Genomic DNA, 56135 nt, shown 5'->3' on the forward strand with positions numbered 1-56135 from the left:
ATGATGGCAGAGAGGTCACACCCGTTCCCATACCGAACACGGAAGTTAAGCTCTCTAGCGCCGATGGTAGTTGGGGCCTTGCCCCTGTGAGAGTAGGACGTCGCCAAGCAATTTAAACACGAATCAATCGATTCGTGTTTTTTTGTTTTATAAACGTTTCAATGATGATTAAACAATGAAAATTATGGTTAGGATAGTGAAAGAGCAAAAGAGTTGCAAATTTTTTTAATACGTATATAATTAAAGTCAAAGATAGTCAAAGTCAATAAAGGTGGCGGATAAATGAGAAATATATCTGATATCATTGAGCAATATCTAAAGCAAGTTATTGACTTAAGCAATAACAATGTAATTGAAATTAAGAGAAGTGAGATCGCAGATCGCTTTGATTGTGTTCCATCTCAAATCAATTATGTCATTAATACCCGCTTCACATTGGAAAGAGGATTTATAGTGGAAAGCAAAAGGGGCGGTGGCGGTTACATTCGTATTATCAAAGTCAAACTGCATGATGATATAGACATTATCGATCAAATGCTTCATATGATTGAGCATAGTATCGCGCAAAGTAATGCAGAAGGTATGATTATACGCTTAATAGAAGAAGGCATTATAACAAAAAGAGAAGCAAAATTGATGTTAAGTGTATTGGATCGCTCTGTATTATTAATGGATGCACCGTCTCGGGATCAACTTAGAGCACGGATATTATGCGCAATGTTAAAGACGCTGAAATATAAATAAATATGACTTTTGTTAGGAAATGTTTTTGGAAGTAAGATCGTTCGGTTTTATAAACAACATATAATTTGCCAGAATCGACTAAGTGAAAAAGGAATCCCATAATATAAATAGCATTATGGGCTTTGATTGTTCCTGTTGTAAAGGTGGGGATAAAGATGACTTGTCAAAACTGTAATATGAGACCAGCAACCTTGCATTATACAAAAGTAGTAAATGGGGAAAAGACGGAAGTTCATCTTTGTGAGCAATGTGCAGGACAAAGTGGCTATACGTCTTTCTTTCAATCATCACAATCTAGTTTCTCCTTTCAAGACTTGTTAGCAGGGTTATTGAATGGTGAGCCAGCAACATTTGGACAAAAGGAGAATACTTTTTCAAGTACAAAAGTATTGAGATGTCCAGATTGTAAAATGACATATGAGCAATTTGCAAAGGTTGGACGTTTTGGATGTTCTTCTTGTTATGAGGCGTTTAAAGATCAAATACAACCTATGTTAAAGCGATTGCATGGTGGTCATACAAGGCATAGTGGAAAAGTTCCAAAGCACATAGGAGGAAATATCCACTTGAAAAAAGAATTAGATGAACTAAAACTAACTTTAAAGCAGCATGTACAAAGAGAAGAGTTTGAACAGGCCGCACAAATTCGTGATCAAATTCGAAATCTTGAAAAACAAATAAGTGAACATAGAGAGGGGGAGTAGTTCTATGTCACTCGATCGCATTATGAATGAAGCAATAAGTCCTTGGATGAAGGGAGATGGATCGGATTCTGACATTGTTTTAAGCACCCGTATTCGTTTAGCTCGTAATTTGAAAAATTATCATTTTCCAATTATGCAAACAGCTGAAGAAGCTAATCAGATTACAGAGTTATTTCAGCAAAAGTTAGCGAATAAAACGACGAGGGATTTTGGTAGCTTTGAGTTATTAAAAATGAACGAATTAACTCCCCTTCAGCGGAGGGTCTTAGTAGAAAAGCATTTAATTAGTCCAAATCTTGCCGACACAGAATTTGGAGCTTGTATATTATCTGAGAGCGAGCATATAAGCGTCATGCTGAATGAAGAAGACCACGTGCGCATTCAGTGCTTATTCCCAGGATTGCAATTATCTGAGGCACTCCAAAGTGCAAACAAAATAGATAATGTATTTGAAGAAGTGGTTGAATATGCATTTGATGAAAAACTTGGTTATGTTACAAGTTGCCCTACAAATGTAGGAACTGGATTAAGGGCTTCAGTCATGATCCATTTGCCTGCACTTGTTTTAACAAAACGAATCAATCGTATTATACAGGCAATTCAGCAATTAGGTTTAGTTGTAAGAGGAATATATGGGGAAGGCAGCGAAGCCTTAGGAAATATATTTCAAGTTTCCAATCAGATGACGCTAGGGAAATCTGAGGAAGATATTATTGCAGATTTAACGAGTGTGATTCATCAATTAATTCAACAGGAAAAGGCAGCGCGAGAATTAATTGTGAAAAATTCAAGCATTGAGCTTGAAGATAAAGTGTATCGTTCTTACGGTATACTCGCTCATAGTCGCTTAATCCAATCTGCAGAAGCTGCTACTTGTTTATCTGATGTAAGACTTGGCATTGATTTAGGCTATATAAAAGATATATCAAGAAATATTTTAACGGAGCTAATGGTGCTTACTCAACCAGGTATTCTCCAGCAATATGCAGGTGGACAACTGGGACCAGAAGAAAGAGATTATCGAAGAGCAGCTTTAATCCGTGAAAGATTACGCATTGAAGAAAATGAAGCATAGTAGGAGGCGATTTCTATGATGTTTGGAAGATTTACAGAACGAGCGCAGAAAGTATTAGCTTTATCTCAAGAGGAAGCAATTCGTATTGGTCATAATAATATTGGAACAGAGCATATTTTACTTGGGCTAGTACGTGAAGGTGAAGGTATTGCAGCGAAAGCGTTAATTGCTCTTGGCTTAAGTCCAGAGAAGATACAAAAAGAAGTAGAGGCATTAATTGGTCGTGGTACAGAAGTATCTCAGACTGTTCATTATACTCCTCGTGCGAAAAAGGTCATTGAATTATCCATGGATGAAGCACGTAAACTAGGTCATTCTTATGTTGGAACAGAGCATATCTTACTAGGGTTAATTCGCGAAGGTGAAGGCGTTGCAGCACGCGTTTTAAATAACTTAGGTGTAAGTTTAAATAAGGCGAGACAACAAGTGTTACAACTTCTTGGAAGCAATGAAGCAGCTTCAGGTCATCAAGGTGCTTCATCGACAAATGCAAATACACCAACTTTGGATAGCTTAGCACGTGATTTAACAGTAATTGCGCGTGAAAGTAGATTAGATCCTGTTATTGGGCGCAGTAAGGAAATTCAACGTGTTATTGAGGTGTTAAGCCGTAGAACAAAAAATAACCCGGTGCTAATTGGGGAACCGGGTGTAGGTAAGACTGCAATTGCAGAAGGTTTAGCACAACAAATTGTAAATAATGAAGTTCCCGAAACATTACGAGACAAACGTGTTATGACATTAGATATGGGAACAGTTGTAGCTGGTACAAAATATCGTGGTGAGTTTGAGGACCGTTTAAAGAAAGTAATGGATGAGATTCGTCAGGCAGGTAATATTATTCTATTTATTGACGAACTTCATACATTAATTGGTGCAGGCGGTGCAGAAGGTGCAATTGATGCATCGAATATTTTAAAACCTTCGCTAGCGCGTGGTGAACTACAATGTATTGGTGCGACAACTCTAGATGAGTATCGAAAATATATTGAAAAAGACGCAGCGTTAGAGCGACGCTTCCAACCAATCCAAGTAGATGAACCAAGCTTGGAAGAATCTATTCAAATCTTGAAAGGGTTGCGTGATCGATATGAAGCACATCACCGTGTATCCATTACAGACGATGCAATCGACGCAGCCGTGAAGCTTTCAGATCGCTATATTACAGATCGCTTCTTACCGGATAAAGCAATCGATTTAATTGATGAGGCGGCTTCTAAAGTACGTTTACGTTCCTATACGACGCCACCAAACTTAAAAGAATTAGAAGTGAAACTTGAGGAAATTCGAAAAGAAAAAGATGCAGCTGTGCAGAGTCAAGAATTCGAAAAAGCTGCTTCATTACGAGATATGGAGCAACGTTTACGTGAAAAATTAGAGGATACAAAACGTCAGTGGAAAGAACAGCAAGGAAAAGAAAACTCTGAAGTGACAGTAGAGGATATTGCAAACGTTGTTTCTACATGGACGCGTATACCGGTTTCTAAGCTTGCGCAAGCAGAAACGGATAAATTGTTAAACTTAGAGTCCATTTTACATGATCGTGTAATCGGCCAAGATGAAGCTGTTGTAGCTGTAGCAAAGGCGGTACGTCGTGCAAGGGCTGGCTTAAAAGACCCAAAACGTCCAATTGGTTCCTTTATTTTCTTAGGACCAACTGGTGTTGGGAAAACAGAATTAGCACGAGCATTAGCGGAATCTATGTTCGGTGATGAGGATGCTATGATCCGCATCGACATGTCGGAATATATGGAGAAACATTCTACATCTCGTTTAGTAGGTTCTCCTCCAGGATATGTAGGATATGAAGAGGGCGGTCAATTAACAGAGAAGGTTCGTCGTAAACCGTATTCTGTTGTTCTATTAGATGAGGTAGAGAAAGCACATCCAGATGTATTTAATATTTTATTACAAGTATTAGAAGACGGTCGTTTAACAGACTCTAAAGGTCGCACAGTTGACTTCCGTAATACAATTGTGATTATGACTTCTAACGTTGGTGCTGAGGCATTAAAACGCAATAAACATCTTGGATTTAACGTACAAGATGAGAGCCGTGACTATGCAGATATGAAAGGAAAAGTAATGGACGAATTGAAAAAAGCATTCCGTCCAGAATTCTTAAACCGTATCGATGAAATCATTGTGTTCCATATGCTTGAGAAAAAACATATTCAAGAAATTGTGACACTAATGGTAAATCAACTAGTGAAACGATTAGAAGAACAAGAGATTTATTTAGAGTTAACGGACGCTGCAATTGAAGCGATTGCTGATAAAGGGTTCGATCGTGAGTATGGCGCCCGTCCACTTCGTAGAGCAATCCAGAAACATGTGGAAGATCGATTATCAGAAGAACTTCTAAAAGGAGCCATTGAGAAAGGACAAAAAGTTATCTTTGATAAAGAAGGAGAATCATTTGTCATTCGCAGTGCAGAAAAGGTAAAATAAGTATAGAAAAACAAAGGGGGCTATTCGATAGCCCTCTTTCTTATACGAGCTATATGTTTATGAAAGTGAAGTGAAGTATAGAAGAATATGGCTAAAAAGAAAACGAAATTCATATGTCAAGAATGCGGTTATCAATCACCGAAATATATGGGGAGATGCCCCGGTTGTGGACAATGGAATACGCTTGTTGAAGAGATGGAACAAGTTGTATCATCTAGACGTCTTAACTATGCAAATGCGATTCAAACAGAGGTAACAAAACCGAGAAGACTTACAGAAGTAGAAACAAAATCAGAAGCGCGTATTGAGACAAAATTTCAAGAATTTAATCGTGTATTAGGTGGAGGTATTGTTGATGGTTCCCTTGTTCTTATCGGAGGAGATCCTGGGATTGGGAAATCGACTTTACTGTTGCAAATATCATCACAATTAGCAGATTCTGCTTATGATGTTCTGTATATATCAGGAGAAGAATCCGCAAAACAAATCAAGCTTCGTGCAGATCGTTTACATGTAAATGGGCGTAATTTGTTCGTTGTTTCAGAAACAGATTTACAGCGCATTGCAGCTCATATTGAAGAAATGAATCCCTCTTTTGTTGTAATTGATTCTATTCAAACCATCTATCTACCAGAAGTTACTTCAGCGCCTGGAAGTGTGGCACAAGTACGTGAATGTACGGCAGAATTGATGAAACTTGCGAAAACGAAAGGAATCCCCATTTTTATTGTTGGGCACGTGACAAAAGAAGGTGCTATTGCAGGGCCACGTATGCTAGAACATATGGTGGATGCGGTTCTTTATTTTGAAGGAGATCGTCATCATACATATCGTATTTTGCGAGCAGTAAAAAACCGATTTGGTTCTACAAATGAAATGGGTATTTTTGAAATGAAAGAGCTTGGTCTTGCAGAAGTATTGAATCCTTCTGAAATTTTCCTAGAAGAAAGACCGGTCGGAGTTGCAGGGTCTACAGTTGTTGCCTCAATGGAAGGAACAAGACCTGTTTTAGTAGAAATACAAGCATTAATCTCTCCTACTAGTTTTGGGAATCCTCGAAGAATGGCCACAGGAATTGATCATAATCGTGTATCTCTTATTATGGCAGTGTTGGAAAAGAGAGCGGGATTGTTGTTGCAAAATCAGGATGCGTATTTGAAAGTTGCTGGTGGTTTGAAGTTAGATGAACCAGCGATTGACTTAGCGGTTGCAATAAGTATTGCTTCAAGTTTTCGAGATAAATCTACGGCACCGACTGATGCGGTAATAGGAGAAGTGGGATTAACTGGAGAAATAAGAAGAGTATCAAGAATTGAACAACGTGTACAAGAAGCAGCTAAATTAGGATTTCAACGTGCAATTATCCCGCGGAAAAATTTAGGTGGATGGACAATTCCTGAGGGGATTGAAGTGGTTGGTGTTTCCAATTTAGGCGAGGCGCTGCGATTGACATTAGGAGGCTAGGCTATGGAAGAAAACAAGCAACGTGTGAAAAGTATGCTTAATATTTTACAGCTTGTTGCACCAGGTACACCGCTGCGTGAAGGGATAGATAATGTACTTCGTGCGCAGACTGGTGGATTAATTGTTCTTGGGTACAATGAACAAATAAAAAGTATTGTGGATGGAGGATTTCATATTAATTGTGGATTCTCTCCTGCTAGCTTGTATGAATTAGCAAAAATGGACGGTGCACTCATTTTAAATGAAACGGGGAGCAAAATCTTAATTGCAAATGCTCAATTAGTTCCTGAATCAGCTATTGATTCTATTGAAACAGGAATGCGTCACCGTACGGCGGAGCGTGTAGCGAAACAAACAGGTAGTCTTGTTATAGCGATTTCACAAAGACGTAATGTGATTACGTTATATCAAGGGAATTTACGTTATACATTAAAAGATATAGGTGTTATTTTAACTAAGGCAAATCAAGCGATTCAAACTTTAGAAAAATATAAAGCAGTCTGGAATGACGGTATTACAAATTTGGGTATTCTAGAATTTGAAGAGGTTGTTACGTTATCGGAGGTAGTTCACGTTTTACATAGCGTTGAGATGGTACTTCGTATTAAGAATGAGATTTTGAGTTATATTCATGAATTAGGAACAGAAGGTAGGCTCATTCGCTTACAATTAACGGAGCTACTGGCAGATTTGGAGGCTGAAGCTGCTTTATTAATAAAAGATTACTATCAAGAAAAAACGCAAGATCATTATCAAATATTGAAAAAACTACAAGATCTTGCAAATGCACAGCTTTTAGAAGATAGTGACTTAGTCAAATTGCTCGGTTACCCAGGACAAACAAGCTTGGAGGAAAGTGTTACACCAAGAGGATATCGCATTACAAGTAAAATATCGAGAGTGCCACCTCTCATTATTGAAAACTTGATCAACCGGTTTAAAACATTGCAAGGTGTCTGTCGAGCATCGATTGATGAACTGGATGATGTGGAAGGAATTGGGGAAGTTCGAGCGAAGAAAATACGAGAAGGTTTAAAACGAATCCAAGAACACCTTTATATGAGCAGACACAATTAAGAATATTACATTGACTATACAATATAACAACGCGAGAACATTTTTAATATATGGTATGATATATTGGTAAATAAAACGATTTATGAAAAAAGCACGTCCGCTTTTACATTCGGCGTTTTGATTCACAAAACAATGGTTAATAATGAGTAGGAGGTGGTTGAATGTTAAAACGGATCGTACAGCTCTTCTTTTTAGTAATCGGGGGAGCTTTAGGGATCTTTTTAATCCCAAAAGTAATGAATGTGTTAGATATTGGTGCAGTTCCTTTGCTTGAAGGTTCATATGTTCGTGCAATTATTGGTGCAATCATTTTATTTTTAACAACATTTTGGCTTGTAGATTATATTGTTCAGCTTATTAAACATATTGAAGAAGCGCTTGTAAAGGCGCCTGTGACAGATGTTTTATTTGGTACGCTAGGTTTAATCTCTGGTCTTATCGTTGCATATTTAATTTTAATCCCAATTCGCGAAATTACAATTCAAGTTATCAGTACCGTGTTACAGGTTTTCTTTACTCTTTTACTTGGTTATTTAGGCTTCCAGGTAGGGTTTAAAAAACGAAATGAGTTGCTAGGGTTATTTACACTGCCACAGCGTAGCGGTAAGAAGAAAAATACGAATAGCGAAAATGAAGAGAATGAAGTAGGGGGAGAGGAATCTTCTTCGAATTGGAAAATTCTTGATACGAGTGTAATTATTGATGGACGTATTGCGGATATTTGTCAAACAAAATTTTTAGAGGGAACAATTGTAATCCCGCAGTTTGTATTAGAAGAGTTACAACATATTGCTGATTCTTCTGACGCATTAAAGCGTAATCGAGGTCGCAGAGGACTAGATATTTTAAATCGTATTCAAAAAGAAATGCCGATTCCAGTAGAGATTTACGAGGGTGATTTTGAAGATATTCAAGAGGTAGATAGCAAACTTGTGAAATTGGCGAAGTTAACTGGTGGAACGGTTGTAACGAATGACTTCAATTTAAATAAGGTTTCTGAATTACAGGGGGTAACGGTTTTAAATATTAATGATTTAGCAAATGCAATTAAACCGGTTGTTCTCCCTGGAGAAGAGTTAAATGTTTATGTTGTGAAAGATGGAAAAGAGCAAAATCAAGGTGTTGCGTATTTAGATGATGGCACGATGATTGTAGTAGAAGATGGTAAGGAGTACGTTGGTTCTCAGTTAGAAGTACTTGTTACAAGTGTACTGCAAACATCGGCTGGTCGTATGATTTTTGCAAAGCGTAAATTATTAGAAAAAGCATTATAAGCAGAGGATTTGTAATATGTATACATTAATTATTCCAGCAGCAGGTCAAGGAAAACGAATGGGCGCTGGTAAAAACAAACTGTTTTTGCTTATTAATGAAGTGCCTATCATCGTTCATACATTACGTGCTTTTGAGAAAGACGAAGCATGTGAAAAAATTATTATGGCAATTAATGAACAAGAGCGTTCTGATTTTGAGGCATTAATACAAAAGTACGATATTCGAAAGAATGTGCAGTTTATTCAAGGTGGAGCCGAAAGACAAGATAGTGTATATAATGCACTGCAGTATGTGAAAGAAACTGAATATGTTCTTGTTCATGATGGTGCCCGCCCCTTTGTAACGAATAAGATGATTCATGAAGTATTAATTGTGGCAAAAGAGAAGGGTGCTTCCGTTTGCGCTGTGCCAGTGAAGGATACGATAAAGAAAGTAGTGAATGATGCAGTTTTTGAGACAGTTGAACGTTCTCAACTTAGAGCAGTTCAAACACCACAAGGCTTTTCTGTTTCACTTTTATTAGAGGCTCATCAAAGCGCAAAGCAAAGTTGTTTTCTTGGTACTGATGATGCAAGTCTCGTAGAGCGTATTGGAAAGGAAGTCGGCGTAGTAGAAGGTAGCTATTATAATATTAAGGTGACAACACCAGAAGATTTATTAATTGCTGAAAGCTTTTTACACGTTCAGAGATAGCGGTAGTATGGTTGAAAAGCTCGGTTCGTACCGGGCTTTTCTTTATACAGATGGCGATATAAGATAGAATCATAAAGTTTAGTAGTTTAGCTTGAGGAGGATGTATAGAATGTTTCGAATTGGACAAGGTTTTGATGTGCATGAATTTGCAGAAGGAAGACCGTTAATTATCGGAGGGATTACGATTCCATATGAGAAAGGTTTATTAGGTCATTCAGATGCAGATGTGCTTTTACATACAATTGCTGATGCTTGTTTAGGAGCGATTGCTGCTGGGGATATCGGAAAACATTTTCCAGATACAGATCCGGCTTTTAAAGATGCGGATTCAGCAGTGTTATTACAAAAGGTTTGGGAGTTTGTACGTGAACAAGGATATGAATTAGGGAATTTAGATTGTACAATTATTGCTCAGAAACCGAAGATGGCGCCACATATTGAAAGTATGCGGAAACGTATTAGTGAACTTTTAGAAACATCGATTGATAATATTAATGTAAAAGCGACAACGACAGAAAAGTTGGGATTTACAGGTAGAGAAGAAGGAATTGCTTCTCAAGCGGTTGTATTATTACAGAAAAAATAATGGTTTTTCGTTTGCAAGATGGATAATCAGATTTTTTTGGTGTACAATTATAGAATGTGTTGACATTAAGAATGGAAGGTGTACCAATTATGGAAAAGCAAGTGAGAGTGCGCTATGCGCCAAGTCCAACAGGACACTTACATATCGGAAATGCGCGTACGGCATTATTTAATTATTTATTTGCTCGTCATCAAGATGGTAAGTTTATTATTCGTATTGAAGATACTGATGTGAAACGTAACGTTGCTGGCGGTGAAGAAAGCCAATTAAAATACTTGAAATGGCTCGGTATGGACTGGGATGAAGGTGTTGACGTTGGTGGGAAATATGGACCATATCGTCAAACAGAGCGTTTAGATATTTATAAAGAGTTATATGAAGATTTACTAGAGCGTGGTTTAGCTTATAAATGTTATATGACTGAGGAAGAATTAGAAGCAGAACGTGAAGGGCAAATTGCTCGTGGTGAGACACCTCGTTACGCAGGTAATCACCGCAATTTAACAGAGGAACAAATTGCGCAATTTGAGGCGGAAGGCCGTGTTCCAAGTATTCGCTTCCGTGTACCGGATAATCGTGAGTACAAATTTAATGATATTGTTAAAGGTGATGTGACATTCCATTCCAACGATTTCGGTGACTTTGTTATCGTGAAAAAAGATGGTATTCCAACATATAACTTTGCGGTAGCAGTAGATGATCATTTAATGGAAATTACACATGTTCTTCGTGGGGATGATCATATTTCGAATACGCCAAAACAAATGATGATTTATGAAGCATTTGGCTGGGATATTCCTCAGTTTGGTCATATGACACTCATCGTAAATGAAAGCCGTAAAAAATTAAGTAAACGCGATGAATCTATTATTCAATTTATTGAACAATATGAAGCACTTGGATATCTTCCAGAAGCAATTTTTAACTTCATTGCATTACTAGGTTGGTCACCAGTAGGAGAAGAGGAAATCTTCTCAAAAGATGAGTTTATTAAGATGTTTGATGCAGCTCGTTTATCAAAATCACCTGCGTTATTCGATTCCCAAAAATTAAAATGGATGAATAACCAATATATGAAAAAACAAGATTTAGATACTGTTGTTGCATTAAGCTTACCGCACTTAGTAAAAGCTGGTCGTGTAAGTGAAGAGTTAAGTGAGCAAGAAGCAGCTTGGGTTCGTGATGTAATTGCTTTATATCATGAACAAATGAGCTATGGAGCTGAAATTGTAGAGCTTTCTGAAATGTTCTTCAAGGATCATGTAGACTTTGAAGAAGAAGGAAAAGAAGTATTAAAAGGTGAACAAGTACCTGAAGTGCTTCGTGCGTTTGCAGTAGGATTAGAGGCTCTAGAGGAAGTAGAACCAGCTGCAATTAAGAAAGCAATTAAAGCGGTTCAAAAGGAAACAGGACATAAGGGTAAAAACTTATTTATGCCAATCCGTGTTGCAACAACTGGGCAAACACATGGTCCAGAACTTCCAAATGCGATTGCGCTTCTTGGAAAAGAGAAAGTCTTAAAACGTATTCAAAAAGTAATTGGTTAACATTTAACGAATTTCGAAATATAATAAGAATACTCAAAAGTAAATAAGGAAAAGCGACGAGAAGGAGAAGTAGAAAAACAGGCTTTTTACAGAGAGAACCATCTTTGGCTGGAAGTGGTTTATAAGCGGTTTTTTGAAATGCACCTTCGAGTCTTCTGCCCAACAACGAATAATTTCGGAAAACGCCCGAAAGACGAAAAGTAAGCAGAAGCGGTATCAGCCGTTATTAAGAATGAGTTTGAGGCTTTTTTGGCCTAAACAGAGTGGAACCGCGCTAAAAAGGCGTCTCTGTCAATTTGACAGAGACGCCTTTTTTTATTCCATCATTTATGGCTTAAGCTGCTTACCTTACTTTACAAAAAAAGAAATGAGCAGAAGCGGTAGCTGTTCCTAAGAAAGGGCTAGGTTGTATACATTTCCACTTTATATGTTTGAGTAAAAGAGGGGCTAAGGGAGAAAAACGCAGTTCACTTAAAAAAGTAGCCTGTAAGGGGAGGGGACATTAATGTTTAAGAGGCTTCGAGAAGATATTGAAGTCGTTTTTGAACAGGATCCAGCGGCAAGAAGTTATTTCGAAGTCATTTTAACTTATTCTGGATTGCATGCAGTTTGGGCACATCGAATTGCACATGCTTTTTATAAAAAAAAGTTTTTCTTTATTGCACGCTTCATTTCACAAGTTAGTCGGTTTTTTACTGGTATCGAAATTCACCCAGGAGCAACAATCGGTCGTCGTTTTTTTATTGACCATGGTATGGGTGTAGTCATTGGAGAAACATGTGAAATTGGAGATAACGTAACGATTTATCAAGGTGTTACACTTGGGGGTACTGGGAAAGAAAAAGGAAAAAGGCATCCAACTATTAAGGATAATGTACTCATTTCAACAGGGGCAAAAGTACTTGGATCTATTACGGTTGGGGAAAATTCTAAAATTGGAGCAGGGTCTGTCGTATTAAAAGAAGTTCCTGCACATTCTACAGTTGTAGGTATACCGGGACGCGTCGTGATTCAAAATGGAGTGAAGATTGGGCAGGAGTTAAATCATTCAGATTTACCAGATCCAATTTTTGATAAATTAAAAGTAATGGAAGCAGAGATAGAAGCATTAAAGAAGCAGCTTGCATTGAAAGTAGAAAGGAAGGATAACAATGACTATTCACATTTATAATACATTAACACGTCAGAAGGAAGAATTTATTCCTTTAGAAGAAAAGAAAGTAAAGATGTACGTATGCGGACCTACAGTATACAACTATATTCATATTGGGAATGCAAGACCGCCTATGGTATTTGATACAGTGCGTCGTTACTTAGAACATAAAGGATATGATGTCCAATATGTTTCCAACTTTACTGATGTCGATGATAAATTAATTAAGGCTGCAAATGAACTTGGAGAAGATGTCCCAACAATTGCAGATCGTTTTATCGAAGCGTACTTTGAGGATGTAACGGCACTTGGTTGCAAACATGCAACAGTTCATCCACGAGTAACAGAAAATATGGATATCATTATTGAATTTATTCAGGAACTTGTGAATAAAGGGTATGCATATGAATCTGAGGGTGATGTATATTACAGAACAAAAGAGTTTGAAGGATACGGTAAGTTATCGCATCAAGCAATTGAAGATTTACGTCATGGTGCACGTATTGAAGTGGGAGAAAAGAAACAAGACCCACTCGACTTTGCTCTATGGAAGGCGGCGAAAGAAGGGGAAATCTTCTGGGAAAGCCCTTGGGGGAAAGGACGTCCAGGTTGGCATATTGAATGCTCTGCAATGGCAAGAAAATATTTAGGAGATTCAATTGACATTCATGCTGGTGGGCAAGATTTATCATTCCCGCATCACGAAAATGAAATTGCGCAATCAGAAGCTTTGACTGGAAAACCATTTGCGCGCTACTGGATGCATAATGGTTATATTAATATTAACAATGAGAAAATGTCTAAATCGTTAGGGAACTTTATTCTTGTTCACGATATTATTAAGCAATATGATCCGCAATTAATTCGATTCTTTATGTTATCTGTACATTATCGTCATCCAATTAACTTTAGTGAAGAGCTATTACAAAGTACAAATAATGGATTAGAAAGAATTAAAACGACTTATCGAAACTTAAAGCATCGTATAGAAAGTAGTACGGATTTAACAGATCATAATGAGAAATGGTTAGCTGAAATGAATGAATTCCAATCTGCATTTGAGGCGGCAATGGATGATGACTTTAATACAGCAAATGCAATAACAGAGTTGTATAACTTAGCAAACCATGCAAATCAATATTTATTAGAAGAGCATACATCAAAAGTTGTTATCGAAGCGTATATCAACCAACTTGAAACGTTGTTTAGTATTTTAGGATTAATGTTCACGAAAGAAGAATTACTTGATGAAGAAATTGAAGCGCTTATTCAAAAGCGTATTGAAGCTCGTAAAAATCGTGATTTTGCATTAGCTGATAAAATCCGTGATGACTTAAAAGAACGTAATATTATTTTAGAGGATACCGCTCAAGGTACAAGATGGAAAAGAGGATAAGTATGATTGATGCAAAGCAATTAAACAGCTTGGCGTTAGCTTATATGGGTGATGCGGTGTATGAACAATATATCCGCCATCACCTCCTTCAAAAAGGAACAGTTCGTCCCAACCAGCTACACCGATTAGGGACGAGCTTTGTTTCTGCAAAGGCGCAAGCGAAAGTAGTTTATCATTTATTAGAAACGAATTTTTTAACCGAGGAAGAAGAAGCAGTATTAAGAAGAGGACGTAATGCAAATTCAGGTACTGTTCCGAAAAATACAGACGTACAAACATATCGTCATAGCACAGCTTTTGAAGCGGTGATTGGTTATCATTATTTACTACGCAATCGTGAAAGATTAGAGGAAATTGTAAATAAGGCGATTCATGTGTTAGAAGGAACGGAAGGAGGCAAATTGTCATGAGTAGCGAATACATTATTGGACGTAATCCCGTTATTGAAGCATTGCGATCGGGACGAGATATTAATAAGATTTGGGTGGCAGAAGGTGCCGCTAAAGGACAAATTCAAATTGTAGTAGCATTAGCAAAAGAGAATAAAATTCTTCTGCAATATGCTCCAAAGAAAAAATTAGACCAACTTGTTGAAGGGAATCATCAAGGAGTAATTGCTCAAGTAGCAGCATATCAATATGCGGAATTAGAAGATTTATTTAAAGTTGCCGCTAAACGTAATGAAGAGCCATTCTTTTTAATTTTAGATGAGATTGAAGATCCACATAATCTAGGGTCTATTATGCGTACTGCAGATGCAACTGGAGCGCATGGTATTATTATTCCAAAGCGACGAGCTGTTGGACTGACAGCTTCAGTGGCAAAGGCCTCTACAGGAGCGATTGAGTATATTCCTGTTGTACGAGTAACAAATTTATCTCGTACAATCGATGAGCTAAAGGAACGTGGTCTATGGATCGCTGGTACAGATGCGAAAGGGAAAACAGATTATCGTAATCTAGATGGTAATATGCCGATTGGATTAGTAATTGGTAGTGAAGGAAAAGGCATGAGCCGCATCATTGGACAAAAGTGTGATTTCCTAGTTCATTTACCGATGGTCGGTAAAGTTACATCCTTAAATGCTTCAGTAGCTGCAAGTCTGTTAATGTATGAGGTATATCGTAAACGTCACCAGATTGGTAAGTAACAAATGAATGATATTTTAATCGTTGATGGCTACAACATCATAGGGGCTTGGAAAGACTTGAAGAAATTGAGGGATGTAGATTTACAAGCATCGAGGGACGCATTAATTGATAAAATGGCAGATTATCAAGGGTATACAGGAACGAAAGTAATGATTGTGTTTGATGCTTATACAGTTCAAGGTATTGAGAAAAAGATGAAGCAATCGCGTGTTGAGGTTATTTTTACTAGAAAAAATCAAACTGCTGATGAAAAAATCGAACAGTTGGCAAGCGAACTTCGTAATATTAATACACAAGTCTATGTTGCAACTTCTGATTATACGGAGCAATGGGTTATCTTTGGACAGGGGGCGCTTAGAAAGTCAGCACGTGAACTAGAGTTAGAAGTGCAGGCGATGGAACAACAGGTGCGTCATGAAACGAAAGCGACCAAAGAGAAACAACCCGCTATGCGAACAATATTTAGTAAGGATATTACAGAAAAATTAGAAAAATTAAGGCGAGGAGAGCGTTGAGACATTGACGCTCTTTAAGCGCTTACTGTATAATATTTCTAAATAAATAGCGGTCGGAGGGATCAGAGTGGAAACAGGCTTCGTAAGTACTAGCAACGTTACGTTTCGCGATTTAGAGGATGAGGCAATCGTTGAGTTAGTTCGAAAAGGTAATATTGATGCTCTTGAATATTTAATACACAAGTATAAAAACTTTGTTCGCGCAAAATCGAGATCTTATTTTTTAGTAGGTGCCGATCGAGAGGATATTGTTCAAGAAGGTATGATTGGGCTTTTTAAAGCGATTCGTGATTATAAAGAGGACAAGCTATCTTCTTTTAAAGCATTTGCTGAATTATGTATTACTCGTCAAATTATTACTGCTATTAAGACTGCAACAAGACAAAAACATATTCCTTTAAATTCGTATGTTTCTTTGGATAAACCGATTTACGATGAGGAATCTGATCGTACGCTATTAGATGTTATTTCAGAAGCAAAGGTAACAGATCCTGAAGAAATGATTATTAGTCAGGAAGAATACAGCGACATAGAGTTAAAAATATCTGAATTATTAAGCGATTTGGAGAGAAAAGTACTTTCTTTATATTTGGATGGCCGTTCATATCAAGAAATATCTGAGCAACTAAATAGACATGTGAAATCTATTGATAATGCTCTTCAACGTGTAAAACGGAAATTAGAAAGATATATGGAAATGAGAGAGAATACAACTTTAAATTCGAAATGATGTAAAGGGATTTCCTTTCCTTTTTTTGTATCTAAGTAAAAGGCATGTCATTGACATTGCCTTTTATTGTATGATACATTTTTAGGGACATAATGTTACAAGGTTGGTATAACAAATGAGAAAAAAAGTGGTACTCTCATGTGAAGAGTGTAAAAATCGTAACTACTCTACAATGAAAGATACGAGCTCAGTGGAGCGACTTGAAATAAAGAAATTTTGTAAAACATGCAATAAGCATACAGTTCATAAGGAAACAAAATAAATAATCGAAATGATGCACTGGAGGTCCCGTAAATGCGTTTAACGAACTTTTTCGGCGATGTAAGTCGCGAGATGAAAAAAGTAAGTTGGCCTAAAAAAGATGAATTACTCCGTTCGACAGCTACTGTTATTGCAACAGTTGTCTTTTTTGCGATTTTTTTCGCAGTAGTTGATATGGGCATTTCTTCTTTAATTCGGTTAATTCTTGAATAAGAAGCACTTATCCATGATATAATGTTATTTATAAGAACTGTGTAAAAGCCCGATGAACGGGTTTTTTCATTTGTGCAAAAAAATGTACGTCAGGGAGGGAAGGACGCTCGTCCTAAATGAATGGAAAAAAGCTGGTATGTTGTCCATACTTATTCTGGTTATGAAAATAAAGTAAAAGCAAACCTTGAGAAACGTGTAGAATCAATGGGGATGCAAGATAAAATTTTCCGTGTTGTTGTTCCGGAAGAAGTAGAAGTAGAAATGAAAAACGGAAAAGAAAAATTAACAAAAAGAAAAGTATTCCCAGGTTATGTGTTGGTTGAATTAATTATGACTGATGATTCTTGGTATGTTGTTCGTAACACACCGGGTGTAACTGGGTTTGTTGGATCTTCTGGGTCAGGTTCAAAGCCATCTCCGCTATTAGAAGAGGAAGTTGTTACCATTATGAAACATATGGGGATGGATAATGAAGTTGTTGATTTCGACTTTGAACTTCATGAAACGGTACGCGTAAACGAAGGGCCATTCGCGGATTATACAGGTGCAATTGAAGAAATCGATATGGAAAAACAAAAAGTACGAGTGTTAGTAGACATGTTTGGTCGTGAAACACCTGTTGAGCTTGATTTCCATCAAATTGAAAAATTATAAAATGAAACTTGAAATGAATTGTAAAAAGTGATAATATCTTTTAAGTCAGTACGTCTTCGGTAACGGAGACGTTTTTTGAAAAGATTTTATCGTTACCGATAAAATGATGAAGTGGGAGGGCAAATCATTGTCCAATTGACCACATCACGGACTTAAGGAGGTGTGTCTCGTGGCTAAAAAGGTAATTAAAATGGTAAAACTTCAAATTCCTGCAGGTAAAGCTAACCCAGCTCCACCAGTTGGTCCAGCATTAGGACAAGCGGGTGTTAACATCATGGGCTTCTGTAAAGAGTTCAACGCTCGTACAGCGGATCAAGCTGGTCTTATCATTCCTGTTGAAATTACGGTATTCGAAGACCGTTCATTCACTTTCATTACTAAAACTCCTCCTGCTGCTGTTCTTCTTAAGAAAGTAGCTGGTATCGAGTCTGGTTCTGGTGAACCAAACCGTAATAAAGTGGCAACTGTTAAGCGTGATAAAGTACGCGAAATCGCTGAAACTAAAATGCCTGACCTAAACGCTGCTAGCGTAGAAGCTGCAATGCGTATGGTTGAAGGTACTGCACGCAGTATGGGCATCGTTATCGAAGACTAATTCGATTTGTTTTTTGTAAAAAAGGTTGCGGGTCTGGAAGTCCAATTCGCAACCTTTATTATCGTAAATGAGTATCGTTTTTAAATAAATGGATGGGCGCACATCCTCAAGAAAAATCTTGGAATAAGGGCGTAAACGTGGGAGGTTATTCCGCTAAAACCACATTCGAGGAGGAAATAAACATGGCTAAAAGAGGTAAAAAGTACGTAGAAGCTGCGAAGCTTGTTGAACGTGCAACTGCTTACTCTGCAACAGAAGCAGTAGAATTAGTAAAGAAAACAAACACAGCTAAATTTGATGCAACTGTAGAAGCTGCATTTCGTTTAGGTGTTGACCCTAAGAAAGCTGACCAACAAATTCGTGGTGCAGTTGTTCTTCCACACGGTACTGGTAAAGTACAACGTGTATTAGTATTCGCTAAAGGTGAAAAAGCAAAAGAAGCTGAAGCTGCTGGAGCTGACTTCGTAGGCGATGCTGATTACATCAACAAAATCCAACAAGGTTGGTTCGACTTTGATGTAGTAGTAGCAACTCCTGACATGATGGGTGAAGTTGGTAAACTTGGTCGTGTATTAGGACCTAAAGGTTTAATGCCAAACCCTAAAACTGGAACAGTTACTTTCGATGTAACAAAAGCGGTTAACGAAATCAAAGCTGGTAAAGTTGAATACCGCGTTGATAAAGCTGGTAACATCCATGTTCCAATTGGTAAAGTATCTTTCGAAGATGCAAAACTAGTAGAAAACTTCAAAACAATTGCTGACACGCTATTAAAAGCGAAACCAGCTGCTGCAAAAGGTACTTACGTGAAGAACGTAACAGTTACTTCTACAATGGGACCTGGCGTACGCGTAGATGTTTCTACACTTGCATAAAAATTGGAAGTTGACTTCATAAAGAAGATTTAATATAATCATTTATGTTGTGAATTTAAATAGTGTACCGTAGACAGTAGGTGCCAATTTGGCTTAATTTCCTACCTAGGTGTTAATATACGAAACGGAATTTTTTTCTGTGACTATATGCCTCCATGTCTACAAGTTAGCGTGGAGGTTTTTAGTGCACTTTCGGTACATCTTCTATATAATCTACAGGAGGTGTAATAATATGAGCAAAGCAATCGAAATGAAACAACAAGTTGTAAATGAAATCGCTGATAAACTTCGCGAAAGTAAATCTACAATTGTTGTTGACTACCGTGGTTTAACAGTATCTGAAGCAACTGAATTACGTAAAAACTTACGTGAGGCTGGCGTTGAGTTCAAAGTTTACAAAAACTCTTTAACTCGTCGTGCTGCAGAATCTGTTGAAATGGCTGAGTTAAACGAATTCTTAACAGGACCAAACGCAATCGCGTTCAGTAACGAGGATGTAGTTGCTCCTGCGAAAGTATTAAACGACTTCGCTAAAGATCATGAAGCTTTAGAAATTAAAGCGGGCGTAATTGAAGGTAAACTAGTAACACTTGATGAGGTTAAAGCAATCGCTACTCTTCCATCTCGTGAAGGCTTACTTTCTATGCTTCTTAGCGTTCTTCAAGCTCCAATCCGTAACCTTGCACTTGCTACTAAAGCAGTTGCAGATCAAAAGGAAGAGCAAGGCGCTTAATTTTTAAAAAGATAATTACGTGTTATCGATAAAACAATACAAACCTATTTAAGGGAGGACATTTACAATGACTAAAGAACAAATCATTGAAGCAGTTAAATCTATGACTGTATTAGAACTTAACGACTTAGTAAAAGCTATCGAGGAAGAATTCGGCGTAACTGCTGCTGCTCCTGTAGCTGTTGTTGGTGGCGCTGGTGAAGCTGCTGCTGAGAAAACTGAATTTGATGTTGAACTAGCTAACGCTGGTGGACAAAAAATCAAAGTTATCAAAGTTGTTCGTGAAATCACTGGTCTTGGCTTAAAAGAAGCTAAAGAATTAGTTGACAACACTCCAAAAGTAATCAAAGAAGGCGCTTCTAAAGAAGAAGCTGAAGAAATCAAAGCTAAACTTGAAGAAGTTGGCGCTGCTGTAGAAGTTAAGTAATTAACTTTTGAAGCTTTAAAAAAGCTCGCTCTCATGCGAGCTTTTTTTTTAACTGTAAAGAAAAGAGGTGACCAAATGGCAGACCATTATTTTTCTAATGACCCTTCGAGTAAAAGTGATCGTAAGCGGTGGGAATTTACACTAAGAGGATCGCGATTTGTTTTTTTATCTGACCGTGGGGTATTTTCGAAAAACGAGGTGGACTTTGGATCTCGTCTTTTAATTGAAGTATTTCAAATGCCGGAGATCGACGGGGATATATTAGATGTTGGATGTGGGTACGGGCCGATTGGTTTGTCGTTAGCAAAAGAGTTTCGAGGACGCCGCGTTCACATGGTAGATGTAAATGAAAGGGCGCTTGAGCTTGCGAAAGAAAACGCTACTAGCAATCATGTGGAGAATATTCGAATTTTCCAAAGCAGTGTCTATGAAAATGTAGATGGTAAATACGCCGCAATTCTATCCAATCCTCCAATTCGCGCTGGTAAGCATATCGTGCATGAAATTTTAGAAAAAGCTTTCGATTATCTAGTGCCAGGAGGGGAACTTTGGATTGTAATTCAAAAGAAACAAGGTGCACCATCCGCGCTCAAAAAACTAGAAGAGACGTTTGCTGAAGTTGAGGTTGTTGAAAAGAAAAAAGGATATTATATCATAAAATCAAAAAAACGTTGACGGTTTTTTTGGGCTATGTTAACATTATACAATGCCAATATATGATTTTCTACGTTGAGAAAAATGTATATTTTTGTTTCTCTTGGAAAAGATAGTAAAATCAGCAGATCATGAAATAGAGTGATGGTTTTCTTATAGAAGCCATTTTTCTTTTTTGACCAGATGGAAAGACTCAACGTATCTATCTTTGAGAGAAAAAAGCTACGCTACTAGCGTTAGCTATATTTATTTGTGATTTTGCACAAATTTTTTTGTGCATTTATAATACTCATGATTTGAGGGGTGAAGCAGTTGACAGGTCAACTAGTTCAATACGGACGCCACCGCCAACGAAGAAGTTATGCCCGTATTAGTGAAGTATTAGAGTTACCAAATCTTATCGAAATTCAAACCTCTTCTTATCAGTGGTTTCTTGATGAGGGTTTGCGAGAAATGTTCCAAGACATTTCTCCGATCGAAGACTTTACGGGAAATCTATCGCTTGAATTTATCGACTACAGCTTAGGTGAGCCTAAATACTCTGTAGAAGAATGTAAAGAGCGTGATGTGACGTATGCAGCACCACTTCGTGTGAAAGTTCGTCTAATCAACAAAGAAACTGGTGAAGTAAAAGAGCAAGATGTGTTCATGGGAGATTTCCCACTCATGACAGAGACAGGAACATTCGTAATTAACGGTGCAGAACGTGTTATCGTTTCCCAGTTAGTTCGCTCTCCAAGCGTATACTATAGTGGCAAAGTGGATAAAAACGGAAAACGTGGTTTTACTGCTACTGTAATTCCAAACCGCGGAGCTTGGTTAGAGTATGAAACAGATGCTAAGGATGTTGTATATGTACGTATTGACCGTACCCGTAAGCTTCCTGTAACTGTTTTGTTACGCGCATTAGGGTTTGGCTCTGATCAAGAAATCACCGAGCTTTTAGGTGATAATGAATACTTAAGCAATACGTTAGAAAAAGACAACACAGATAGCACTGAAAAAGCGTTGCTTGAAATTTATGAGCGTTTACGCCCAGGTGAACCACCAACAGTGGAAAACGCGAAAAGCTTGCTTGTTTCTCGCTTCTTTGATCCAAAGCGCTACGATTTAGCAAATGTAGGTCGCTATAAGATCAACAAAAAATTACACATTAAAAACAGACTGTTTAACCAACGCTTAGCTGAAACGTTAGTAGATCCAGAAACTGGAGAGATTTTAGCGGCAGAAGGAACAGTTTTAGATCGTCGTACACTTGATCGCATTTTACCTTACTTAGAGAAGAACATTGGATTCAAAACAGCGAAGCCGATGGGTGGAGTGGTAGAAGGCGATGTTGAGCTGCAATCTATTAAGATTTATGCTCCGGATTCAGAAGGCGAACGCGTTATTAATGTAATTGGGAATGCAAATATTACTCGTGATGTGAAACACATTACACCAGGTGATATTCTTGCTTCTATTAGCTACTTCTTTAACTTACTATATAAAGTAGGGGATACAGACGATATCGACCATTTAGGTAACCGTCGTCTACGTTCTGTAGGAGAGTTATTACAAAATCAATTCCGTATCGGTCTTTCTCGTATGGAACGTGTTGTTCGTGAGAGAATGTCGATTCAAGATACAAATGCAATTACACCGCAAGCGTTAATTAACATTCGTCCGGTTATTGCATCTATTAAAGAGTTCTTCGGAAGCTCTCAGTTATCTCAGTTCATGGATCAAACAAACCCATTAGCAGAGTTAACACACAAACGAAGATTATCTGCATTAGGACCTGGTGGTTTAACGCGTGAGCGCGCAGGCTTTGAAGTACGTGACGTTCACTATTCTCACTACGGTCGTATGTGTCCGATTGAAACGCCAGAGGGACCAAACATCGGTTTGATCAACTCATTATCTTCATTTGCGAAAGTAAATGAGTTTGGTTTCATTGAAACACCATACCGTCGTGTTGACCCAGAAACTGGTCGTGTAACAGAGCATGTTGATTACTTAACAGCAGACGAAGAAGATAACTATGTTGTAGCCCAAGCGAATATGAAATTATCTCCAGAAGGTGAATTTCTTGATGATGATATCGTAGCTCGTTTCCGTGGTGAAAACATTGTTACAAATAAAGAGCGCATCGACTACATGGACGTATCTCCAAAACAAGTAGTGTCTGCAGCGACAGCTTGTATTCCGTTCTTAGAAAACGATGACTCTAACCGTGCACTTATGGGTGCGAACATGCAACGTCAGGCGGTTCCGTTAATGAATCCGGAATCTCCGATTGTAGGTACAGGTATGGAGTATGTGTCAGCGAAAGACTCAGGTGCTGCAGTAATCTGTAAACATCCTGGTATTGTTGAACGCGTTGAAGCACGTGAAGTTTGGGTACGCCGTTATGTAGAACTTGACGGTCAAAAAGTAAAAGGCGACTTAGATCGCTATAAGATGTTAAAATTCATCCGTTCTAACCAAGGAACTTGTTACAACCAACGTCCAATCGTAAGCGTTGGCGATGAAGTTGTGAAAGGTGAAATCCTTGCGGATGGTCCTTCTATGGAAAAAGGTGAACTTGCACTTGGACGTAACGTGCTTGTTGGCTTTATGACATGGGATGGTTATAACTACGAGGATGCGATCATTATGAGTGAGCGCCTTGTAAAAGATGATGTGTATACTTCTATTCATATTGAAGAGTATGAATCAGAAGCTCGTGATACAAAATTAGGACCAGAAGAAATTACGCGTGATATCCCGAACGTTGGGGAAGATGCACTTCGTAACCTTGACGAGCGCGGTATTATTCGCATCGGTGCGGAAGTAAAAGACGGAGATCTACTTGTTGGTAAAGTCACACCAAAAGGTGTAACAGAATTAACAGCAGAAGAACGTTTATTACACGCAATCTTCGGTGAGAAAGCGCGTGAAGTACGTGATACATCACTACGTGTACCACACGGTGGTGGCGGTATTATCCTGGATGTGAAAGTGTTTAACCGTGAAGACGGTGACGAATTACCACCAGGTGTAAACCAATTGGTTCGTGTATATATCGTTCAAAAACGTAAAATTTCTGAAGGTGACAAAATGGCCGGTCGTCACGGTAACAAAGGGGTTATCTCCCGTATTTTACCAGAAGAAGATATGCCATTCTTACCAGACGGTACACCAATCGATATCATGCTTAACCCATTAGGGGTACCATCTCGTATGAATATCGGTCAGGTGTTAGAGCTTCACCTTGGTATGGCAGCAAGATATCTAGGTATTCATGTTGCAACACCAGTATTCGATGGTGCTCGTGAGGAAGATGTATGGGGTACAATTGAAGAAGCTGGTATGGCGAATGATGCGAAGACAATCCTGTATGATGGACGTACTGGTGAGCCATTCGATAACCGTGTATCTGTTGGTGTCATGTACATGATTAAACTTGCACACATGGTTGACGATAAACTTCACGCTCGTTCTACTGGACCATACTCACTTGTAACGCAACAGCCTCTTGGAGGTAAAGCGCAGTTCGGTGGACAACGTTTCGGTGAGATGGAGGTTTGGGCACTTGAAGCTTACGGTGCTGCTTATACTCTTCAAGAAATCTTAACAGTGAAGTCTGATGATGTTGTCGGCCGCGTTAAGACATACGAAGCGATTGTTAAAGGTGAAAATGTTCCAGAACCAGGCGTTCCAGAATCATTCAAAGTATTGATTAAAGAACTGCAAAGTTTAGGTATGGACGTTAAAATGATGTCTAGCGACGATACAGAAATTGAAATGCGTGATACAGAAGATGATGATGATCATCAATCCGCAGATAAATTAAATATCGAAGTTGAGACAACTAAGGAATAATTGGGATAACCTGTAGACTAAAAGGGAGGTAGGCCCCTTGATAGATGTAAATAACTTTGAATATATGAAGATTGGACTTGCTTCGCCTGACAAGATTCGTTCTTGGTCATACGGTGAAGTTAAGAAACCTGAAACAATTAACTATCGTACGTTAAAACCTGAAAAAGATGGCTTGTTCTGTGAGCGTATTTTCGGGCCACAAAAGGACTGGGAATGTCATTGTGGAAAATATAAACGCGTACGTTATAAAGGTGTAGTTTGTGATCGATGTGGCGTTGAAGTAACGCGTGCGAAAGTTCGTCGTGAACGTATGGGTCATATCGAATTAGCTGCTCCTGTATCTCATATTTGGTATTTCAAAGGTATCCCGAGCCGCATGGGACTTGTCTTAGACATGTCCCCTCGCGCGCTTGAAGAAGTAATTTATTTCGCTTCTTACGTTGTAACAGAAAGTGGAGATACACCACTTGATAAGAAGCAATTGCTTTCTGAAAAAGAATACCGTGCATATCGCGATCGATATGGAAACACATTCCAAGCTGCTATGGGTGCAGAAGCGATTAAGAAGTTACTACAAGATATCGATTTAGATAAAGAAGTAGACTTCTTAAAAGAAGAATTAAAAACAGCACAAGGACAACGTCGTACTCGTGCTATTAAACGTCTAGAAGTATTAGAATCATTCCGTAACTCTGGAAATGAACCATCTTGGATGATCTTAGATGTTCTTCCGGTTATTCCGCCAGAATTACGCCCAATGGTACAGTTAGATGGTGGACGTTTTGCAACTTCTGACTTAAACGATTTATATCGTCGTGTTATTAACCGTAACAATCGTTTAAAACGTTTATTGGACCTAGGTGCACCAAGCATTATCGTTCAAAACGAAAAACGTATGTTACAAGAAGCTGTAGATGCATTAATCGATAACGGTCGTCGTGGCCGTCCAGTTACTGGACCGGGTAACCGTCCGTTAAAATCACTATCTCACATGCTGAAAGGTAAACAAGGACGTTTCCGTCAAAACTTACTTGGTAAACGTGTTGACTACTCTGGTCGTTCTGTTATCGTTGTAGGACCGAACTTAAAAATGTATCAATGTGGATTACCAAAAGAAATGGCGCTAGAACTATTCAAACCTTTCGTAATGAAAGAATTAGTGGAAAAAGGATTAGCACATAACATTAAGAGTGCAAAACGTAAAATTGAGCGCGTACAACCTGAAGTTTGGGATGTTTTAGAGTCAGTTATTAAAGAACACCCAGTACTTCTAAACCGTGCCCCAACGCTTCACCGTCTTGGTATTCAAGCGTTCGAACCTACACTAGTAGAAGGACGCGCAATTCGTCTTCATCCACTTGTATGTACAGCATACAATGCGGACTTTGATGGTGACCAAATGGCGGTTCACGTTCCGCTATCATCAGAAGCACAAGCAGAAGCTCGTCTTCTTATGTTAGCTGCACAAAACATCTTGAACCCGAAAGACGGAAAACCAGTTGTTACGCCATCTCAGGATATGGTATTAGGTAACTACTACTTAACACTTGAGCGCGCAGGTGCAATTGGTGAAGGTATGGTGTTCAAAGATACAAGTGAAGCATTGCTTGCATACCAAAATGGGTATGTTCATCTTCATACTCGTATTGCTGTTCCTGCAAGTTCAGTGAACAACAACGAGACATTTACAGAAGAACAAAAAGGTAAGCTTCTATTAACAACTGTTGGTAAATTAATATTTAACGAAATCTTACCGAAGTCGTTCCCTTATATTAATGAACCAACAAAATCAAATCTTGAAAAAGAAACACCGGCGCAATATTTCGTTGATAAAGGTGCGAACATAAAAGAAGTTATTGCTAGCCGTGAAGAAGTGGCACCATTTAACAAGAAAATCCTTGGTAATATCATTGCGGAAGTATTTAAACGTTTCAAAATTACAGAAACATCTCGTATGCTTGACCGTATGAAAGACTTAGGATTTAAATACTCTACAAAAGCTGGTATTACAGTTGGGGTAGCAGATATCCTTGTATTAGGTGAGAAAGATGAAATTCTTCATGAAGCGCAAGCAAAAGTAGATAAAGTAATTAAACAATTCCGTCGCGGTTTGATTACAGAAGAAGAACGTTACGATCGCGTTATCTCTATTTGGAGTAATGCGAAAGATGTTATCCAAGGAAAACTGATGAAATCCTTAGATAAGCGCAACCCAATCTTCATGATGAGTGACTCTGGTGCCCGTGGTAACGCATCGAACTTCACTCAGCTTGCTGGTATGCGTGGTCTGATGGCTAACCCATCTGGTCGTATCATTGAGCTTCCAATCAAATCAAGTTTCCGTGAAGGTTTAACAGTACTTGAGTACTTCATCTCTACACACGGTGCGCGTAAAGGTCTTGCCGATACAGCGCTTAAGACTGCCGATTCTGGTTACTTAACACGTCGTCTTGTAGACGTTGCACAAGATGTTATCGTTCGTGAAGACGATTGTGGAACAGATCGTGGTCTATTAATCGGTGCGATTAAAGAGGGTAATGAAGTTATTGAGTCATTATACGATCGTCTTGTAGGACGTTTTGCAAGAAAAACTGTAAAACATCCTGAAACAGGTGAAGTATTAATTCGTGAAAATGAATTAATCACTGAAGATATCGCTCACGTTATTGAAAATGCAGGTGTGGAAACAGTACACATCCGTTCAGCATTTACATGTAATACTCGCCACGGTGTATGTAAGAAATGTTACGGCCGTAACTTAGCTACTGGTACAGACGTAGAAGTAGGGGAAGCGGTAGGTATTATCGCAGCTCAATCTATCGGTGAGCCAGGTACACAGTTAACGATGCGTACGTTCCATACAGGTGGGGTTGCCGGAGACGATATCACACAAGGTTTACCTCGTATCCAAGAGATCTTCGAAGCTCGTAATCCGAAAGGTCAAGCGGTTATTAGTGAAATCGACGGTGTTGTTGTAACAATCAACGATGTGAAAGATCGTCAAGAGGTAGTCGTACAAGGTGCAGTAGAAACTCGCACATATGCAATTCCTTATGGCGCTCGTCTGAAAGTAACTCCAGGCCAAGAGATTAGTCACGGACAAGAGTTGACAGAAGGTTCTATTGATCCGAAAGAATTACTAAAAGTAACGGACATTACAGCAGTTCAAGAATACTTACTACGTGAAGTTCAAAAAGTATACCGTATGCAAGGGGTAGAAATTGGCGATAAACACGTAGAGGTAATGGTTCGTCAAATGCTTCGTAAAGTTCGTGTAATCGATGCGGGTGAAACGGATGTATTACCAGGAACGTTGCTAGATATCCACCAATTTACTGATGCAAACGCAAAAGTATTACTAGAAGGTAAACAACCAGCAACAGCTAGACCGGTTCTTCTTGGTATTACGAAAGCTTCACTTGAAACAGATTCATTCTTATCTGCAGCTTCGTTCCAAGAAACAACTCGTGTTCTAACAGATGCCGCAATTAAAGGCAAACGCGATGAGCTTCTAGGATTAAAAGAGAACGTTATTATCGGTAAGCTTGTTCCAGCTGGAACAGGTATGAATCGTTATCGCAAAGTAGATCTTGTAAAAACAGCGCAAGATGATATGAATGTAGAAAACGATGAAATTTACGTAGAACAGTAAAATTTTCCGGTATGAATTTTGTATAAAAACGGATAATCCTAGTTGACATTGTATGAGTCAAAATGTTAATATAAGCAAGGTTGCTCCTGAACGATGCTTTGGAGGATATGTATATGTCTTATCAAAAAGTATCAAATGCGGAAAATGTTATCGTTGGTCATAAACGAACATTGAAAGCAATCAAAAATGGTATAGTTAAAGAGGTTGTCATTGCAGAAGATGCTGACATGCGGTTAACCCATGTTATCACTCAAGCTGCATTGCAACATAACATACCCGTAACAAAAGTTGAATCCATTCGCGAACTCGGAAGAGTTTCAGGGATTCAAGTGGGAGCTTCAGCAATAGGAATAATAAGTTAAAACTGTTTTTGTGAGAGGGGGCATTTGCTCCCACTCGCAAAAACTTTGTTTTCAACTAATAATGAACCACCTGGATATGTGGTCATACAAACATGCGAAGGGAGGATAATTTAATGCCTACTATTAACCAATTAGTGAGAAAAGGTCGTACTGATAAAGTATGGAAATCTAAATCACCTGCGTTAAACAAAGGTTTCAACTCTTTAAAGAAAAAATCAACTGATATCTCTGCACCTCAAAAACGTGGTGTATGTACTCGTGTTGGTACAATGACTCCAAAGAAACCAAACTCAGCTTTACGTAAATATGCTCGTGTACGTTTAACAAATGGTATTGAGGTAACTGCATACATCCCAGGTATCGGTCATAACTTACAAGAACACAGCGTAGTATTAATTCGCGGTGGTCGTGTAAAAGACTTACCAGGGGTACGTTACCACATCGTTCGTGGTGCGCTTGATACAGCTGGTGTTGACAAGCGTATGCAAGGCCGTTCTAAATACGGTACTAAAAAACCAAAAGCAGCTAAGAAATAATAAAACTGAACTGAAAGGAGGAACTCAATATGCCTCGTAAAGGACCTGTTGCGAAACGTGACGTGTTACCAGATCCAATGTACAATTCTAAACTTGTAACACGCCTAATCAACAAAATGATGGTTGACGGTAAAAAAGGTAAATCTCAAACAATTCTTTATAATGCGTTCGATATCGTTCGCGAACGTACTGGTAAAGAACCAATGGAAGTATTCGAGCAAGCTCTTAAGAACATTATGCCTGTTCTTGAAGTACGCGCTCGTCGTGTTGGTGGTGCTAACTACCAAGTTCCAGTTGAGGTTCGTCCAGAACGCCGTACAACTTTAGGTCTTCGTTGGTTAGTAAACTACGCTCGTCTTCGTGGTGAAAAAACTATGGAAGAGCGTCTTGCTAACGAAATCTTAGATGCAGCTAACAACGCTGGTGCATCTGTTAAGAAACGCGAAGACACTCACAAAATGGCAGAAGCTAACAAAGCATTTGCTCATTACCGTTGGTAGGATTCAACGTAAAATAAATGTAAGCATAAACCGCTTTATTTGTCGCTTATGGAAGTGTGGAGGGGAGAATACCTCTCCCTTTCAATAGCGCTCGTTTTACATAATGAGGGTACTGGACATACTGACATATGTAACAAAATAAAGTGGCTTTTTTGCTACTTAAAATAAAAAAAATCCAATCCATATATGGAAGGAGCAAGACACCAAATGACAAGAGAGTTCTCTTTAGAAAACACTCGTAATATTGGTATCATGGCTCACATCGATGCTGGTAAAACAACAGCAACTGAGCGTATCCTGTACTATACAGGCCGTATTCATAAAATCGGTGAAACTCACGAAGGTGCATCTCAGATGGACTGGATGGAGCAAGAGCAAGAGCGTGGTATCACTATTACTTCTGCTGCAACTACAGCACAATGGAAAGGTCATCGTGTAAACATCATTGACACTCCAGGACACGTAGACTTCACAGTAGAAGTAGAACGTTCTCTACGCGTACTTGATGGCGCAGTAGCAGTACTTGATGCACAATCTGGTGTAGAACCACAAACAGAAACTGTTTGGCGTCAGGCTACTACTTACGGCGTACCTCGTATCGTATTCGTTAACAAAATGGATAAAATCGGTGCAGATTTCTTATACTCTGTAGGTACAATCCATGATCGTTTACAAGCAAACGCACATCCAATTCAGTTACCAATCGGTGCTGAAGATGAGTTCAATGGTATCATTGACCTTGTTGAAGAGTGTGCTTACATGTACGGTAACGATTTAGGAACAGATATTCAACGTATCGAAATTCCTGAAGAGTATAAAGAGCAAGCAGAAGAATACCGTGGAAAACTTATTGAAGCGGTAGCTGAGCTTGATGAAGAAATGATGATGAAGTACCTAGAAGGTGAAGAAATCACTGTAGAAGAGCTTAAAGCTGGTATCCGTAAGGCTACAACTTCTGTAGAATTCTTCCCAGTAATCTGTGGTTCTGCATTCAAAAACAAAGGTGTTCAAATTCTGCTAGACGCAGTTATTGACTACTTACCATCTCCATTAGATGTACCTGCTATTAAAGGTATCGTTCCGGATACAGATGAAGAAGTAGAACGTCATTCTAGCGATGAAGAGCCATTCTCAGCTCTAGCATTCAAAATTATGACTGACCCTTATGTTGGTAAATTAACGTTCTTCCGTGTGTACTCTGGTGTGTTAAACTCTGGATCTTACGTGAAAAACTCAACTAAAGGTAAGCGTGAGCGTGTAGGACGTATCCTGCAAATGCACGCAAACAGCCGTGAAGAGATTTCAACAGTTTACGCTGGTGATATCGCTGCTGCTGTAGGTTTAAAAGATACTACTACTGGTGATACTCTTTGTGATGAGAAGGATCTTGTTATCCTTGAGTCTATGGAATTCCCAGAGCCAGTTATCTCTGTAGCTATCGAACCTAAATCTAAAGCTGACCAAGATAAAATGGGTACAGCATTAGCTAAGCTTTCTGAAGAAGATCCAACATTCCGTGCTCACACTGACCAAGAAACTGGGCAAACAATCATCGCTGGTATGGGTGAACTTCACCTTGATATCATCGTTGACCGTATGCGTCGTGAATTCAAAGTTGAAGCAAATGTTGGTGCTCCTCAGGTAGCATACCGTGAAACTTTCCGCTCTGCTGCGAAAGTTGAAGGTAAGTTCGCACGTCAATCTGGTGGTCGTGGACAATACGGTCACGTTTGGATTGAGTTCGAACCTAATGAAGAAGGTAAAGGATTCGAATTCGAAAACAAGATCGTCGGTGGTGTTGTTCCACGTGAATACATCCCAGCTGTAGGCGCAGGTCTTGAAGATGCACTTCAAAATGGTGTACTTGCTGGATACCCAGTAGTAGACATTAAAGCTGCATTAGTTGACGGATCTTACCATGATGTTGACTCCTCTGAGATGGCGTTCAAAATCGCTGCATCTATGGCGCTTAAAGCTGCGGTTTCTAAATGTAACCCAGTAATTCTTGAGCCAATGATGAAAGTTGAAGTTGTAATTCCTGAAGAGTACATGGGTGACATTATGGGTGACGTAACATCTCGTCGTGGACGTGTAGAAGGTATGGAAGCTCGCGGTAACGCACAAGTTGTTCGCGCTATGGTTCCACTTTCTGAAATGTTCGGTTATGCAACGTCATTACGTTCTAACACGCAAGGACGCGGAACATTCTCTATGGTATTTGACCATTATGAAGAAGTACCAAAGTCTATTTCAGAAGAAATTATCAAAAAAAATAAAGGTGAATAATTGATTTTTATCAGTTGTTCAAGTATAACTACTTATGTAAGCTTAGAAAGCAAGGCTTAATTCTTGCTTTCTAGTCTAAATATAAAATAACCTATACAATTCAAGGAGGAATTTAGAATGGCTAAAGAAAAATTCGAACGTTCTAAACCCCATGTTAACATTGGTACAATTGGCCACGTTGACCATGGTAAAACTACATTAACTGCTGCAATCACTACAGTTCTTGCAAAAGCTGGTGGTGCTGAAGCACGCGGATACGATCAAATCGACGCTGCTCCAGAAGAAAGAGAACGTGGTATCACAATCTCAACTGCACACGTTGAGTACGAAACTGAAACTCGTCACTATGCACACGTTGACTGCCCAGGCCACGCTGACTATGTTAAAAACATGATCACTGGTGCTGCTCAAATGGACGGCGGTATCTTAGTAGTATCTGCTGCTGATGGTCCAATGCCACAAACTCGTGAGCACATCCTTCTTTCTCGTCAAGTAGGTGTACCTTACATCGTTGTATTCTTAAACAAATGCGACATGGTAGACGACGAAGAATTATTAGAATTAGTAGAAATGGAAGTTCGTGATCTATTATCTGAATACGAATTCCCAGGCGATGACATTCCTGTAGTTAAAGGTTCTGCTCTTAAAGCTCTTGAAGGAGATGCTGAGTGGGAAGCTAAAATCATCGAATTAATGGCTGAAGTTGATTCTTACATCCCAACTCCAGAACGTGAAACTGACAAACCATTCTTAATGCCTGTAGAGGACGTATTCTCTATCACAGGTCGTGGTACAGTTGCTACTGGTCGCGTAGAGCGCGGTGTAGTTAAAGTTGGTGACGTAGTAGAAATCATCGGTCTTGCTGAAGAAAACGGTTCTACAACTGTAACAGGTGTAGAAATGTTCCGTAAGCTTCTTGACCAAGCTGAAGCTGGAGACAACATCGGTGCTCTACTTCGTGGGGTTGCTCGTGAAGACATCCAACGTGGACAAGTTCTTGCTAAACCAGGCTCTGTAAAAGCTCACGCTAAATTCAAAGCTGAAGTTTACGTTTTATCTAAAGAAGAAGGTGGACGTCACACTCCATTCTTCGCTAACTACCGTCCACAATTCTATTTCCGTACAACTGACGTAACTGGTATCATCCAATTACCAGAAGGTACTGAAATGGTAATGCCTGGCGACAACATCGAAATGACTGTTGAACTTATCGCTCCTGTAGCAGTAGAAGAGGGAACTAAGTTCTCTATCCGTGAAGGCGGACGTACTGTAGGTGCTGGTGTAGTTGCAACTATCGTTGAGTAATCTCAACTGATATACGAAACCCAAGGGGATTCCCCCTTGGGTTTTTTGTTTTTTATTATAATAATAGAAGAAAGAGTGTTTTTAAAATTTTTGACGAGTTTCTTCTATATTATATAAGTTGTAAAAATAAATAATCCAGAAACTGTAAAAACAATTACAACAGATGAAAACTTGAAATTCTTTGAAGTGCCATGTATAATAGCAAAAGTAGAGAAAAGCAGATGCAAACAAAAAGATGCTTGCATCTAGACGAATAACATTGTATAATAGACAATGTTGGTCTTTGACTGCGATGAAGTGGAAGGTTGCTGACACACCCGGCCGCTTTGCCATGGCAAGGTGTGAGGAAATTTCCATGGAGAAGGTCTATTTTAGAAATAGGCGAACGAAGGAGGGAAAATAATGGCAAAAGAAAAAATTCGTATCCGTTTAAAAGCTTACGATCACCGTATTCTTGATCAGTCTGCTGAGAAAATTGTAGAAACAGCTAAACGTTCTGGGGCAACAGTTTCTGGTCCGATCCCATTACCAACTGAAAAAACTGTTTACACAATTCTTCGTGCTGTTCATAAGTACAAAGATTCTCGTGAGCAATTCGAAATGCGCACGCACAAACGTCTAATCGACATCGTGAGCCCTACTCCACAAACAGTAGACTCATTAATGCGTTTAGACTTACCATCTGGTGTAGATATCGAAATCAAACTATAATTTATATAATTTAAACATGTAGGAGGTGTAACTCATGACCAAAGGAATCTTAGGAAAAAAGATCGGTATGACTCAAGTATTTGCTGAAAACGGCGAGCTAATTCCTGTAACAGTAATCGAAGCGACTCCAAACGTTGTTCTTCAAAAGAAAACAACTGAAACTGATGGCTACAACGCAATTCAGTTAGGATTCGACGATAAGCGTGAAAAATTAGCTAACAAACCTGAACAAGGTCACGTTGCTAAAGCATCTACTGCTCCTAAGCGCTTCATTCGCGAAATCCGCGATGCAGACGTGGACGGATTAGAGGTTGGTCAAGAGGTAAAAGTAGAAGTTTTCGCTGCAGGTGAAACTGTAGACGTAACAGGTATTTCTAAAGGTAAAGGTTTCCAAGGTGCTATTAAACGCCACGGACAATCTCGCGGACCTATGTCTCACGGTTCTCGTTACCATCGTCGTCCTGGTTCAATGGGCCCAGTTGCTCCGAACCGCGTATTCAAAGGCAAAAAACTTGCTGGACGTATGGGTGGAGACCAAGTTACGGTTCAAAACTTAGAAATCGTTCAAGTTGACGTAGAACGCAACTTATTACTAGTAAAAGGTAACGTTCCAGGTGCTAAGAAATCTCTTGTAGTTGTTCAAGGCGCTGTGAAGGCTAGCAAATAATTCACTATAGGAAGGAGGAATTCCAATGCCAAAAGTTACTGTATATAACCAAACTGGTTCTCAGGTTGGTGAAATCGAATTAGCTGAAGCTATTTTCGGTATCGAACCAAATAAAGCTGTACTTTTCGAAGCTGTAATGATGCAACGTGCATCTTTACGTCAAGGTACACATAAAGTAAAAAATCGCTCTGAAGTAAGCGGTGGTGGTCGCAAACCATGGCGTCAAAAAGGGACTGGACGTGCTCGTCAAGGTTCTATCCGCTCACCTCAATGGCGTGGTGGTGGTACGGTATTCGGACCTACACCAAGAAGCTATGCTTACAAACTTCCTAAGAAAGTTCGTCGCTTAGCTATTAAATCTGCATTAGCTACTAAAGTAGTAGAGAACAACATCGTAGTTCTTGAAGACTTAGTATTAAATGCACCAAAAACAAAAGACATGGTAGCAGTACTTAAAGGATTAGCTGTTGAGAAGAAAGCTCTTATCGTAACTGCTGACGTAAACGAAGCAGTTGAGTTATCTGCTCGCAATATTCCTGGAGTAACAGTAATCACTGCTGATGGCGTAAACGTTTTAGACGTGCTTCATCATGATAAGCTAATCATGACAAAAGCGGCAGTGGAAAAAGTAGAGGAGGTGCTTGCATAATGAGAGATCCTCGTGATATCATTAAGCGCCCAGTTATCACTGAACGTTCTATGGAAATGATGGCTGAAAAAAAATACACGTTCGATGTGGACGTTAAATCTAATAAAACAGAAGTTAAAGATGCTGTAGAAGCGATCTTTGGTGTTAAAGTAGAAAAAGTAAACATCATGAACTACAAGCCGAAAGCAAAACGCGTTGGTCGTCACGCTGGTTTTACTAACCGTCGTCGTAAAGCAATCGTTAAGCTAACTGCTGACAGCAAAGAAATCGAAATCTTCCAAGGCGTTTAATTCTTACTAAAGAAGGAGGGAAATTGAGATGGCAATTAAAAAGTATAATCCAACTACTAACGGTCGTCGTAACATGACAACTAATGATTTCGCTGAAATCACGACTGATAGACCGGAAAAATCTTTACTTGCGCCTTTAAATAAAAAGGCTGGTCGTAATAACCAAGGTAAAATCACTGTACGTCACCAAGGTGGCGGACATAAGCGTCAATACCGTATCATCGACTTCAAACGTAACAAAGATGGAATTCCAGGACGCGTTGCTACGATCGAATACGATCCAAACCGCTCTGCGAATATCGCATTAATTAACTACGTTGACGGTGAAAAACGTTACATCCTTGCTCCTAAAAACTTAGAAGTAGGTATGGAAATTATGTCTGGCGCTGACGCTGACATTAAAATCGGTAACGCATTACCATTAATCAACATTCCAGTAGGTACTGTTGTTCATAACATCGAGCTTAAACCAGGCCGTGGTGGACAATTAGTTCGTTCTGCTGGTACATCTGCACAAGTACTTGGTAAAGAAGGTAAATACGTACTTGTACGTTTAACTTCTGGCGAAGTACGCTTAGTGTTAGCTGCTTGTCGTGCAACTGTAGGTCAAGTAGGTAACGAATCACACGAACTTATCAAAATTGGTAAAGCAGGTCGCTCTCGCTGGTTAGGTAAGCGCCCAACTGTTCGTGGTTCTGTAATGAACCCAGTTGATCACCCACACGGTGGTGGTGAAGGTCGCGCGCCAATCGGACGTAAGTCTCCAATGTCTCCATGGGGTAAACCAACTCTTGGATTCAAGACTCGTAAGAAAAATAAAGCGTCTGATAAATTCATCGTTCGTCGTCGTAAAAAATAATGGGGTTGTAGTACGGTTCATTTCTGGAACCGTACGGCAATCACGAAGGGAGGCACCAAAATGGCTCGTAGCTTAAAAAAAGGACCATTTGTCGATGATCATTTAATGAGTAAAATTGCAAAGCTAAATGAAACTGAGCAAAAGCAAGTTGTTAAAACTTGGTCTCGTCGTTCAACGATCTTCCCTCAGTTCATCGGTCACACAATCGCTGTATATGACGGTCGCAAACACGTACCTGTATACATCACTGAGGACATGGTTGGCCACAAGTTAGGTGAATTCGCACCAACTCGTACGTATAAAGGTCATGATGCTGACGATAAGAAAACTAGAAGATAATGAGAGGAGGCACTTCAATGCAAGCTAAAGCAGTAGCGAGAACAGTTCGTATTGCTCCTCGTAAAGTTCGTTTAGTAGTAGACTTAATCCGAGGTAAGCAAGTTGGTGAAGCGATTGCTATCCTTAACCACACACCAAAAACTGCTTCTCCAGTTGTAGAGAAAGTTTTAAAATCTGCAATCGCAAACGCAGAGCATAACTACGAAATGGATGTAAACAACTTAGTTGTTGAGAAAGTTTTCGTTGACGAAGGTCCAACGTTAAAACGTTTCCGTCCACGCGCAATGGGCCGTGCAAGCCAAATTAACAAGCGCACAAGCCACATTACAGTTGTGGTATCAGAAAAGAAGGAGGGATAATCGATGGGTCAAAAGGTTAATCCAGTCGGTCTTCGTGTCGGTGTTATTCGTGATTGGGAATCTCGTTGGTTCGCAGAAAAAGATTACGCAACACTTCTTCATGAAGACATCAAAATTCGTGAATACATCACAGCTCGCTTAAAAGATTCTTCTGTATCTAAAGTAGAAATCGAGCGTGCAGCAAATCGTGTAAATGTTACAATTCACACTGCAAAACCTGGTATGGTAATTGGTAAAGGTGGTACTGAAGTTGAAGCGCTTCGTAAAGCTCTTAACCAATTAACAGGCAAGCGTGTACACATCAACATCTTAGAAGTTAAGAAAGCAGATCTTAATGCTAAATTAGTAGCGGAAAATATCGCTCGTCAATTAGAAAATCGTGTATCTTTCCGTCGTGCACAAAAGCAAGTTATCCAACGTGCAATGCGTGCTGGCGCTAAAGGTATTAAAACACAAGTTTCTGGTCGTCTTGGCGGAGCAGATATCGCTCGTGCAGAATCTTACAGTGAAGGAACTGTTCCACTTCATACACTTCGCGCTGATATTGACTATGCAACAGCTGAAGCTGATACAACATACGGTAAATTAGGCGTAAAAGTATGGATCTACCGTGGAGAAGTCCTTCCTACAAAAAAGAAAGCTTCTGAGGAAGGAGGAAAATAATATGTTAATGCCAAAACGCGTAAAATATCGTAGAGAGCATCGTGGTAAAATGCGTGGTCGTGCAAAAGGTGGTACTGAAATCGCATTTGGTGAATTTGGTCTTCAAGCTCAAAACGCTTCATGGATCACGAACCGCCAAATCGAAGCAGCTCGTCGTGCAATGACTCGTTACATGAAACGTGGCGGTAAAGTTTGGATTAAAATTTTCCCTTCTAAACCGTACACTGCAAAACCTCTAGAAGTACGTATGGGTTCCGGTAAAGGGGCACCAGAAGGCTGGGTAGCAGTAGTGAAACCTGGGAAAATTATGTTTGAAATCGCGGGTGTATCTGAAGAGGTAGCACGCGAAGCATTACGTCTTGCAGCTCACAAATTACCAGTGAAATGTAAATTCGTAAAACGTGAAGAAAATGGTGGTGAATCTAATGAAAACTAATGATATTCGTGAATTAACCACTGCCGAAATCGAAACAAAAGTTAAAGCGTTAAAGGAAGAGTTGTTCAACCTTCGCTTCCAACTTGCTACAGGACAATTAGAGAATCCAACACGCATCCGTGAAGTGCGTAAAGCGATCGCTCGTATGAAAACTGTAGTTCGTGAAAGAGAGATCGGAATTAATCGATAAATTGAGGGGAGGTTTGCAAAGTGAGCGAACGTAACCAACGCAAAGTTTATACTGGTCGTGTTGTATCTGACAAAATGGACAAAACGATTACAGTTTTAGTTGAAACTTACAAAACTCATTCCTTGTACGGAAAACGCGTTAAGTATTCTAAAAAATACAAAGCGCATGATGAGCAAAACCAAGCAAAAGTTGGCGATATCGTTAAAATCATGGAAACTCGCCCGCTTTCTGCTACTAAGCGTTTCCGTTTAGTTGAAATCGTTGAAGAAGCGGTTATTATCTAAATAGACGAATCGGAATTAAAAGTCCGAAGGGAGGTTTCATAACATGATCCAACAAGAATCTCGTTTAAAAGTTGCTGACAACTCTGGTGCACGTGAACTTTTAACAATTAAAGTATTAGGCGGCTCTGGTCGTAAATATGCTAACATCGGTGATATTATCGTTGCTACGGTAAAACAAGCAACACCAGGTGGCGTTGTTAAAAAAGGTGACGTTGTTAAAGCAGTAGTAGTACGTACGAAGAGCGGCGCTCGTCGTCCGGATGGTTCTTACATTCGTTTTGATGAAAACGCAGCTGTTATCATTAAAGACGATAAGAGCCCACGCGGTACTCGTATCTTCGGACCAGTAGCTCGTGAACTACGCGATAGCAACTTCATGAAGATCGTTTCTTTAGCTCCAGAAGTTCTATAATTTAAGGTATTGCCTTGCTAAGGAGGTGCAGAATTAAGATGCATGTAAAAAAAGGTGATAAAGTACAGGTAATCACTGGTAAAGACAAAGGAAAACAAGGCGTTATCCTTGTAGCTTTCCCAAAGGAAAACCGTGTTATCGTTGAGGGTGTTAACATCGTTAAGAAGCACTCTAAGCCATCTCAATTAAATCCACAAGGTGGAATTATCACGAAAGAAGCACCTATCCACGTATCTAATGTTATGCCATTAGATCCAAAAACAGGTGAACCTACTCGTGTAGGCTACAAAGTGGAAGATGGTAAAAAAGTTCGTATTGCAAAAAAATCTGGTGAATTATTAGATAAATAATTTTCTTATGAAAGGAGGTCACTTCATTGAATCGCCTTAAAGAGAAGTTCCAAAAGGAAATTACTCCTGCTCTTATGAGCAAGTTTAACTATAAATCTGTAATGCAAGTACCGAAAATCGAAAAGATCGTTATCAACACTGGTGTTGGTGATGCGGTAGCAAACTCTAAAGCATTAGACAATGCTGTAGAAGAATTAACTCAAATCGCAGGTCAAAAACCTGTAATCACTCGTGCTAAAAAATCTATCGCAGGTTTCCGTCTTCGTGAGGGAATGCCAATTGGTGCGAAAGTTACTTTACGCGGTGAGCAAATGTATGAGTTCTTCGACAAATTAGTAACAGTTTCTTTACCACGCGTACGCGATTTCCGTGGTGTATCTAAGAAATCTTTCGATGGTCGTGGTAACTATACATTAGGTGTTAAAGAGCAACTTATCTTCCCTGAGATCGATTATGATAAAGTAAGCAAAGTCCGCGGTATGGACATCGTAATCGTTACTACAGCGAATACTGATGAAGAAGCTCGTGAACTTTTAACACAATTCGGTATGCCATTCCAAAAATAATGGAAGCCAACGCTAAGTAGAGGAGGCGAAAACGTGGCTAAAAAATCTATGATTGCGAAACAAAAGCGTACTCCTAAGTTTAAAGTACAAGAGTATACACGTTGCGAGCGCTGCGGTCGTCCGCATTCTGTATACCGCAAATTTAAACTTTGCCGTATTTGTTTCCGTGAACTTGCATATAAAGGTCAAATTCCTGGTGTTAAAAAAGCTAGTTGGTAAAACCCACAAATGGGAAGGAGGTAAAACACATGGTGATGACAGATCCAATTGCAGATATGCTTACTCGCATCCGTAATGCGAACATGGTACGTCATGAGAAATTAGAGGTTCCTGCTTCTAAAATCAAAAAAGAAATTGCTGAACTTTTAAAACGTGAAGGTTTCATTCGTGATGTAGAATATATCGAGGATAACAAACAAGGTATCCTTCGTATTTTCCTGAAATATGGTGCAAACAACGAACGTGTAATCACTGGATTAAAACGTATCAGTAAACCTGGCTTACGCGTTTACGCTAAAGCTGACGAAGTACCACGTGTACTTAACGGATTAGGTATCGCTCTTGTTTCTACATCTAAGGGAGTAATGACAGACAAAGATGCTCGTCAATTACAAACTGGTGGAGAAGTAGTAGCATACGTTTGGTAATTAATATTGAAACGAACGGAGGTGTGACCACATGTCTCGTATTGGTAAAAAGATTCTTGAAATCCCTGCAGGTGTTACTCTTACTGTAGCAGAAGATAATACTGTAACTGTAAAAGGCCCTAAAGGTGAATTAACTCGTCAATTCAACGCTGATATGTCTATCAAAATTGAAGAAAACATCCTAACAGTAGAGCGTCCATCTGAACAGAAGGAACACCGTGCACTTCACGGTACAACTCGTGCTTTATTAGGAAACATGGTTGAAGGTGTAACTACAGGTTTCGCGCGCGGTCTTGAATTAGTCGGTGTCGGTTACCGTGCTCAAAAACAAGGCAACAAACTTGTGTTGAACGTAGGTTACTCTCATCCAGTTGAGATTACTCCAGAAGCAGGCATCGAAATCGAAGTTCCTGCTCCAACAAAAGTTATCGTTAAAGGTATCAGCAAAGAACGCGTTGGTGCTTTAGCTGCAAACATTCGTGCTGTACGTGCTCCAGAACCTTACAAAGGTAAAGGGATTCGTTACGAAGGCGAAGTTGTTCGTCGTAAAGAAGGTAAAACTGCTAAGTAAGCCCGTTAGGTGAAAGAAAGGAGTGACAAGAATGATCACTAAAGCTGATAAAAATGCGACTCGTAAGAAAAGACATGCACGTGTACGTGCTAAACTTACTGGTACTGCAGAACGTCCACGTTTAAACGTGTTCCGTTCAAACCAACACATTTACGCTCAAGTTATTGATGATGTAAATGGTGTAACGTTAGTAAGTGCATCTACTCTTGATAAGGACCTTGCTCTTAACGGTACAGGCAACATTGAAGCTGCTACGAAAGTTGGCGAATTAGTTGCTAAGCGTGCTGTAGAGAAGGGTGTTAAAGAAGTAGTATTTGATCGCGGTGGTTATTTATACCATGGCCGTGTTAAAGCTCTAGCTGAAGCTGCTCGTGAGGCTGGATTACAATTTTAATGGTCAAAGGAGGGAAAATTGATGCGTCGCATTGACCCAAGCAAATTAGAACTTGAAGAACGTGTAGTTACGATAAACCGTGTTGCGAAAGTTGTTAAGGGTGGTCGTCGTTTCCGCTTTGCTGCACTAGTTGTAGTTGGTGATAAGAACGGTCACGTTGGATTCGGTACTGGTAAAGCTCAAGAGGTACCAGATGCTATTCGCAAAGCTATCGAAGATGCTAAGAAAAACTTAATCGAAGTACCTTTAGTTGGTACATCAATTCCACACGAAATCATCGGACATTTCGGTGCTGGTGAAGTATTCCTAAAACCTGCTGCTGAAGGTACTGGGGTTATCGCTGGTGGACCAGTTCGTGCGGTTCTTGAGTTAGCTGGTGTACAAGATATTCTTTCTAAATCTCTTGGTTCTAACACACCAATTAACATGATTCGCGCTACTGTGAACGGATTAAGCGAACTTAAGCGTGCTGAAGAAGTAGCAAAATTACGTGGTAAATCTGTAGAAGAGCTACTAGGTTAAGAAGGAGGGAAAACAAATGGCGAAAAAGTTAGAAATTACCCTCACTCGTAGTGTAATTGGTCGTCCACAAGATCAACGTGCGACTGTAGAAGCTTTAGGTCTTAAAAAGTTGAATGCAACTGTAGTTAAGGAAGAAACTCCTGCTATTCTTGGTATGATCAACAAAGTTTCTCACCTTGTAACTGTAAAAGAAGCTTAAGGATAACTCATTAATATAAGGAGGTGCCTGGGAATGAAACTTCATGAATTAAAACCTGCAGAAGGTTCTCGTAAAGTACGTAACCGTGTTGGTCGCGGTATCGGTTCTGGAAACGGTAAAACTGCTGGTAAAGGTCATAAGGGACAAAACGCTCGTTCTGGTGGCGGTGTTCGTCTTGGCTTTGAAGGTGGTCAAACTCCATTATTCCGTCGTTTACCAAAACGCGGCTTCACAAACATTAACCGTAAAGAGTTTGCTATCGTAAACTTAGCGGCATTAAATCGTTTTGAAGATGGTACAGAAGTAACACCTGAATTATTACTGGAAACTGGCGTTATCAGTAAATTAAACGACGGTGTTAAAGTTCTTGCAAGCGGAGCAGTTGAGAAAAAATTAACTGTTAAAGCGCACAAGTTCTCTTCAAGTGCTAAAGAAGCAATTGAAGCAGCTGGCGGAACAGTTGAGGTGATCTAATGTTTCGTACAATCTCCAACTTTATGCGCGTTGCTGAGATAAGACGTAAAATATTTTTCACTTTAGCGATGTTAATCGTTTTTAGAATTGGCACGTTTATCCCAGTGCCATTTACAAATGGAGACGTACTAAAAGCACAAGATCAGTTAAATGCATTAGGAATCCTAAATACATTTGGCGGTGGAGCTTTGAAAAATTTCTCCATCTTTGCGATGGGAATCATGCCGTATATCACAGCATCCATCATCGTGCAGTTATTGCAGATGGATGTTGTTCCTAAATTTGCGGAATGGTCAAAACAAGGCGAAATGGGTCGTCGTAAATTAACACAATTCACGCGTTATTTTACAATTGTTCTTGCTTTTATTCAGGCGTTTGGTATGTCAATCGGTTTTAACGGTATGGTAGGTGGACAGTTAATTTTGAATCCAGGTTGGGGCACTTATTTATACATTGCAACGGTACTGACTGCTGGTACTGCATTTTTAATGTGGTTAGGTGAACAGATTACAGCTAAAGGTGTAGGGAATGGTATTTCCATTTTAATCTTTGCTGGTATTGCCGCGGCGATCCCAAATGTATTATCGCAAGTTTACTTACAACAGTTTCAAAATGTCGGAGATCAACTGTTCATGAGTATCGTTAAAGTTGTATTGATTTTACTAGCTGTGCTAGCGGTCGTTGTGGGTGTTATTTACATCCAGCAAGCTGTTAGAAAGATCCCAATTCAATATGCGAAGCGTGTAACAGGAGGAAATGGTGGTTATGCTGGAGCACAAAACACACATTTACCGCTTAAGGTAAATAGTGCGGGTGTTATTCCAGTAATTTTTGCTGTTTCGTTCTTGATTACACCTCCAACTATTGCACAGTTCTTCCCAAAACACGATATATCGCAGTGGATTATCGCAAACTTTAACTATTCTCACCCTGTGGGAATGATCGTATATGTAGCGCTCATAGTAGCTTTCACATATTTCTATGCATTTGTTCAAGTTAATCCAGAGCAAATGTCAGAGAACCTAAACAAGCAAGGTGGATATGTTCCAGGTATTCGTCCGGGTAAGAATACAGAACAATATCTAACAAAAATCTTGTATCGTTTGACCTTTGTAGGATCTATTTTCCTAGCAGCGATTGCAATCCTTCCAGTTATCTTTACGAAGCTGGGAAATCTTCCGCCGTCTGCACAGATTGGTGGAACGAGTATGTTAATCGTTGTCGGCGTTGCTTTAGAAACAATGAAGCAGCTAGAAAGCCAACTGGTAAAACGCCATTACAAAGGGTTTATCAAGCAGTGAGTAAGTGACGGGAAGAGAATGTCTTCCCTACATGCTCATTATGAGGGGGAACAAAGATGAACTTAATTCTAATGGGGCTTCCTGGTGCTGGTAAAGGTACACAAGCCGAACAGATTGTTGCCAAGTATAACATCCCTCACATTTCAACAGGCGATATGTTCCGTGCAGCTATGAAGGCTGAAACTGAACTTGGTTTGCAAGCTAAATCTTTTATTGATAAAGGTGCGCTTGTTCCAGATGAGGTTACAATCGGAATCGTTCGTGAACGTTTGAGTCAAGAAGACTGCAAGAAAGGTTTCTTGCTAGATGGTTTCCCACGAACAGTTGCACAAGCATCTGCGCTTGAAGAAATTATGAAAGATCTTGGCAAAAAAATCGACTATGTTTTAAACATTAATGTGGATTCAGGATTGCTGTTAAAACGTCTTACAGGCCGTCGCATTTGTAAAGAGTGCGGTGCGACTTACCACTTAGAATTCAATCCGCCAGCAAAAGCTGACGTATGTGATAAATGTGGTGGCGAATTATATCAACGCTCTGATGACAATGAAGAGACTGTAGCAAATCGTTTAGAAGTAAATATTAAGCAAACAAAACCGTTGCTTGATTTCTACGAGGAGCTGGGTTACTTACAAAGCATTAATGGTGAGCAAGATATCAATAAAGTATTTGCTGATATCGATGTTCTCATCGGAGGCTTAGCGTAATGATCATTTGCAAAACTCCTCGCGAGATAGAAATCATGCGAGAGGCTGGCAGGGTCGTTGCTTTAACTCATCAAGAGTTGAAAAAGCATATTGCTCCAGGAATTACAACGAAAGAGCTCGATCAAATAGCGGAAAAGACGATTCGAAAATATGGTGCTACGCCATCTTTTAAAGGATACAACGGATTTCCGGGAAGCATATGTGCTTCTGTAAATGAAGAGCTTGTACATGGGATTCCAGGAAAGCGCAAGCTCCAAGAAGGCGATATCATCAGTATCGATATTGGTGCGAAATACAATGGGTATCATGGAGATTCTGCATGGACGTATCCAGTAGGAAACATTTCTGAATCTGTTCAAAAGCTACTTGATGTCACAGAAAAATCGTTGTATCTTGGTTTAGAACAAGTAAAACCAGGCGAAAGATTATCTAACGTCTCACATGCGATTCAAACGTATGTTGAAGATAATGGGTTGTCGATCGTTCGGGAGTATGTTGGTCACGGAATCGGGCAAGACTTACATGAGGATCCGCAAATTCCGCACTATGGTCCACCAAATCAAGGTCCTAGATTAAAGCCGGGAATGGTCATCTGTATTGAACCGATGGTGAACCAAGGAAGACGATATGTAAAAACACTATCTGATGACTGGACAGTGGTAACGGTAGATGGTAAATGGTGTGCCCATTTTGAGCACACGATTGCTCTTACAGAAGCAGGATACGAAATCCTTACCACTTTATAAGTAGCTGGCTCTCCGGGATTTCAGAACAGTGTAAAATGTTACTGATTTGAAGAAGGGAGAACTATTGAATGGCTAAAGATGATGTAATTGAAGTCGAAGGTACCGTTCTTGAAACGTTGCCAAATGCTATGTTCAAAGTAGAATTAGAGAATGGGCATGTCGTATTGGCTCACGTTTCTGGTAAAATCCGTATGAACTTCATTCGTATTTTACCAGGAGACAAAGTTACGGTAGAATTATCTCCGTACGATTTAAATCGTGGTCGTATTACGTACCGTTTTAAATAATATAGCACTCCGTAATCTTTAAGGAGGTTCGAGACATGAAAGTAAGACCGTCAGTTAAACCAATCTGCGAAAAATGTAAAGTTATTCGTAGACGTGGAAAAGTAATGGTTATTTGTGAAAACCCTAAACATAAACAAAAACAAGGTTAATCTGAAGGAGGTGTATTCGGAATGGCACGTATCGCAGGTGTAGATATTCCTCGTGACAAACGCGTTGTTATTTCTTTAACTTACGTATTCGGCATTGGTCGTACTACTGCTGAAAAAATTCTTGCTGAAGCTGGTGTTTCTGAAGAAACACGAGTTCGCGACTTAACGGAAGATGAATTAGGACGTATCCGTGATATCATCGATCGTATCAAAGTTGAAGGTGATCTTCGTCGTGAAGTATCTCTTAACATTAAACGTCTAATGGAGATCGGTTCTTACCGTGGTCTTCGTCACCGTCGTGGTTTACCAGTTCGTGGTCAAAACTCTAAAAACAATGCTCGTACACGTAAAGGTCCACGTCGTACAGTAGCAAATAAAAAGAAATAATAAGTAAAGGAGGTTGAACTAACTATGGCACGTAAAACAAACACTCGTAAAAAACGTGTGAAAAAGAATATTGAGACTGGTGTAGCTCATATTCGTTCTACTTTCAATAACACAATCGTAACACTTACAGATACTCATGGTAACGCAATTTCTTGGTCTAGTGCTGGTGCACTTGGTTTCCGTGGATCTCGTAAATCTACTCCATTCGCTGCACAAATGGCTGCTGAAACAGCTGCTAAAGCTGCAATGGAGCATGGTTTAAAATCTTTAGAGGTTACTGTAAAAGGTCCTGGTGCTGGTCGTGAAGCAGCAATTCGTGCTCTTCAAGCTGCAGGTCTAGAAGTAACAGCAATTAGAGATGTTACTCCAGTTCCTCATAATGGATGTCGTCCACCAAAACGTCGTCGTGTATAATTTTTCTGTATAGAATTTTCCCTTTTGTCTATAATGGATATGATGCCTTATCGAGAAATTTCGTACAGAAACATCGCTTGTTGTGCACAATCGGGAACTGCCTAAGGGGGACTTTCGGTTAAACAGAGGTTTTCCCTTTGTTTAACCGAGGTTTCGACGTTTTGAAGGAGGGTTTAGTTAATGATTGAAATTGAAAAACCGAAAATCGAAACGGTTGAACTTAACGAAGATGCTAAGTATGGTAAATTCGTAATTGAACCGCTTGAGCGTGGGTATGGTACTACTTTGGGTAACTCCTTACGTCGTATTCTTTTATCCTCACTCCCTGGTGCCGCTGTAACTGCTATCCAAATCGATGGCGTATTACACGAATTTTCAACAGTTGAGGGCGTAGTAGAGGACGTTACAACGATCATCTTAAACTTGAAAAAGTTAGCTCTTAAAATCTACTCTGAAGAAGAGAAGACGTTGGAAATCGACATACAGGGCGAAGGTATTGTCACAGCTGCTGATATTACTCACGATAGTGATGTTGAAATCTTAAATCCGGATTTATACATTGCGACGTTAGCAAAGGATGCGCATTTCCGCGTGCGTTTAACTGCAAAGCGTGGCCGTGGGTATACGCCAGCTGATGCAAATAAAAGCGAAGATCAACCAATAGGAGTTATTCCTATTGATTCTATTTATACTCCAGTGTCACGTGTAACTTACCAAGTGGAAAAGACACGTGTTGGACAAGTGGCAAATTATGATAAGCTTACGCTTGATGTATGGACGGATGGAAGCATCGGGCCAAAAGAAGCTATCTCTTTAGGAGCCAAAATCTTAACTGAGCATTTAAATATTTTTGTTGGTTTAACTGATGAAGCACAAAATGCTGAGATTATGGTCGAGAAGGAAGAAGATCAAAAAGAAAAAGTTCTTGAAATGACTATTGAAGAACTTGATCTTTCTGTTCGTTCTTATAATTGCTTAAAACGTGCAGGAATTAATACTGTACAAGAGCTTGCGAATAAAACAGAAGAAGATATGATGAAAGTTCGTAACTTAGGACGTAAATCCTTAGAAGAAGTTAAACATAAACTTGAAGAATTAGGTTTAGGTTTACGTAAAGACGACTGAGGATTTAATTTCATCAACAAAGGAGGGAACTACGAATGGCATACAGAAAATTAGGCCGTACAAGTGCGCAACGTAAAGCTATGTTACGTGACTTAGCTACTGATTTAATTATCAATGAGCGCATTCAAACGACAGAGACTCGTGCAAAAGAACTTCGTTCTGTAGTGGAAAAAATGATCACTTTAGGTAAACGCGGAGATCTTCATGCTCGTCGTCAAGCAGCAGCTTTCATTCGCAATGAAGTTGCTAACGCTGAGACTGGTCAAGATGCACTTCAAAAACTTTTCGCTGATGTAGCTCCACGCTATGCTGAGCGTCAAGGCGGATACACTCGTATTGCAAAAATTGGTCCACGTCGTGGAGACGCAGCACCAATGGTAATTATCGAGTTAGTATAATGATAATTAAAAGGGCAGGACAGTTCTTTTCAAGTAACTGGTCGTGGCCCTTTTTTTTTAAATATAAAGATGAGGCTAACTCGGCAAAAGAAAGGGTGCCTTATATTGAAAAGAGAGAAACTTCGTGTGCAAAATGTATCATTTCAATATCCTGGGGCGACTGCTTATGCGTTAAAAGATGTATCCTTTTCTCTAAATGAGGGAGAATGGGTGTCTGTCATTGGACAAAATGGTTCAGGAAAATCTACTCTTGCAAAACTACTAAATGGCTTATTTTTACCGGAATCAGGTACGATTACAGTAAATGGTACAATGATCTTATCTGAGGAAACAGTATGGGACATTCGAAAGCAAATTGGTATGGTTTTTCAAAATCCAGACAATCAATTTGTAGGTACAACAGTGCAAGATGACGTTGTATTTGGGCTTGAGAATGTTGGTATGCCTAGAGAACAGATGGTAGAACGAATGAAACAAGCATTGCATTTAGTTAGAATGGAAGAGTTCTTGCATGAGGAGCCGCATTCATTATCTGGTGGTCAAAAGCAACGTGTTGCAATAGCGGGAATTTTAGCCCTTCAGCCATCGGTTTTAATATTGGATGAGGCAACATCGATGTTGGATCCAAAAGGACGCGTTGAAGTTGTTGAGACTGTGAGACAGCTTGTGGATGAAAAAGGAATTACTGTTTTATCTATTACACATGATTTAGAGGAAGCTGTACAGTCGGATCGTATTATTATTTTAAATAAAGGAGAAATATTAGAGGAAGGGACACCACAGCAAATTTTTAAATCCTCTCATATGCTCAAGGAAATTGGTTTAGATGTACCTTTTTCGGTAAAAATAGCAGAATTATTAAAAAGAAGTGAAATTCCACTGCAAAACACGCATCTTACAATGGAAAGTTTGGTGAACGAACTTTGGAGATTACATTCCAAAAGGTAGAACATCGTTATCAATATAAGACTCCCTTTGAAAGACGCGCGCTTTATGATGTAGACGTGTCATTTCCAAGTGGGGGATACTATGCCATTATCGGTCATACTGGTTCCGGTAAATCAACGATGATTCAGCATTTAAATGGCTTGTTGCAGCCAACACATGGTACAGTCCGAATTGGAGAACATATGATTTCATCTCAAAAAAAAGCTAAAAAACTCAAGCCGCTACGAAAAAAAGTAGGGGTTGTCTTTCAGTTTCCAGAACATCAGTTATTTGAGGAAACAGTTGAGAAGGATATTTGTTTTGGTCCTTCAAATTTTGGCGTATCGGAGGCAGAAGCAAAGAAAAAGGCAAGATATGCGATCGAACTTGTTGGACTGGATCCAGAATTATTAGCACGTTCTCCGTTTGAATTAAGCGGTGGACAAATGAGACGCGTTGCAATAGCGGGTGTACTTGCGATGGAACCAGAAGTACTTGTATTAGACGAACCCACAGCAGGGCTTGATCCGAAAGGGCAGCATGAGCTTATGGAGATGTTTTATACACTTCATAAAGAGAAGGGACTGACAGTCATTCTTGTTACTCATAACATGGAGGATGCTGCAAAATACGCAGATCAAATCGTGGTTATGCATAAAGGAACGGTCTTTTTGCAAGGAAGAGCGGAGGAAGTATTTTCACATGCAAATGAATTAGAGCAAATCGGTGTGGATCTTCCAATGTCTTTAAAGTATAAACGTGCAATTGAAGAGAAGTTTGGTATTTCGATTCCAAAGGCTACCTTATCTTTAGAGGATCTTACTCATGAAGTTGTACAGGTATTACGAAAAGGTGGTCATGAATCATGCAGCAGTTGATCATTGGGAGATATATTCCAGGCAAGTCACTCATTCATCAACTTGATCCGCGTACGAAGCTATTAATTGTTTTTCTATATGTATTTGTTGTCTTTTTAGCAAATAATGCGATTTCATATGGATTTTTATTCTTGTATGCACTCATTGCTTTATTTTTTGCAAAAGTGCCGATTCGTTATGTACTTTCGGGCTTAAAACCAATTTTATGGATTTTTCTTTTCACATTTTTCCTGCATATTTTTACAAATAAAGAAGGAGATGTACTACTTCAGCTTGGTTGGTTTTCGATATATGAAAAAGGTTTAGAGCAAGGGATATATATTTCAATACGCTTTGTTGTCATTATTTTAATGACAACTTTACTAACGTTAACGACTACACCCATTGAGATTACAGATGGCATGGAAACGTTATTAAAGCCGTTGAAACGTTTTAAAGTTCCTGTTCATGAAATTGCTTTAATGATGTCTATTTCTCTCCGGTTTATTCCAACATTGATGGATGAGACAAGTAAAATTATGAAAGCACAAGCATCCCGTGGCATTGATTTTGCTGGTGGTCCGATAAAAGACAGGTTAAAAGCAATTATTTCTTTACTCGTTCCCCTTTTTATTAGTGCCTTTAAGCGTGCTGAAGATTTAGCTATCGCAATGGAAGCTCGTGGGTATCAAAGCGGTGAGGGACGTACGAAATTTAGGCAACTACGCTGGAAAACAAGTGATACTGTAACATTAATAAGCTTATTTTGCTTAGCGTGTATTCTAGTATGGGTAAGATCATAATGGAGAGTAGAAAGATGGAAAGAATAAAGTGTACAGTTGCATATGATGGGATCAACTTTTGTGGATATCAAATTCAACCGCAGCATCGTACTGTGCAACAAGAAATCGAAAAAGCTTTGCAAAAATTGCACAAAGGAGAACTTGTTCGCGTACAGGCGTCAGGAAGAACAGACTCTACTGTTCATGCGAAAGGACAAGTCATTCATTTTGATACACCATTGTCTCTTGAAGAATGGCAGTGGGGGAACGCTTTAAATACATTATTGCCAGACGATATTGTAATCGTGCAAGTAGAGAAAAAAACGGAAGAATTCCATGCGCGCTATGGTGTTGCAAAAAAGGAATATCGTTACCGTGTATTATTATCTAAAACGGCGGATGTATTCCGTAGAAATTATGTATATCAGTATCCATATCCAATTGATATACAATTCATAAGAAAAGCGATTCCTTATTTTATAGGGACGCATGATTTTACATCATTTTGTTCGGCAAAGACGGATAAAAAAGATAAAGTGCGAACCATTTATGAGATAGATCTATTCGAACAAGGTGATGAATTAGTTTTTCGCTTTGTTGGTAATGGTTTTTTATATAATATGGTTAGAATCATTGTCGGAACGCTACTTAGCGTAGGGCAAGGAAAGATTGATCCAGATAGTATTCCAGAGATTTTAGCTAAGCAAGATCGACGCTTTGCGGGGAAGATGGTACCAGGGCATGGCCTTTATTTATGGCAGGTAAACTATAACAACTAATCCTGGTGTAACATTTGCTTGACATTAGATTCTCAAAACGATATCATAACATATGGTATTGTTTCTAAAACCACGATTAGCCCCGGAAGGAAGTCGTGTTTAAGATAAACAATAGATTTTTTCTATGAAAAGATAATCGAGTAGGAGGGAAACAAATGCGTACAACTTTTATGGCAAAAGCTAATGAAGTTGAGCGTAAATGGTATGTGGTTGACGCTGAAGGTCAAACTTTAGGTCGCCTTGCTAGTGAAGTAGCATCCATTTTACGTGGTAAACACAAACCAACATTTACACCACACGTTGACACTGGTGATCATGTAATTATTATTAACGCTGAGAAAGTTCACTTAACAGGTAATAAATTAAACGATAAAATTTACTACCGTCACACTCAACATCCAGGTGGACTTAAACAAAGAACAGCTCTAGAAATGCGTACAAACTACCCTGTACAAATGTTAGAGCTTGCAATTAAAGGCATGCTTCCAAAAGGACGCCTAGGACGTCGAATGTCTAAGAAATTAAACGTGTATGCTGGAGCTGAGCATCCACATCAAGCACAAAAACCAGAAGTTTACGAACTTCGCGGATAATTAATTAAAGGAGGGCTTACTTTGGCACAGGTTCAATACTATGGAACTGGACGTCGTAAGAGTTCAGTAGCACGCGTACGCCTAGTTCCAGGCGAAGGACGCGTTATCATTAACGGTCGTGATTTTGAAAACTACATTCCATTTGCTGCATTACGTGAAGTAGTAAAACAACCTTTAGTTGCAACAGAAACTTTAGGTAACTACGATGTACTTGTAAACGTAAATGGTGGTGGATACACTGGTCAAGCTGGTGCAATCCGTCACGGTATCGCTCGCGCTTTACTAAAAGCTGATCCAGAATACCGTTTAACATTAAAACGTGCAGGTCTATTAACTCGTGACGCACGTATGAAAGAACGTAAAAAATACGGTCTTAAAGGCGCACGTCGTGCACCTCAGTTCTCAAAACGTTAATTTTTGCGAACTTCAAACCCCAACCACTTGGTTGGGGTTTTTATTTTATCTTGATGACTTTCATTGTTCTATTTTATGCTTGGAATATTTTAGTGCGACCTTCTTGCGTATGCTTCTTCTGTAGAAGTTTAGACTAATACGTAATTAGGGAGGTTTAGAAGTACTATGAATGTCATTGTTGATTTGCAAGAAAGACAAAAAGAAAAACAATTAAAGTATGAACGTAAGATGTTAAGAGAACTTTCACTAAAATCATTGCGTTCCAATATTCATGATGCTTTTCATAGACAAGAGCTTCATCGGCAATATGAGGATTATTGTATTGAATTAGGAATTGAATCGTATTTGCTAGGTGCAAGGTATAGCAAATTTGGTTACTATGGCGAATCTTTTTTTGATGTGAAATATAGATCTTTGGAAGAAGAACAGCAGTTAACGGAAATGTTATTTCTTTTTTTAACGAATATGACGATGCGCGGAGAAGAAGTAGAAGATAAGAATTTGCTTTATAAATCTTGTGAGCGATTTATTAGTGCCTGGTGGCGAGAAGGCTATGAGAAAGGTGAAAGAAGATATCGTTTAAAGTTGCATTAAGAGAAGCATAAACTTTCCTCTTGTCCCATATAAGTAATTAGAGGGACTAGCTGGAGGAGGAAAGGTATGAAGAGAATTCGAATGATCTCTTTAGTGCTAGCTGCGGTTATATTGTTTTTCTTGATAAAACAGGAATTGCAAATTACAAAGTCGTGGCGGGCCTGGAATTTACCCCTATCAGGAAAGGTAATTGTACTTGATGCTGGACATGGTGGACCGGATGGGGGAGCGGTTGGTGGGAGAGATATTGTAGAAAAAAACATTACACTTGAAATTACAAAAATGCTGCAAGACTATTTACAGGAACAAGGAGCCTTGGTGATTTTAACGAGAGAAGGAGACTATGATTTAGCTGATAAAGATATAAAGTCGTATAGTAGGCGTAAGGCAGAAGATTTAAAAAAACGTGTAGCAATGATTAATAAGCCAGATGTGGATTTTTTTGTGAGTATTCATTTGAATGCTCTGCCTAGTAATAGCTCAAAGGGAGCGCAAACATTTTATCACCGCTCTTTGCTTGAAAATGAACGAGCGGCAAAGTTTATACAAGCTGAACTGCGAACGAGCTTAGAGAATACGAACCGTTCCGCTAAAACCATTTCGCATGTCTATTTACTTAAGTATGCTAAGACTCCAGGTACATTGGTTGAGGCTGGTTTCTTATCAAATGTAAATGAAAGGTATATGTTAAATTCGGAAAAATATCAGCAAAAAGTAGCAGCTGCCATTTATCGCGGGATTTTGCGTTATTTTACGGAAAAAGGAAACCCTCCTGAATGAGGAGGGTTTTTGCGTTTCTCTCATTAACGAAGTTTTCGGAAAATATGTTATACTGGAAATGTAAACGCATTTATTTGAAGTAAAAGAGGACAAACCCAATTTATTTCACATCATACGGGGGGCTAGGCGAATTATGGTAACAAAAGAGCAAGTAGTGAAGGTGCTTGAAGGGATTACTGATCCATTTCTACATAAAACATTAAAAGAAACGAACGCAATTCAAGAAGTAACTGTTAAACCTGAGAAGGGCCATGTAAGTATAAAAATTACGATTGTAAAAACGGGAACGGCTGAACAAATGCAGCTACAAGCAGCGATTGTTAAACTGATTAAAGAACTTGGAGCTGCAACAGTTGGCTTGCGTTTTGCCGAATTTACTGAGGAAGAGTTAGCGCAGTTTGCTCCACCGGAAGATCACGAGAATGAATCATTACTTTCACCGCATTCCAAAACAACATTTATAGCTGTTGCGAGTGGAAAAGGTGGCGTAGGAAAATCAACGGTTTCTGTTAACCTCGCGATTGCATTAGCGCGTCTAGGGAAAAAAGTGGGGATTATTGATGCTGATATTTATGGTTTTAGTGTACCGGATATGATGGGGATCGAGAAACGCCCTGTTGTAAGAGGAGATAAAATTATTCCTGTAGAAAGATTAGGAGTGAAAGTAATTTCTATGGGATTCTTTGTGGAAGATAATGCACCTGTCATTTGGCGTGGGCCAATGCTCGGCAAAATGTTAAATCACTTTTTCACAGAAGTGGAATGGGGAGATTTAGATTACTTAGTATTAGATTTACCACCAGGAACTGGAGATGTAGCTTTAGATGTACACACAATGCTACCATCTTGTAAAGAAATTATTGTAACAACACCTCATCCGACTGCTGCATTTGTAGCAGCTCGCGCAGGTGCAATGGCACTCCGGACGGAACATAGTATTCTTGGTGTTATTGAAAATATGGCGTACTTTGAAAGTAAAGTAACTGGAGAAAAAGAATATGTGTTCGGTAAAGGTGGAGGAGATAAATTAGCCGCTGAATTACAAACAGAAGTGCTAGGTCGAATTCCGCTTCAACAACCGGATTGGAATAAAGAAGATTTTGCGCCATCAGTATATGAAGACACGCATAAAACAGGCATTATTTATCGAACAATAGCTGAACAAGTAATTGAAAAGACTTCAGTAAAACAAAGCTAATAAAAGTAGGATAAAAATCCCCCCGCTATTGTAGATTGCGGGGGATTTTTAATCATTTAAAGAAGAAGTGGAATATAGGTTTATTATTTTTGTTCTTTGCCTCCCTCTTCTTCGCCACCACTTTCTTTTTTCTTAGCTCCATTTTCTTTTTCAGCTTTTTTAACTCCTTTGCTAATGATATCAATCATTTTAGCTTGGAAGAGTGGACTTTCCGCTGTTTCGTTCAATACTTGTTGTAAATATTGACGATATTCTTTGCTTTTCATTGTTTGTTGCATCATTTTTTCTACTTCAGGATTTTTCATAATCTCTATAACCCCTGCTTGATATTCAGGGTCTTTTAACAAAGTTTTCATTAAGTTTGTTTGCTCTTTCCCCATGCTTTTTGCAAACTTAGCTGAAAACTCAGGGTCCTTAAATAACTTTTCCCAAAATTGTTGTCCTTTATCGGATACCATTGCATCTTCAATTGTCTTTTTTACTACTGTTTCGTCTAGTATGAGTGCCTGTTTCATTTTTTCATCGGTTAATACATCTTGAATGGCTTTCTTTCCTTGATCTGTTTTTAAAATATCAACAATCATTTTTTTTGTTTGATCATAATCCAATTCTGTTTTTGCTTCTTCTCCTCCCTGTGCACATGCTACAAGGGAAA

71 protein-coding genes, 1 rRNA gene and 2 other annotated features (1 of these 74 running past the window's edge) are annotated in these 56135 nt (G+C 39.2%); of the genes, 71 read left to right on the top strand and 1 reads right to left on the bottom strand.

What is annotated here, in order from left to right; translation table 11 throughout:
• The 71 genes from rrf to MR063_RS18800 all read left to right on the top strand — a co-directional run.
• Positions 1 to 109, top strand: a 5S ribosomal RNA gene (gene rrf, locus MR063_RS18450); the annotation flags it as partial.
• Between the two features lie 173 nt (positions 110 to 282).
• Positions 283 to 744 carry a CtsR family transcriptional regulator gene (locus MR063_RS18455; RefSeq protein WP_011983217.1) on the top strand — a complete coding sequence of 154 codons (462 nt, stop codon included), beginning with the start codon at positions 283 to 285 and terminating at the stop codon, positions 742 to 744.
• A 155-nt stretch (positions 745 to 899) separates the two neighbouring features.
• Positions 900 to 1448: a protein-arginine kinase activator protein McsA gene (locus tag MR063_RS18460; RefSeq protein ID WP_242200675.1), complete on the top strand. Its 549-nt coding sequence runs from the start codon at positions 900 to 902 to the stop codon at positions 1446 to 1448.
• A gap of 4 nt (positions 1449 to 1452) precedes the next feature.
• Complete coding sequence (locus MR063_RS18465; protein WP_242200679.1) at positions 1453 to 2523, top strand: protein-arginine kinase McsB; 1071 nt, start codon at positions 1453 to 1455, stop codon at positions 2521 to 2523.
• A gap of 15 nt (positions 2524 to 2538) precedes the next feature.
• Entirely contained in the window at positions 2539 to 4974 is a 2436-nt protein-coding gene (gene clpC, locus MR063_RS18470; RefSeq protein ID WP_242145434.1) for an ATP-dependent protease ATP-binding subunit ClpC, read from the top strand.
• Between the two features lie 87 nt (positions 4975 to 5061).
• Positions 5062 to 6438 carry a DNA repair protein RadA gene (gene radA / locus MR063_RS18475; RefSeq protein ID WP_242145435.1) on the top strand — a complete coding sequence of 459 codons (1377 nt, stop codon included), beginning with the start codon at positions 5062 to 5064 and terminating at the stop codon, positions 6436 to 6438.
• Between the two features lie 3 nt (positions 6439 to 6441).
• The gene (gene disA / locus MR063_RS18480) at positions 6442 to 7515 is read left to right on the top strand and encodes a DNA integrity scanning diadenylate cyclase DisA (RefSeq protein ID WP_011983222.1); all 1074 of its coding nucleotides are present in this window, start codon (positions 6442 to 6444) and stop codon (positions 7513 to 7515) included.
• Between the two features lie 161 nt (positions 7516 to 7676).
• Positions 7677 to 8789 (top strand): PIN/TRAM domain-containing protein, encoded by a 1113-nt coding sequence (locus MR063_RS18485; RefSeq protein WP_242145437.1) that lies wholly within the window; start codon positions 7677 to 7679, stop codon positions 8787 to 8789.
• 16 nt (positions 8790 to 8805) lie between these two features.
• Positions 8806 to 9483, top strand: coding sequence for a 2-C-methyl-D-erythritol 4-phosphate cytidylyltransferase (gene ispD / locus MR063_RS18490; RefSeq protein ID WP_242200682.1), 678 nt, complete (start codon positions 8806 to 8808; stop codon positions 9481 to 9483).
• A gap of 109 nt (positions 9484 to 9592) precedes the next feature.
• Positions 9593 to 10069, top strand: coding sequence for a 2-C-methyl-D-erythritol 2,4-cyclodiphosphate synthase (gene ispF, locus MR063_RS18495; protein ID WP_011983225.1), 477 nt, complete (start codon positions 9593 to 9595; stop codon positions 10067 to 10069).
• 89 nt (positions 10070 to 10158) lie between these two features.
• The gene (gene gltX, locus MR063_RS18500) at positions 10159 to 11616 is read left to right on the top strand and encodes a glutamate--tRNA ligase (RefSeq protein ID WP_242145474.1); all 1458 of its coding nucleotides are present in this window, start codon (positions 10159 to 10161) and stop codon (positions 11614 to 11616) included.
• Between the two features lie 47 nt (positions 11617 to 11663).
• Positions 11664 to 11909, top strand: a binding site (T-box leader).
• 212 nt (positions 11910 to 12121) lie between these two features.
• Positions 12122 to 12787, top strand: coding sequence for a serine O-acetyltransferase (cysE, locus tag MR063_RS18505; protein WP_242200683.1), 666 nt, complete (start codon positions 12122 to 12124; stop codon positions 12785 to 12787).
• A complete protein-coding gene (gene cysS / locus MR063_RS18510) occupies positions 12768 to 14165 on the top strand; it encodes a cysteine--tRNA ligase (protein ID WP_242200685.1) in 1398 nt (465 codons plus the stop codon). Before cysE ends, cysS begins: the two co-directional genes overlap by 20 nt.
• A gap of 2 nt (positions 14166 to 14167) precedes the next feature.
• Positions 14168 to 14575, top strand: coding sequence for a Mini-ribonuclease 3 (locus tag MR063_RS18515; RefSeq protein WP_242200686.1), 408 nt, complete (start codon positions 14168 to 14170; stop codon positions 14573 to 14575).
• Positions 14572 to 15315, top strand: a complete 744-nt coding sequence (gene rlmB, locus MR063_RS18520) for a 23S rRNA (guanosine(2251)-2'-O)-methyltransferase RlmB (RefSeq protein ID WP_242145442.1) — start codon at positions 14572 to 14574, stop codon at positions 15313 to 15315. Before MR063_RS18515 ends, rlmB begins: the two co-directional genes overlap by 4 nt.
• Positions 15316 to 15318: 3 nt before the next feature.
• Positions 15319 to 15831, top strand: a complete 513-nt coding sequence (locus tag MR063_RS18525; protein WP_242145443.1) for an NYN domain-containing protein — start codon at positions 15319 to 15321, stop codon at positions 15829 to 15831.
• A gap of 67 nt (positions 15832 to 15898) precedes the next feature.
• Positions 15899 to 16561: an RNA polymerase factor sigma-70 gene (locus MR063_RS18530; RefSeq protein WP_011983232.1), complete on the top strand. Its 663-nt coding sequence runs from the start codon at positions 15899 to 15901 to the stop codon at positions 16559 to 16561.
• A gap of 115 nt (positions 16562 to 16676) precedes the next feature.
• The gene (gene rpmG / locus MR063_RS18535; RefSeq protein ID WP_012260172.1) at positions 16677 to 16823 is read left to right on the top strand and encodes a 50S ribosomal protein L33; all 147 of its coding nucleotides are present in this window, start codon (positions 16677 to 16679) and stop codon (positions 16821 to 16823) included.
• Between the two features lie 32 nt (positions 16824 to 16855).
• A complete protein-coding gene (gene secE, locus MR063_RS18540; RefSeq protein ID WP_242145444.1) occupies positions 16856 to 17035 on the top strand; it encodes a preprotein translocase subunit SecE in 180 nt (59 codons plus the stop codon).
• A 120-nt stretch (positions 17036 to 17155) separates the two neighbouring features.
• Complete coding sequence (nusG, locus tag MR063_RS18545) at positions 17156 to 17689, top strand: transcription termination/antitermination protein NusG (protein WP_011983234.1); 534 nt, start codon at positions 17156 to 17158, stop codon at positions 17687 to 17689.
• 169 nt (positions 17690 to 17858) lie between these two features.
• Entirely contained in the window at positions 17859 to 18284 is a 426-nt protein-coding gene (rplK, locus tag MR063_RS18550) for a 50S ribosomal protein L11 (protein WP_001085872.1), read from the top strand.
• 182 nt (positions 18285 to 18466) lie between these two features.
• Positions 18467 to 19159: a 50S ribosomal protein L1 gene (gene rplA / locus MR063_RS18555; protein WP_242200688.1), complete on the top strand. Its 693-nt coding sequence runs from the start codon at positions 18467 to 18469 to the stop codon at positions 19157 to 19159.
• Between the two features lie 49 nt (positions 19160 to 19208).
• Positions 19209 to 19352, top strand: a sequence feature (ribosomal protein L10 leader region).
• Between the two features lie 39 nt (positions 19353 to 19391).
• On the top strand, positions 19392 to 19892 hold the full coding sequence (gene rplJ, locus MR063_RS18560) for a 50S ribosomal protein L10 (RefSeq protein WP_242145446.1): 501 nt from the start codon (positions 19392 to 19394) through the stop codon (positions 19890 to 19892).
• A gap of 67 nt (positions 19893 to 19959) precedes the next feature.
• Positions 19960 to 20319 (top strand): 50S ribosomal protein L7/L12, encoded by a 360-nt coding sequence (rplL, locus tag MR063_RS18565; RefSeq protein WP_242145447.1) that lies wholly within the window; start codon positions 19960 to 19962, stop codon positions 20317 to 20319.
• Between the two features lie 75 nt (positions 20320 to 20394).
• Positions 20395 to 20994 carry a class I SAM-dependent methyltransferase gene (locus tag MR063_RS18570; protein ID WP_242200689.1) on the top strand — a complete coding sequence of 200 codons (600 nt, stop codon included), beginning with the start codon at positions 20395 to 20397 and terminating at the stop codon, positions 20992 to 20994.
• 291 nt (positions 20995 to 21285) lie between these two features.
• A complete protein-coding gene (rpoB, locus tag MR063_RS18575) occupies positions 21286 to 24819 on the top strand; it encodes a DNA-directed RNA polymerase subunit beta (protein ID WP_242200692.1) in 3534 nt (1177 codons plus the stop codon).
• Positions 24820 to 24856: 37 nt separating this feature from the next.
• Positions 24857 to 28471 (top strand): DNA-directed RNA polymerase subunit beta', encoded by a 3615-nt coding sequence (gene rpoC / locus MR063_RS18580; protein WP_242145450.1) that lies wholly within the window; start codon positions 24857 to 24859, stop codon positions 28469 to 28471.
• 113 nt (positions 28472 to 28584) lie between these two features.
• Positions 28585 to 28833, top strand: a complete 249-nt coding sequence (locus MR063_RS18585) for a ribosomal L7Ae/L30e/S12e/Gadd45 family protein (RefSeq protein WP_242145451.1) — start codon at positions 28585 to 28587, stop codon at positions 28831 to 28833.
• Positions 28834 to 28946: 113 nt separating this feature from the next.
• Complete coding sequence (rpsL, locus tag MR063_RS18590; RefSeq protein WP_011983241.1) at positions 28947 to 29369, top strand: 30S ribosomal protein S12; 423 nt, start codon at positions 28947 to 28949, stop codon at positions 29367 to 29369.
• Positions 29370 to 29398: 29 nt separating this feature from the next.
• Positions 29399 to 29869, top strand: a complete 471-nt coding sequence (gene rpsG / locus MR063_RS18595) for a 30S ribosomal protein S7 (protein ID WP_242145452.1) — start codon at positions 29399 to 29401, stop codon at positions 29867 to 29869.
• Between the two features lie 207 nt (positions 29870 to 30076).
• Positions 30077 to 32155: an elongation factor G gene (gene fusA, locus MR063_RS18600; protein WP_242145453.1), complete on the top strand. Its 2079-nt coding sequence runs from the start codon at positions 30077 to 30079 to the stop codon at positions 32153 to 32155.
• A 117-nt stretch (positions 32156 to 32272) separates the two neighbouring features.
• Positions 32273 to 33460 (top strand): elongation factor Tu, encoded by a 1188-nt coding sequence (gene tuf / locus MR063_RS18605; RefSeq protein WP_242145454.1) that lies wholly within the window; start codon positions 32273 to 32275, stop codon positions 33458 to 33460.
• 402 nt (positions 33461 to 33862) lie between these two features.
• A complete protein-coding gene (gene rpsJ / locus MR063_RS18610) occupies positions 33863 to 34171 on the top strand; it encodes a 30S ribosomal protein S10 (protein ID WP_001040596.1) in 309 nt (102 codons plus the stop codon).
• Between the two features lie 34 nt (positions 34172 to 34205).
• Entirely contained in the window at positions 34206 to 34838 is a 633-nt protein-coding gene (rplC, locus tag MR063_RS18615; protein WP_242145455.1) for a 50S ribosomal protein L3, read from the top strand.
• A 25-nt stretch (positions 34839 to 34863) separates the two neighbouring features.
• On the top strand, positions 34864 to 35487 hold the full coding sequence (rplD, locus tag MR063_RS18620; protein ID WP_242145456.1) for a 50S ribosomal protein L4: 624 nt from the start codon (positions 34864 to 34866) through the stop codon (positions 35485 to 35487).
• Positions 35487 to 35777 carry a 50S ribosomal protein L23 gene (gene rplW / locus MR063_RS18625; protein ID WP_097898933.1) on the top strand — a complete coding sequence of 97 codons (291 nt, stop codon included), beginning with the start codon at positions 35487 to 35489 and terminating at the stop codon, positions 35775 to 35777. Before rplD ends, rplW begins: the two co-directional genes overlap by 1 nt.
• Positions 35778 to 35805: 28 nt before the next feature.
• Positions 35806 to 36636 (top strand): 50S ribosomal protein L2, encoded by an 831-nt coding sequence (gene rplB / locus MR063_RS18630; protein ID WP_242145457.1) that lies wholly within the window; start codon positions 35806 to 35808, stop codon positions 36634 to 36636.
• 60 nt (positions 36637 to 36696) lie between these two features.
• Positions 36697 to 36975, top strand: a complete 279-nt coding sequence (rpsS, locus tag MR063_RS18635) for a 30S ribosomal protein S19 (RefSeq protein ID WP_011983249.1) — start codon at positions 36697 to 36699, stop codon at positions 36973 to 36975.
• Between the two features lie 17 nt (positions 36976 to 36992).
• On the top strand, positions 36993 to 37334 hold the full coding sequence (gene rplV / locus MR063_RS18640; RefSeq protein ID WP_011983250.1) for a 50S ribosomal protein L22: 342 nt from the start codon (positions 36993 to 36995) through the stop codon (positions 37332 to 37334).
• A 3-nt stretch (positions 37335 to 37337) separates the two neighbouring features.
• Positions 37338 to 37997 (top strand): 30S ribosomal protein S3, encoded by a 660-nt coding sequence (gene rpsC / locus MR063_RS18645; protein ID WP_242145458.1) that lies wholly within the window; start codon positions 37338 to 37340, stop codon positions 37995 to 37997.
• A 1-nt stretch (position 37998) separates the two neighbouring features.
• On the top strand, positions 37999 to 38433 hold the full coding sequence (rplP, locus tag MR063_RS18650; protein WP_242145459.1) for a 50S ribosomal protein L16: 435 nt from the start codon (positions 37999 to 38001) through the stop codon (positions 38431 to 38433).
• Positions 38423 to 38623, top strand: coding sequence for a 50S ribosomal protein L29 (gene rpmC, locus MR063_RS18655; RefSeq protein ID WP_000855718.1), 201 nt, complete (start codon positions 38423 to 38425; stop codon positions 38621 to 38623). The genes rplP and rpmC overlap by 11 nt, the downstream gene beginning before the upstream one ends.
• A gap of 20 nt (positions 38624 to 38643) precedes the next feature.
• Positions 38644 to 38907 (top strand): 30S ribosomal protein S17, encoded by a 264-nt coding sequence (rpsQ, locus tag MR063_RS18660; protein WP_011983253.1) that lies wholly within the window; start codon positions 38644 to 38646, stop codon positions 38905 to 38907.
• Positions 38908 to 38950: 43 nt separating this feature from the next.
• On the top strand, positions 38951 to 39319 hold the full coding sequence (gene rplN / locus MR063_RS18665; protein WP_011983254.1) for a 50S ribosomal protein L14: 369 nt from the start codon (positions 38951 to 38953) through the stop codon (positions 39317 to 39319).
• Positions 39320 to 39357: 38 nt separating this feature from the next.
• Complete coding sequence (rplX, locus tag MR063_RS18670) at positions 39358 to 39669, top strand: 50S ribosomal protein L24 (RefSeq protein ID WP_011983255.1); 312 nt, start codon at positions 39358 to 39360, stop codon at positions 39667 to 39669.
• A gap of 26 nt (positions 39670 to 39695) precedes the next feature.
• Complete coding sequence (rplE, locus tag MR063_RS18675; protein WP_242145460.1) at positions 39696 to 40235, top strand: 50S ribosomal protein L5; 540 nt, start codon at positions 39696 to 39698, stop codon at positions 40233 to 40235.
• 33 nt (positions 40236 to 40268) lie between these two features.
• The gene (gene rpsN / locus MR063_RS18680) at positions 40269 to 40454 is read left to right on the top strand and encodes a 30S ribosomal protein S14 (protein WP_001085700.1); all 186 of its coding nucleotides are present in this window, start codon (positions 40269 to 40271) and stop codon (positions 40452 to 40454) included.
• 29 nt (positions 40455 to 40483) lie between these two features.
• Positions 40484 to 40882, top strand: a complete 399-nt coding sequence (gene rpsH / locus MR063_RS18685; RefSeq protein WP_000245511.1) for a 30S ribosomal protein S8 — start codon at positions 40484 to 40486, stop codon at positions 40880 to 40882.
• 31 nt (positions 40883 to 40913) lie between these two features.
• Positions 40914 to 41453: a 50S ribosomal protein L6 gene (rplF, locus tag MR063_RS18690; RefSeq protein ID WP_242145461.1), complete on the top strand. Its 540-nt coding sequence runs from the start codon at positions 40914 to 40916 to the stop codon at positions 41451 to 41453.
• Positions 41454 to 41484: 31 nt separating this feature from the next.
• A complete protein-coding gene (rplR, locus tag MR063_RS18695; protein WP_098545551.1) occupies positions 41485 to 41847 on the top strand; it encodes a 50S ribosomal protein L18 in 363 nt (120 codons plus the stop codon).
• Positions 41848 to 41868: 21 nt separating this feature from the next.
• Positions 41869 to 42369: a 30S ribosomal protein S5 gene (gene rpsE / locus MR063_RS18700; protein WP_011983260.1), complete on the top strand. Its 501-nt coding sequence runs from the start codon at positions 41869 to 41871 to the stop codon at positions 42367 to 42369.
• 16 nt (positions 42370 to 42385) lie between these two features.
• Entirely contained in the window at positions 42386 to 42568 is a 183-nt protein-coding gene (gene rpmD / locus MR063_RS18705; RefSeq protein ID WP_011983261.1) for a 50S ribosomal protein L30, read from the top strand.
• A gap of 33 nt (positions 42569 to 42601) precedes the next feature.
• Complete coding sequence (gene rplO / locus MR063_RS18710) at positions 42602 to 43042, top strand: 50S ribosomal protein L15 (RefSeq protein WP_011983262.1); 441 nt, start codon at positions 42602 to 42604, stop codon at positions 43040 to 43042.
• On the top strand, positions 43042 to 44343 hold the full coding sequence (gene secY, locus MR063_RS18715; protein WP_242145462.1) for a preprotein translocase subunit SecY: 1302 nt from the start codon (positions 43042 to 43044) through the stop codon (positions 44341 to 44343). The genes rplO and secY overlap by 1 nt, the downstream gene beginning before the upstream one ends.
• Positions 44344 to 44399: 56 nt before the next feature.
• Positions 44400 to 45050, top strand: coding sequence for an adenylate kinase (locus tag MR063_RS18720; RefSeq protein WP_011983264.1), 651 nt, complete (start codon positions 44400 to 44402; stop codon positions 45048 to 45050).
• Positions 45050 to 45796 carry a type I methionyl aminopeptidase gene (gene map / locus MR063_RS18725; RefSeq protein WP_242200693.1) on the top strand — a complete coding sequence of 249 codons (747 nt, stop codon included), beginning with the start codon at positions 45050 to 45052 and terminating at the stop codon, positions 45794 to 45796. The genes MR063_RS18720 and map overlap by 1 nt, the downstream gene beginning before the upstream one ends.
• Positions 45797 to 45864: 68 nt before the next feature.
• Positions 45865 to 46083 (top strand): translation initiation factor IF-1, encoded by a 219-nt coding sequence (gene infA, locus MR063_RS18730; protein ID WP_001029884.1) that lies wholly within the window; start codon positions 45865 to 45867, stop codon positions 46081 to 46083.
• Between the two features lie 35 nt (positions 46084 to 46118).
• Positions 46119 to 46232, top strand: coding sequence for a 50S ribosomal protein L36 (rpmJ, locus tag MR063_RS18735; RefSeq protein ID WP_000868344.1), 114 nt, complete (start codon positions 46119 to 46121; stop codon positions 46230 to 46232).
• Positions 46233 to 46253: 21 nt separating this feature from the next.
• Positions 46254 to 46619 (top strand): 30S ribosomal protein S13, encoded by a 366-nt coding sequence (gene rpsM, locus MR063_RS18740; RefSeq protein WP_000090789.1) that lies wholly within the window; start codon positions 46254 to 46256, stop codon positions 46617 to 46619.
• A 24-nt stretch (positions 46620 to 46643) separates the two neighbouring features.
• Positions 46644 to 47033, top strand: coding sequence for a 30S ribosomal protein S11 (gene rpsK, locus MR063_RS18745; RefSeq protein ID WP_011983266.1), 390 nt, complete (start codon positions 46644 to 46646; stop codon positions 47031 to 47033).
• A 180-nt stretch (positions 47034 to 47213) separates the two neighbouring features.
• On the top strand, positions 47214 to 48158 hold the full coding sequence (locus MR063_RS18750; RefSeq protein WP_042981378.1) for a DNA-directed RNA polymerase subunit alpha: 945 nt from the start codon (positions 47214 to 47216) through the stop codon (positions 48156 to 48158).
• A 35-nt stretch (positions 48159 to 48193) separates the two neighbouring features.
• Positions 48194 to 48556, top strand: coding sequence for a 50S ribosomal protein L17 (gene rplQ / locus MR063_RS18755; RefSeq protein WP_000331490.1), 363 nt, complete (start codon positions 48194 to 48196; stop codon positions 48554 to 48556).
• A 105-nt stretch (positions 48557 to 48661) separates the two neighbouring features.
• Positions 48662 to 49504, top strand: coding sequence for an energy-coupling factor ABC transporter ATP-binding protein (locus MR063_RS18760; RefSeq protein WP_242200695.1), 843 nt, complete (start codon positions 48662 to 48664; stop codon positions 49502 to 49504).
• A complete protein-coding gene (locus MR063_RS18765; protein WP_242145465.1) occupies positions 49480 to 50361 on the top strand; it encodes an energy-coupling factor ABC transporter ATP-binding protein in 882 nt (293 codons plus the stop codon). The genes MR063_RS18760 and MR063_RS18765 overlap by 25 nt, the downstream gene beginning before the upstream one ends.
• Positions 50349 to 51143 (top strand): energy-coupling factor transporter transmembrane component T family protein, encoded by a 795-nt coding sequence (locus MR063_RS18770; protein ID WP_242200699.1) that lies wholly within the window; start codon positions 50349 to 50351, stop codon positions 51141 to 51143. Before MR063_RS18765 ends, MR063_RS18770 begins: the two co-directional genes overlap by 13 nt.
• A gap of 14 nt (positions 51144 to 51157) precedes the next feature.
• A complete protein-coding gene (gene truA, locus MR063_RS18775; RefSeq protein WP_313929701.1) occupies positions 51158 to 51901 on the top strand; it encodes a tRNA pseudouridine(38-40) synthase TruA in 744 nt (247 codons plus the stop codon).
• 155 nt (positions 51902 to 52056) lie between these two features.
• Positions 52057 to 52494, top strand: coding sequence for a 50S ribosomal protein L13 (rplM, locus tag MR063_RS18780; protein ID WP_242200704.1), 438 nt, complete (start codon positions 52057 to 52059; stop codon positions 52492 to 52494).
• A gap of 21 nt (positions 52495 to 52515) precedes the next feature.
• Positions 52516 to 52908: a 30S ribosomal protein S9 gene (gene rpsI / locus MR063_RS18785; RefSeq protein ID WP_011983273.1), complete on the top strand. Its 393-nt coding sequence runs from the start codon at positions 52516 to 52518 to the stop codon at positions 52906 to 52908.
• A 165-nt stretch (positions 52909 to 53073) separates the two neighbouring features.
• Positions 53074 to 53502 (top strand): DUF2521 family protein, encoded by a 429-nt coding sequence (locus MR063_RS18790; protein WP_242200706.1) that lies wholly within the window; start codon positions 53074 to 53076, stop codon positions 53500 to 53502.
• A 66-nt stretch (positions 53503 to 53568) separates the two neighbouring features.
• Positions 53569 to 54282 carry an N-acetylmuramoyl-L-alanine amidase CwlD gene (gene cwlD / locus MR063_RS18795; protein WP_242200708.1) on the top strand — a complete coding sequence of 238 codons (714 nt, stop codon included), beginning with the start codon at positions 53569 to 53571 and terminating at the stop codon, positions 54280 to 54282.
• A gap of 133 nt (positions 54283 to 54415) precedes the next feature.
• Positions 54416 to 55480 carry an Mrp/NBP35 family ATP-binding protein gene (locus tag MR063_RS18800; protein WP_242200710.1) on the top strand — a complete coding sequence of 355 codons (1065 nt, stop codon included), beginning with the start codon at positions 54416 to 54418 and terminating at the stop codon, positions 55478 to 55480.
• A gap of 83 nt (positions 55481 to 55563) precedes the next feature.
• Here the strand turns inward: MR063_RS18800 and gerD are convergent, their stop codons facing one another.
• On the bottom strand, positions 55564 to 56135 hold the 3' portion of the coding sequence (gerD, locus tag MR063_RS18805) for a spore germination lipoprotein GerD (protein ID WP_242145470.1). Its footprint extends 43 nt past the window's final position; the window shows 572 of its 615 coding nt (coding positions 44-615); its start codon lies beyond the right edge, outside the window; the stop codon is at positions 55564 to 55566.

It is taken from the genome of Bacillus cereus group sp. BfR-BA-01492, from assembly GCF_022662815.1.
GTDB lineage: Bacteria > Bacillota > Bacilli > Bacillales > Bacillaceae_G > Bacillus_A > Bacillus_A cereus_BD.

What these genes read in the sequence shown, in the direction of transcription:
- rplD (WP_242145456.1), top strand. Translation starts at nt 34,864, where the DNA reads ATGCCAAAAGTTACTGTATATAACCAAACTGGTTCTCAGGTTGGTGAA.
- MR063_RS18750 (WP_042981378.1), top strand. Translation starts at nt 47,214, where the DNA reads ATGATTGAAATTGAAAAACCGAAAATCGAAACGGTTGAACTTAACGAA.
- nusG (WP_011983234.1), top strand. Translation starts at nt 17,156, where the DNA reads ATGGAAAAAAGCTGGTATGTTGTCCATACTTATTCTGGTTATGAAAAT.
- MR063_RS18525 (WP_242145443.1), top strand. Translation starts at nt 15,319, where the DNA reads ATGAATGATATTTTAATCGTTGATGGCTACAACATCATAGGGGCTTGG.
- cysS (WP_242200685.1), top strand. Translation starts at nt 12,768, where the DNA reads ATGACTATTCACATTTATAATACATTAACACGTCAGAAGGAAGAATTT.
- rpsM (WP_000090789.1), top strand. Translation starts at nt 46,254, where the DNA reads ATGGCACGTATCGCAGGTGTAGATATTCCTCGTGACAAACGCGTTGTT.
- MR063_RS18720 (WP_011983264.1), top strand. Translation starts at nt 44,400, where the DNA reads ATGAACTTAATTCTAATGGGGCTTCCTGGTGCTGGTAAAGGTACACAA.
- tuf (WP_242145454.1), top strand. Translation starts at nt 32,273, where the DNA reads ATGGCTAAAGAAAAATTCGAACGTTCTAAACCCCATGTTAACATTGGT.
- rplJ (WP_242145446.1), top strand. Translation starts at nt 19,392, where the DNA reads ATGAGCAAAGCAATCGAAATGAAACAACAAGTTGTAAATGAAATCGCT.
- cwlD (WP_242200708.1), top strand. Translation starts at nt 53,569, where the DNA reads ATGAAGAGAATTCGAATGATCTCTTTAGTGCTAGCTGCGGTTATATTG.
- MR063_RS18770 (WP_242200699.1), top strand. Translation starts at nt 50,349, where the DNA reads ATGCAGCAGTTGATCATTGGGAGATATATTCCAGGCAAGTCACTCATT.
- MR063_RS18800 (WP_242200710.1), top strand. Translation starts at nt 54,416, where the DNA reads ATGGTAACAAAAGAGCAAGTAGTGAAGGTGCTTGAAGGGATTACTGAT.
- map (WP_242200693.1), top strand. Translation starts at nt 45,050, where the DNA reads ATGATCATTTGCAAAACTCCTCGCGAGATAGAAATCATGCGAGAGGCT.
- MR063_RS18460 (WP_242200675.1), top strand. Translation starts at nt 900, where the DNA reads ATGACTTGTCAAAACTGTAATATGAGACCAGCAACCTTGCATTATACA.
- rpsS (WP_011983249.1), top strand. Translation starts at nt 36,697, where the DNA reads ATGGCTCGTAGCTTAAAAAAAGGACCATTTGTCGATGATCATTTAATG.
- rplR (WP_098545551.1), top strand. Translation starts at nt 41,485, where the DNA reads ATGATCACTAAAGCTGATAAAAATGCGACTCGTAAGAAAAGACATGCA.
- rlmB (WP_242145442.1), top strand. Translation starts at nt 14,572, where the DNA reads ATGAGTAGCGAATACATTATTGGACGTAATCCCGTTATTGAAGCATTG.
- secY (WP_242145462.1), top strand. Translation starts at nt 43,042, where the DNA reads ATGTTTCGTACAATCTCCAACTTTATGCGCGTTGCTGAGATAAGACGT.
- rpsJ (WP_001040596.1), top strand. Translation starts at nt 33,863, where the DNA reads ATGGCAAAAGAAAAAATTCGTATCCGTTTAAAAGCTTACGATCACCGT.
- rpsK (WP_011983266.1), top strand. Translation starts at nt 46,644, where the DNA reads ATGGCACGTAAAACAAACACTCGTAAAAAACGTGTGAAAAAGAATATT.
- MR063_RS18485 (WP_242145437.1), top strand. Translation starts at nt 7,677, where the DNA reads ATGTTAAAACGGATCGTACAGCTCTTCTTTTTAGTAATCGGGGGAGCT.
- ispD (WP_242200682.1), top strand. Translation starts at nt 8,806, where the DNA reads ATGTATACATTAATTATTCCAGCAGCAGGTCAAGGAAAACGAATGGGC.
- rpsH (WP_000245511.1), top strand. Translation starts at nt 40,484, where the DNA reads ATGGTGATGACAGATCCAATTGCAGATATGCTTACTCGCATCCGTAAT.
- rpsE (WP_011983260.1), top strand. Translation starts at nt 41,869, where the DNA reads ATGCGTCGCATTGACCCAAGCAAATTAGAACTTGAAGAACGTGTAGTT.
- rpmD (WP_011983261.1), top strand. Translation starts at nt 42,386, where the DNA reads ATGGCGAAAAAGTTAGAAATTACCCTCACTCGTAGTGTAATTGGTCGT.
- fusA (WP_242145453.1), top strand. Translation starts at nt 30,077, where the DNA reads ATGACAAGAGAGTTCTCTTTAGAAAACACTCGTAATATTGGTATCATG.
- rplO (WP_011983262.1), top strand. Translation starts at nt 42,602, where the DNA reads ATGAAACTTCATGAATTAAAACCTGCAGAAGGTTCTCGTAAAGTACGT.
- rpmG (WP_012260172.1), top strand. Translation starts at nt 16,677, where the DNA reads ATGAGAAAAAAAGTGGTACTCTCATGTGAAGAGTGTAAAAATCGTAAC.
- rplM (WP_242200704.1), top strand. Translation starts at nt 52,057, where the DNA reads ATGCGTACAACTTTTATGGCAAAAGCTAATGAAGTTGAGCGTAAATGG.
- rplP (WP_242145459.1), top strand. Translation starts at nt 37,999, where the DNA reads ATGTTAATGCCAAAACGCGTAAAATATCGTAGAGAGCATCGTGGTAAA.
- rplW (WP_097898933.1), top strand. Translation starts at nt 35,487, where the DNA reads ATGAGAGATCCTCGTGATATCATTAAGCGCCCAGTTATCACTGAACGT.
- rplX (WP_011983255.1), top strand. Translation starts at nt 39,358, where the DNA reads ATGCATGTAAAAAAAGGTGATAAAGTACAGGTAATCACTGGTAAAGAC.
- cysE (WP_242200683.1), top strand. Translation starts at nt 12,122, where the DNA reads ATGTTTAAGAGGCTTCGAGAAGATATTGAAGTCGTTTTTGAACAGGAT.
- MR063_RS18585 (WP_242145451.1), top strand. Translation starts at nt 28,585, where the DNA reads ATGTCTTATCAAAAAGTATCAAATGCGGAAAATGTTATCGTTGGTCAT.
- rpmC (WP_000855718.1), top strand. Translation starts at nt 38,423, where the DNA reads ATGAAAACTAATGATATTCGTGAATTAACCACTGCCGAAATCGAAACA.
- rplQ (WP_000331490.1), top strand. Translation starts at nt 48,194, where the DNA reads ATGGCATACAGAAAATTAGGCCGTACAAGTGCGCAACGTAAAGCTATG.
- disA (WP_011983222.1), top strand. Translation starts at nt 6,442, where the DNA reads ATGGAAGAAAACAAGCAACGTGTGAAAAGTATGCTTAATATTTTACAG.
- MR063_RS18790 (WP_242200706.1), top strand. Translation starts at nt 53,074, where the DNA reads ATGAATGTCATTGTTGATTTGCAAGAAAGACAAAAAGAAAAACAATTA.
- rplB (WP_242145457.1), top strand. Translation starts at nt 35,806, where the DNA reads ATGGCAATTAAAAAGTATAATCCAACTACTAACGGTCGTCGTAACATG.
- rpsG (WP_242145452.1), top strand. Translation starts at nt 29,399, where the DNA reads ATGCCTCGTAAAGGACCTGTTGCGAAACGTGACGTGTTACCAGATCCA.
- rplA (WP_242200688.1), top strand. Translation starts at nt 18,467, where the DNA reads ATGGCTAAAAGAGGTAAAAAGTACGTAGAAGCTGCGAAGCTTGTTGAA.
- rpsL (WP_011983241.1), top strand. Translation starts at nt 28,947, where the DNA reads ATGCCTACTATTAACCAATTAGTGAGAAAAGGTCGTACTGATAAAGTA.
- gltX (WP_242145474.1), top strand. Translation starts at nt 10,159, where the DNA reads ATGGAAAAGCAAGTGAGAGTGCGCTATGCGCCAAGTCCAACAGGACAC.
- rplC (WP_242145455.1), top strand. Translation starts at nt 34,206, where the DNA reads ATGACCAAAGGAATCTTAGGAAAAAAGATCGGTATGACTCAAGTATTT.
- rpmJ (WP_000868344.1), top strand. Translation starts at nt 46,119, where the DNA reads ATGAAAGTAAGACCGTCAGTTAAACCAATCTGCGAAAAATGTAAAGTT.
- truA (WP_313929701.1), top strand. Translation starts at nt 51,158, where the DNA reads ATGGAAAGAATAAAGTGTACAGTTGCATATGATGGGATCAACTTTTGT.
- secE (WP_242145444.1), top strand. Translation starts at nt 16,856, where the DNA reads ATGCGTTTAACGAACTTTTTCGGCGATGTAAGTCGCGAGATGAAAAAA.
- rplL (WP_242145447.1), top strand. Translation starts at nt 19,960, where the DNA reads ATGACTAAAGAACAAATCATTGAAGCAGTTAAATCTATGACTGTATTA.
- rplV (WP_011983250.1), top strand. Translation starts at nt 36,993, where the DNA reads ATGCAAGCTAAAGCAGTAGCGAGAACAGTTCGTATTGCTCCTCGTAAA.
- MR063_RS18455 (WP_011983217.1), top strand. Translation starts at nt 283, where the DNA reads ATGAGAAATATATCTGATATCATTGAGCAATATCTAAAGCAAGTTATT.
- rpsC (WP_242145458.1), top strand. Translation starts at nt 37,338, where the DNA reads ATGGGTCAAAAGGTTAATCCAGTCGGTCTTCGTGTCGGTGTTATTCGT.
- infA (WP_001029884.1), top strand. Translation starts at nt 45,865, where the DNA reads ATGGCTAAAGATGATGTAATTGAAGTCGAAGGTACCGTTCTTGAAACG.
- rplF (WP_242145461.1), top strand. Translation starts at nt 40,914, where the DNA reads ATGTCTCGTATTGGTAAAAAGATTCTTGAAATCCCTGCAGGTGTTACT.
- MR063_RS18515 (WP_242200686.1), top strand. Translation starts at nt 14,168, where the DNA reads ATGATTGATGCAAAGCAATTAAACAGCTTGGCGTTAGCTTATATGGGT.
- rplN (WP_011983254.1), top strand. Translation starts at nt 38,951, where the DNA reads ATGATCCAACAAGAATCTCGTTTAAAAGTTGCTGACAACTCTGGTGCA.
- radA (WP_242145435.1), top strand. Translation starts at nt 5,062, where the DNA reads ATGGCTAAAAAGAAAACGAAATTCATATGTCAAGAATGCGGTTATCAA.
- clpC (WP_242145434.1), top strand. Translation starts at nt 2,539, where the DNA reads ATGATGTTTGGAAGATTTACAGAACGAGCGCAGAAAGTATTAGCTTTA.
- MR063_RS18465 (WP_242200679.1), top strand. Translation starts at nt 1,453, where the DNA reads ATGTCACTCGATCGCATTATGAATGAAGCAATAAGTCCTTGGATGAAG.
- ispF (WP_011983225.1), top strand. Translation starts at nt 9,593, where the DNA reads ATGTTTCGAATTGGACAAGGTTTTGATGTGCATGAATTTGCAGAAGGA.
- MR063_RS18570 (WP_242200689.1), top strand. Translation starts at nt 20,395, where the DNA reads ATGGCAGACCATTATTTTTCTAATGACCCTTCGAGTAAAAGTGATCGT.